This is a genomic window from Caldovatus aquaticus (genome assembly GCF_019458025.1).
Classification (GTDB): Bacteria; Pseudomonadota; Alphaproteobacteria; order Acetobacterales; family Acetobacteraceae; genus Caldovatus; species Caldovatus aquaticus.
Genome location: NZ_JAHZUY010000010.1, coordinates 1 through 55,360 on the forward strand (window position 1 = coordinate 1; position 55,360 = coordinate 55,360).

48 protein-coding genes and 1 pseudogene (1 of these 49 cut by a window edge) are annotated in these 55,360 nt (G+C 75.4%); 28 read left to right on the top strand and 21 right to left on the bottom strand.

The window, feature by feature from the left end:
- The 5 genes from K1J50_RS05955 to K1J50_RS05975 all read left to right on the top strand — a co-directional run.
- A partial coding sequence (locus K1J50_RS05955) for a murein hydrolase activator EnvC family protein (protein WP_220116687.1) occupies positions 1-389 on the top strand: 389 nt, incomplete at its 5' end.
- A gap of 179 nt (positions 390-568) precedes the next feature.
- On the top strand, positions 569-1,957 hold the full coding sequence (locus K1J50_RS05960) for a S41 family peptidase (RefSeq protein WP_220116688.1): 1,389 nt from the start codon (positions 569-571) through the stop codon (positions 1,955-1,957).
- Between the two features lie 815 nt (positions 1,958-2,772).
- Positions 2,773-3,684, top strand: a complete 912-nt coding sequence (locus K1J50_RS05965) for a divergent polysaccharide deacetylase family protein (RefSeq protein WP_220116690.1) — start codon at positions 2,773-2,775, stop codon at positions 3,682-3,684.
- 14 nt (positions 3,685-3,698) lie between these two features.
- On the top strand, positions 3,699-4,184 hold the full coding sequence (locus K1J50_RS05970; protein WP_220116692.1) for an RNA pyrophosphohydrolase: 486 nt from the start codon (positions 3,699-3,701) through the stop codon (positions 4,182-4,184).
- Positions 4,185-4,222: 38 nt separating this feature from the next.
- Positions 4,223-5,149: a Rossmann-fold NAD(P)-binding domain-containing protein gene (locus K1J50_RS05975; RefSeq protein WP_220116694.1), complete on the top strand. Its 927-nt coding sequence runs from the start codon at positions 4,223-4,225 to the stop codon at positions 5,147-5,149.
- A 98-nt stretch (positions 5,150-5,247) separates the two neighbouring features.
- On the opposite strand, the gene K1J50_RS05980 is transcribed toward K1J50_RS05975, so the two are convergent.
- The 3 genes from K1J50_RS05980 to K1J50_RS19420 all read right to left on the bottom strand — a co-directional run bounded on the left by K1J50_RS05980 (position 5,248) and on the right by K1J50_RS19420 (position 9,730).
- Positions 5,248-6,009: an alpha/beta fold hydrolase gene (locus K1J50_RS05980; protein ID WP_220116696.1), complete on the bottom strand. Its 762-nt coding sequence runs from the start codon at positions 6,007-6,009 to the stop codon at positions 5,248-5,250.
- The gene (locus K1J50_RS05985; RefSeq protein WP_220116698.1) at positions 6,006-7,184 is read right to left on the bottom strand and encodes a fumarylacetoacetate hydrolase family protein; all 1,179 of its coding nucleotides are present in this window, start codon (positions 7,182-7,184) and stop codon (positions 6,006-6,008) included. Before K1J50_RS05985 ends, K1J50_RS05980 begins: the two co-directional genes overlap by 4 nt.
- 119 nt (positions 7,185-7,303) lie before the next feature.
- The gene (locus tag K1J50_RS19420; RefSeq protein WP_220116699.1) at positions 7,304-9,730 is read right to left on the bottom strand and encodes a sensor histidine kinase; all 2,427 of its coding nucleotides are present in this window, start codon (positions 9,728-9,730) and stop codon (positions 7,304-7,306) included.
- Positions 9,731-9,915: 185 nt separating this feature from the next.
- Between K1J50_RS19420 and tcuA the strand changes: the two genes are divergently transcribed.
- The 3 genes from tcuA (at position 9,916) to K1J50_RS06005 (ending at position 13,123) form a co-directional block, all read left to right on the top strand.
- A complete protein-coding gene (gene tcuA, locus K1J50_RS05995; protein WP_220116700.1) occupies positions 9,916-11,424 on the top strand; it encodes an FAD-dependent tricarballylate dehydrogenase TcuA in 1,509 nt (502 codons plus the stop codon).
- A gap of 137 nt (positions 11,425-11,561) precedes the next feature.
- A complete protein-coding gene (locus tag K1J50_RS06000; protein WP_220116701.1) occupies positions 11,562-12,728 on the top strand; it encodes a thiolase domain-containing protein in 1,167 nt (388 codons plus the stop codon).
- A 5-nt stretch (positions 12,729-12,733) separates the two neighbouring features.
- Entirely contained in the window at positions 12,734-13,123 is a 390-nt protein-coding gene (locus K1J50_RS06005; protein ID WP_220116702.1) for a Zn-ribbon domain-containing OB-fold protein, read from the top strand.
- Positions 13,124-13,139: 16 nt separating this feature from the next.
- On the opposite strand, the gene K1J50_RS06010 is transcribed toward K1J50_RS06005, so the two are convergent.
- Positions 13,140-14,852: a DEAD/DEAH box helicase gene (locus tag K1J50_RS06010; RefSeq protein ID WP_220116703.1), complete on the bottom strand. Its 1,713-nt coding sequence runs from the start codon at positions 14,850-14,852 to the stop codon at positions 13,140-13,142.
- Positions 14,853-15,432: 580 nt separating this feature from the next.
- On the opposite strand from K1J50_RS06010, the gene K1J50_RS06015 reads away from it, so the two are divergent.
- Positions 15,433-17,433: a molybdopterin-containing oxidoreductase family protein gene (locus K1J50_RS06015; RefSeq protein WP_220116705.1), complete on the top strand. Its 2,001-nt coding sequence runs from the start codon at positions 15,433-15,435 to the stop codon at positions 17,431-17,433.
- Between the two features lie 321 nt (positions 17,434-17,754).
- Here the strand turns inward: K1J50_RS06015 and K1J50_RS06020 are convergent, their stop codons facing one another.
- From K1J50_RS06020 to K1J50_RS06050, 7 genes are all read right to left on the bottom strand, one after another.
- Complete coding sequence (locus tag K1J50_RS06020) at positions 17,755-18,660, bottom strand: HpcH/HpaI aldolase/citrate lyase family protein (RefSeq protein ID WP_369413528.1); 906 nt, start codon at positions 18,658-18,660, stop codon at positions 17,755-17,757.
- Entirely contained in the window at positions 18,657-19,898 is a 1,242-nt protein-coding gene (locus K1J50_RS06025; RefSeq protein WP_220116707.1) for a CaiB/BaiF CoA transferase family protein, read from the bottom strand. The genes K1J50_RS06020 and K1J50_RS06025 overlap by 4 nt, the downstream gene beginning before the upstream one ends.
- The gene (locus K1J50_RS06030) at positions 19,882-20,982 is read right to left on the bottom strand and encodes an ABC transporter ATP-binding protein (RefSeq protein WP_220116709.1); all 1,101 of its coding nucleotides are present in this window, start codon (positions 20,980-20,982) and stop codon (positions 19,882-19,884) included. Before K1J50_RS06030 ends, K1J50_RS06025 begins: the two co-directional genes overlap by 17 nt.
- The gene (locus K1J50_RS06035; RefSeq protein ID WP_220116711.1) at positions 20,975-22,708 is read right to left on the bottom strand and encodes an ABC transporter permease; all 1,734 of its coding nucleotides are present in this window, start codon (positions 22,706-22,708) and stop codon (positions 20,975-20,977) included. The genes K1J50_RS06030 and K1J50_RS06035 overlap by 8 nt, the downstream gene beginning before the upstream one ends.
- A complete protein-coding gene (locus tag K1J50_RS06040; RefSeq protein ID WP_220116715.1) occupies positions 22,705-23,829 on the bottom strand; it encodes an ABC transporter substrate-binding protein in 1,125 nt (374 codons plus the stop codon). Before K1J50_RS06040 ends, K1J50_RS06035 begins: the two co-directional genes overlap by 4 nt.
- A gap of 144 nt (positions 23,830-23,973) precedes the next feature.
- A complete protein-coding gene (locus K1J50_RS06045) occupies positions 23,974-25,383 on the bottom strand; it encodes a VWA domain-containing protein (protein WP_220116716.1) in 1,410 nt (469 codons plus the stop codon).
- Entirely contained in the window at positions 25,380-26,345 is a 966-nt protein-coding gene (locus K1J50_RS06050; protein WP_255574982.1) for an AAA family ATPase, read from the bottom strand. Before K1J50_RS06050 ends, K1J50_RS06045 begins: the two co-directional genes overlap by 4 nt.
- Positions 26,346-26,521: 176 nt before the next feature.
- Between K1J50_RS06050 and K1J50_RS06055 the strand changes: the two genes are divergently transcribed.
- From K1J50_RS06055 to K1J50_RS06065, 3 genes are all read left to right on the top strand, one after another.
- Positions 26,522-27,331: an SDR family NAD(P)-dependent oxidoreductase gene (locus K1J50_RS06055; protein ID WP_220116723.1), complete on the top strand. Its 810-nt coding sequence runs from the start codon at positions 26,522-26,524 to the stop codon at positions 27,329-27,331.
- Between the two features lie 96 nt (positions 27,332-27,427).
- Complete coding sequence (locus K1J50_RS06060) at positions 27,428-28,000, top strand: lysophospholipase (protein WP_220116725.1); 573 nt, start codon at positions 27,428-27,430, stop codon at positions 27,998-28,000.
- Entirely contained in the window at positions 27,994-28,179 is a 186-nt protein-coding gene (locus K1J50_RS06065) for an alpha/beta hydrolase family protein (RefSeq protein ID WP_220116727.1), read from the top strand. The genes K1J50_RS06060 and K1J50_RS06065 overlap by 7 nt, the downstream gene beginning before the upstream one ends.
- Before the next feature lie 15 nt (positions 28,180-28,194).
- On the opposite strand, the gene K1J50_RS06070 is transcribed toward K1J50_RS06065, so the two are convergent.
- Together K1J50_RS06070 and K1J50_RS06075 are read right to left on the bottom strand one after the other, a co-directional pair.
- On the bottom strand, positions 28,195-29,208 hold the full coding sequence (locus K1J50_RS06070) for a Bug family tripartite tricarboxylate transporter substrate binding protein (RefSeq protein WP_220116728.1): 1,014 nt from the start codon (positions 29,206-29,208) through the stop codon (positions 28,195-28,197).
- Positions 29,209-29,311: 103 nt separating this feature from the next.
- Complete coding sequence (locus K1J50_RS06075) at positions 29,312-30,313, bottom strand: Bug family tripartite tricarboxylate transporter substrate binding protein (protein WP_220116731.1); 1,002 nt, start codon at positions 30,311-30,313, stop codon at positions 29,312-29,314.
- A 261-nt stretch (positions 30,314-30,574) separates the two neighbouring features.
- On the opposite strand from K1J50_RS06075, the gene K1J50_RS06080 reads away from it, so the two are divergent.
- The 5 genes from K1J50_RS06080 to K1J50_RS06100 all read left to right on the top strand — a co-directional run bounded on the left by K1J50_RS06080 (position 30,575) and on the right by K1J50_RS06100 (position 36,071).
- Positions 30,575-32,353: a glucan ABC transporter ATP-binding protein/ permease gene (locus K1J50_RS06080; RefSeq protein WP_220116735.1), complete on the top strand. Its 1,779-nt coding sequence runs from the start codon at positions 30,575-30,577 to the stop codon at positions 32,351-32,353.
- Positions 32,354-32,517: 164 nt separating this feature from the next.
- Entirely contained in the window at positions 32,518-32,958 is a 441-nt protein-coding gene (locus K1J50_RS06085; RefSeq protein WP_220116737.1) for a CBS domain-containing protein, read from the top strand.
- Between the two features lie 142 nt (positions 32,959-33,100).
- Positions 33,101-34,096, top strand: coding sequence for a TRAP transporter substrate-binding protein (locus tag K1J50_RS06090; protein WP_220116739.1), 996 nt, complete (start codon positions 33,101-33,103; stop codon positions 34,094-34,096).
- A gap of 104 nt (positions 34,097-34,200) precedes the next feature.
- Complete coding sequence (locus K1J50_RS06095) at positions 34,201-34,740, top strand: TRAP transporter small permease (protein ID WP_220116741.1); 540 nt, start codon at positions 34,201-34,203, stop codon at positions 34,738-34,740.
- Positions 34,740-36,071: a TRAP transporter large permease gene (locus tag K1J50_RS06100; protein ID WP_220116743.1), complete on the top strand. Its 1,332-nt coding sequence runs from the start codon at positions 34,740-34,742 to the stop codon at positions 36,069-36,071. Before K1J50_RS06095 ends, K1J50_RS06100 begins: the two co-directional genes overlap by 1 nt.
- 224 nt (positions 36,072-36,295) lie before the next feature.
- Here the strand turns inward: K1J50_RS06100 and K1J50_RS06105 are convergent, their stop codons facing one another.
- From K1J50_RS06105 to K1J50_RS06115, 3 genes are all read right to left on the bottom strand, one after another.
- Positions 36,296-36,610 carry a hypothetical protein gene (locus K1J50_RS06105; protein ID WP_220116745.1) on the bottom strand — a complete coding sequence of 105 codons (315 nt, stop codon included), beginning with the start codon at positions 36,608-36,610 and terminating at the stop codon, positions 36,296-36,298.
- Between the two features lie 310 nt (positions 36,611-36,920).
- A complete protein-coding gene (locus K1J50_RS06110) occupies positions 36,921-38,609 on the bottom strand; it encodes a peptide ABC transporter substrate-binding protein (RefSeq protein WP_220116747.1) in 1,689 nt (562 codons plus the stop codon).
- An 11-nt stretch (positions 38,610-38,620) separates the two neighbouring features.
- Entirely contained in the window at positions 38,621-39,337 is a 717-nt protein-coding gene (locus K1J50_RS06115; protein ID WP_220116749.1) for an orotate phosphoribosyltransferase, read from the bottom strand.
- Positions 39,338-39,486: 149 nt separating this feature from the next.
- Here K1J50_RS06115 and K1J50_RS06120 point away from each other — a divergent pair, with 149 nt between their 5' ends.
- The 4 genes from K1J50_RS06120 (at position 39,487) to K1J50_RS06135 (ending at position 42,949) form a co-directional block, all read left to right on the top strand.
- The gene (locus tag K1J50_RS06120) at positions 39,487-40,461 is read left to right on the top strand and encodes a mitochondrial fission ELM1 family protein (RefSeq protein WP_220116750.1); all 975 of its coding nucleotides are present in this window, start codon (positions 39,487-39,489) and stop codon (positions 40,459-40,461) included.
- Positions 40,462-40,537: 76 nt separating this feature from the next.
- Positions 40,538-41,026 carry an STY0301 family protein gene (locus K1J50_RS06125; protein WP_220116753.1) on the top strand — a complete coding sequence of 163 codons (489 nt, stop codon included), beginning with the start codon at positions 40,538-40,540 and terminating at the stop codon, positions 41,024-41,026.
- A gap of 102 nt (positions 41,027-41,128) precedes the next feature.
- The gene (locus K1J50_RS06130; RefSeq protein WP_220116755.1) at positions 41,129-42,205 is read left to right on the top strand and encodes a tartrate dehydrogenase; all 1,077 of its coding nucleotides are present in this window, start codon (positions 41,129-41,131) and stop codon (positions 42,203-42,205) included.
- 159 nt (positions 42,206-42,364) lie between these two features.
- Positions 42,365-42,949 (top strand): NAD(P)H-dependent oxidoreductase, encoded by a 585-nt coding sequence (locus tag K1J50_RS06135; RefSeq protein WP_369413529.1) that lies wholly within the window; start codon positions 42,365-42,367, stop codon positions 42,947-42,949.
- 111 nt (positions 42,950-43,060) lie between these two features.
- Here K1J50_RS06135 and K1J50_RS06140 read toward each other — a convergent pair whose 3' ends face one another.
- Positions 43,061-44,773, bottom strand: coding sequence for a carbamoyltransferase C-terminal domain-containing protein (locus K1J50_RS06140; RefSeq protein ID WP_220116757.1), 1,713 nt, complete (start codon positions 44,771-44,773; stop codon positions 43,061-43,063).
- A gap of 177 nt (positions 44,774-44,950) precedes the next feature.
- Here K1J50_RS06140 and K1J50_RS06145 point away from each other — a divergent pair, with 177 nt between their 5' ends.
- Positions 44,951-45,190, top strand: coding sequence for a hypothetical protein (locus K1J50_RS06145; RefSeq protein WP_220116760.1), 240 nt, complete (start codon positions 44,951-44,953; stop codon positions 45,188-45,190).
- Positions 45,191-45,466: 276 nt separating this feature from the next.
- Here the strand turns inward: K1J50_RS06145 and K1J50_RS06150 are convergent, their stop codons facing one another.
- The 3 genes from K1J50_RS06150 to purB form a co-directional block, all read right to left on the bottom strand.
- A complete protein-coding gene (locus tag K1J50_RS06150; RefSeq protein ID WP_220116761.1) occupies positions 45,467-46,243 on the bottom strand; it encodes an NRDE family protein in 777 nt (258 codons plus the stop codon).
- A gap of 76 nt (positions 46,244-46,319) precedes the next feature.
- The gene (locus tag K1J50_RS06155; RefSeq protein ID WP_220116762.1) at positions 46,320-46,622 is read right to left on the bottom strand and encodes a hypothetical protein; all 303 of its coding nucleotides are present in this window, start codon (positions 46,620-46,622) and stop codon (positions 46,320-46,322) included.
- 848 nt (positions 46,623-47,470) lie between these two features.
- The gene (gene purB, locus K1J50_RS06160) at positions 47,471-48,811 is read right to left on the bottom strand and encodes an adenylosuccinate lyase (RefSeq protein WP_220116766.1); all 1,341 of its coding nucleotides are present in this window, start codon (positions 48,809-48,811) and stop codon (positions 47,471-47,473) included.
- 241 nt (positions 48,812-49,052) lie between these two features.
- On the opposite strand from purB, the pseudogene K1J50_RS06165 reads away from it, so the two are divergent.
- The 5 genes and pseudogenes from K1J50_RS06165 to K1J50_RS06185 all read left to right on the top strand — a co-directional run.
- Positions 49,053-49,694: pseudogene (locus K1J50_RS06165) on the top strand (TerC family protein); the annotation flags it as partial.
- 375 nt (positions 49,695-50,069) lie between these two features.
- The gene (locus K1J50_RS06170) at positions 50,070-50,786 is read left to right on the top strand and encodes a YjbE family putative metal transport protein (protein ID WP_255574987.1); all 717 of its coding nucleotides are present in this window, start codon (positions 50,070-50,072) and stop codon (positions 50,784-50,786) included.
- Positions 50,783-51,406 carry a hypothetical protein gene (locus K1J50_RS06175; protein WP_220116768.1) on the top strand — a complete coding sequence of 208 codons (624 nt, stop codon included), beginning with the start codon at positions 50,783-50,785 and terminating at the stop codon, positions 51,404-51,406. The genes K1J50_RS06170 and K1J50_RS06175 overlap by 4 nt, the downstream gene beginning before the upstream one ends.
- A gap of 117 nt (positions 51,407-51,523) precedes the next feature.
- Entirely contained in the window at positions 51,524-51,961 is a 438-nt protein-coding gene (locus K1J50_RS06180; RefSeq protein ID WP_220116770.1) for an OsmC family protein, read from the top strand.
- A 96-nt stretch (positions 51,962-52,057) separates the two neighbouring features.
- On the top strand, positions 52,058-53,509 hold the full coding sequence (locus tag K1J50_RS06185) for an amidohydrolase family protein (RefSeq protein ID WP_220116772.1): 1,452 nt from the start codon (positions 52,058-52,060) through the stop codon (positions 53,507-53,509).
- 14 nt (positions 53,510-53,523) lie between these two features.
- On the opposite strand, the gene K1J50_RS06190 is transcribed toward K1J50_RS06185, so the two are convergent.
- Positions 53,524-54,672: an ATP-grasp domain-containing protein gene (locus K1J50_RS06190; protein WP_220116773.1), complete on the bottom strand. Its 1,149-nt coding sequence runs from the start codon at positions 54,670-54,672 to the stop codon at positions 53,524-53,526.
- A 10-nt stretch (positions 54,673-54,682) separates the two neighbouring features.
- Between K1J50_RS06190 and K1J50_RS06195 the strand changes: the two genes are divergently transcribed.
- Positions 54,683-55,360, top strand: partial view of a CoA-binding protein gene (locus K1J50_RS06195; protein ID WP_369413530.1) — the 5' portion only. Its footprint extends 192 nt past the window's final position; the window shows 678 of its 870 coding nt (coding positions 1-678); its start codon is at positions 54,683-54,685; the stop codon falls past the right edge of the window.

The window sequence follows — 55,360 nt, forward strand, 5'->3', positions numbered from 1 at the left end:
CGGGCGCCGTGCCGGTGGTCGCGGCGGGGCGGCTCCTGCACCGGTTCGGCGAGCCGGGCGAGGCCGGACCCCTCCGCGGCCTCACCTTCGCCGCCCGGCCGGGCGCGCGGGTGGTCAGCCCCTGCGCCGGCCGCGTGCTGTTCGGCGGGCCCTTCCGCTCCTACGGGCAGGTGCTGATTGTGCAATGCGGCCGGGGCACCCATCTCGTGCTGGCCGGCCTTGCCCGGCTGGACGTCGAGCCCGGCGCCCGGGTGCTGGCCGGCGAGCCGGTCGGGGTTCTGGGCGGCGGCGGCGTGGACGGCGAGGGCGGCCGCCTCTATCTCGAACTGCGCCGCGACGGGCGGCCGGTGGACCCGCTGCCCTGGCTGGCGGCGGGGGGCGACGGGTGACGCCGGGGAGCGGGGGCGGGCGCCAGGGCGCGCTGCGGCCGTTCCGGGCGGGGACCGGGATCCGCCCGGCTGCGTATCACTACTGCGCTGCCGGGCGGAGGTTGTGGCATAGTGCATAATGATGGCGCCGGGCCCGCCGGACCGGGGGGCGGGCCGCGCAGCGAGGAGTGCATGCGCGCATGAGGAAGGCTCGAGCGGCTGCCGCGGTCACGGCGGCGTTTGCCGCAGGGGTGGTGGTGGGCCCGCTGGTCGCCGCCTGGGCGCAGGAGCGCAGCGGGCTGAACGAGACCTACAAGCTGCTCGGCCTGTTCGGCGAGGTCTTCGAGCGCGTGCGCGCCGATTACGTCGAGCCGATCAACGACCGCGAGGCGATCGAGAACGCGATCAACGGGATGCTGACCGGGCTCGACCCGCATTCGAGCTACCTGAACGCGCGGACCTACCGCGACATGCAGGTGCAGACGCGCGGCGAGTTCGGCGGCCTCGGCATCGAGGTCACGCAGGAGAACGGCTACATCAAGGTCATCTCGCCGATCGACGACACGCCGGCGGCGCGGGCCGGCATCCGCGCCGGCGACGTCATCACCCACCTCAACGGCACCACCGTGCAGGGCCTGACCCTGCAGGAGGCGGTCGAGCAGATGCGCGGCGAGCGCGGCACCTCGATCCGCCTCACCATCCGCCGCGAGGGCGCCGAGCGGCCGATCGAGTTGACCATCGTCCGCGACGTGATCCGCCCGCAGGTGGTGAAGTACCGCTTGGAGGGCAACGACATCGCTTATATCCGCCTCTCCAGCTTCAACGAGCAGACCGAGACGCGGCTGCGCGAGGCGATGACGCGGATGCGCCAGCAGGCCGGCGGCAACCTGCGCGGCGTGGTGCTCGACCTGCGCAACAACCCGGGCGGGCTGCTCGACCAGGCGGTGCAGGTGGCCGACGACTTCCTCGAGCAGGGCGAGATCGTCTCCACCCGCGCCCGGCGCCCGGAGGGCGCGCAGCGCTGGAACGCCAAGCCCGGCGACATCGCGCAGGGCCTGCCGATGGTGGTGCTGATCAACGCCGGCAGCGCCAGCGCCTCCGAGATCGTCGCCGGAGCGCTGCAGGATCACCGCCGGGCGATCCTCCTCGGCGTCAAGTCCTTCGGCAAGGGCAGCGTGCAGACGGTGATGCCGCTCCCCGAAAACAACGGCGCCATCCGGCTGACCACGGCGCGCTACTACACGCCCTCCGGCCGCTCGATCCAGGCCACCGGCATCGAGCCCGACATCGAGGTCCACGCCAACCGGGACCAGGCCGCGGCCGGCATCCCGCGCGAGCGCGAGGCGGACCTGCGCCGCGCCTTGCGCCGCGAGGGCGCGGTGCAGCAGCCCCAGGCCGCGCCGTCGCTGCCGCCGCTGAACCTGCCGCCCGGCCTGGTCGAGCGGGTGGCGCGGCTTCCGCCCGAGGGCGCGCCGGCCTTCGACCCGACCAAGCCCGAGACCGACCACCAGCTGCAGCAGGCGCTGCAACTGCTGCGCGGCCTCGCGGCGGCGCAGCCCCAGTCGGCGCAGCGCCGCGCGGCGCGCTAGAGCCGTTTCCGCTCGGCCGTGCGCGCGGCAACGGCCCCGGCGCGTTGTCTGCCGGGCGGATGCACGCTCCTGGCGGTTTCCGGCCGTCCGCGATCCGCTCCGGGGCCGGCCTCGGGCGTCCGGGCGCGCGCCGACGGCGCCGTCGCGCCGCCCGCCGTGGGCTCCGGTGACGCGCCGCCTGCGGAGCGGCGGGTCCGGTGCGACGGACGGCGCGCTCGCGCCTCCCGCGGGGACCGGCCGGGGACGCGAACGGGCGTCCGGAGCGCGAACGCGATGCCATGTGGGAGTTCCGGCTTCCGGCCGAGGGAGGCACGCCGATGATCGCCCCGGCGCCGCGCCGGCGGGCAGGAGGGTGGCGGGCGCTCGGCTGGTTCTGGGCGATCGTGGCCCTGGCCGTCCTCGGGCTCGTCGGCGGGCTGGCCTGGCTTGGGCCGCCGGCCGGCGAACCGGCGGTGGCGAGCCGGGGCGCCGCGGGCGGTTCGCCTGCGTTCGCGCCGGCCGGGGAGCGCCACGACAATGGCGCCTCGCCGGCGGGGCGGGCGGAAACCGGCCCCCGCGCACCGGCGCCGCGCGCGGCGGTTCCGGCTGCGGACCTCGCCGGCGGCGCGGCCCCGGCGGCTGCCGGCCCGGAGGCGGGCTCGCCGCCGGCACCGGGCCGCGAGAGCCCCGCCGGGGGCGGAGCCGTGGCGGTGCCCGCCGCGGCGACGGCCGGCGCGGCCGCACCGGTTACGGCGCCGCCGGCGCCGGAGCCTCCGCCGCTCGCCGCCCTCGCGGCTGCCCCCGCGGGAGGGAGGGGGGAACCGCCCCGGGGCCCGATGCTGGCGGGGTCCGGGCCGCGTCCGATCCCGCCTCCCGATCCCGCCCTGCTCGAGGAGCGCCCGGGCGGCGTCCGGCTGCCGCGGATCGCGCCGGACGGACGGACCGCGTTCCGCGCCTACGCCCAGGCCGGCTTCGACCGGGCCGACACCCGCCCGCGCGTGGCCGTCGTGCTGGCCGGCATCGGCCTCTCGGCGAGCGACACGGGGGAGGCGATCCGGCGCCTGCCCCCGGCCGTCACCCTGGCGCTGAATCCCTATGCGCCGCGGCTCGATCCGGTGGCGGAGCGGGCGCGGGAACGCGGCATGGAGACGCTGGTCGCCGTGCCGATGGAATCGGCCGGCTATCCCCTGGCCGATCCGGGCGACAAGGCGCTGCTCACCGGCCTCTCCCTCGCCGAGAACCTGAACCGCCTGGACTGGGCGCTGGCCCGCGCCGCCGGCTATGTCGGGGTGCTGGGCGGGCTCGGCCCGCTGCGCGGCGAGCGCTTCGCCCAGCTCGCCGACCTGCTCGGCCCGGTGCAGGATGTGCTGTGCGCGCGCGGGCTGCTCTATGTGGACTCCCGCCCCGGCGCGCCGCACCCGGCGCGCGCCTGGGGCCGCGCCGTGGACGTCGTGCTGGACGAGCCCGCGACGCGCGGGGAGATCGAGCGCCGCCTCGCCGAGCTCGAGCGCCTGGCGCGCGAGAACGGCAGCGCCCTCGGGCTCGCGGGCGACCCGGCGCCGGTGGTGGTCGAGCGGCTGGCCGCCTGGGCGGCGGGCCTGGAGGCGCGCGGCCTGGTGCTGGCGCCCCTGACAGCGGTGATCCGCCGCCCCGAGCGCGCCCGCTGCGCCGGCGGAGGGCCGCCGGTGGCCGCCGGGTTCCCGGTCCCGGCGCCGGCTCCGCCGCCTGCCTCTCCGTCCCCCCGCTGAGGAGCCGGCCGGCCGTGTCCGATCTGCCCTATCGCGACAATGTCGGCGCGGTGCTGTTCAACCGTGACGGCCTCGTCTTCGTCGCGCGCCGCGCCGACCTGCCGAACGCCGAGGGCGCCGCCGGCGGCTGGCAACTGCCGCAGGGCGGCATGGACCCCGGCGAGGATCCGCGCGCGGCGGTGCTGCGCGAGCTGGCCGAGGAGATCGGCACCGACAAGGTGGAGATCCTCGCCGAGCACGACGCCTGGCTGACCTACGACCTGCCGCCGGAGCTGATCGGCAAGGCGCTCGGCGGCCGCTACCGCGGCCAGCGGCAGCGCTGGTTCGCGCTGCGCTTCCTCGGCGAGGATTCGGACATCCGGCTCGACGCCGATCCGCATCCGGAATTCGACGCCTGGCGCTGGGTGCGGCTCGAGGAGCTGCCCGCGCTGGCGGTGCCCTTCAAGCGCCCGATCTACGAGGAGCTGGTGCGCGCCTTCGCCTGCTTCGCGGCGCGCTAGCGCGGCGCCTGCGGCACCGTACGCGGCGGATCGCGACCATGGCCTCGCGGCAGCGGCTCCTCCTCGTCTGCGGCCTCGGCTACGCCGGCATGGCGGTCGCCCGGGAGGCGACGGCGCGCGGCTGGAGGGTGGCCGGCACCGTGCGCGATCCGCACGCGGCGCGCCGCGGCGCGCCGGAGGGCGTCCGCGTGGTCGCCTTCGGCGCAGCGGCGCCGGCCTTCGCGGCGGCGACGCATCTCCTGGTGACGGCGCCGCCCGGGGAGGCGGGCGATCCGGTGATCGCGGCGCACCGCGCGGCGATCCTGGCGGCGCCGCGGCTCCGCTGGATCGGCTATCTCTCCACCACCGGCGTCTATGGCGATCGCGGCGGCGGGGAGGTGGACGAAGCGACGCCGCCCGCGCCGGCGCAGCCGCGCAGCCGCCGCCGCCTCGCCGCCGAGGAGGCGTGGCGGGCGCTGGCGGCGGAGGCGCCGGGCCGTCCGGCGCTCGACCTGTTCCGCACCGGCGGCATCTACGGGCCCGGACGCTCCGTCTTCGCGGCGCTGCGCGCCGGCACGGCGCGGCGCATCGTGAAGCCGGGCCATGCCTTCGCCCGCATCCACCGCGACGATCTCGCGCGGGCGGTGGCGGCGGCGGCCGGGCAGCCGGCGGAGCCCGGGCGCGTGCGCGTGCTCCACCTGGTGGACGACGAGCCGGCGGAGAACGCGGCGGTCGTCGAGGAGGCGGCGCGGCTGCTCGGCCTGCCGCCGCCCCCCGCGGTGCCCTTTGCCGAGGCCGCGCCCGGCATGTCGCCGGAGGCGTTGAGCTTCTGGGCGGAGAACCGGCGCGTCGCCAACGCCCGCACCAAGGCGGCGCTCGGCCTCGCCTGGCGGTATCCGGGCTACCGGGAGGGGCTGCGCGCGATCCTCGCCGCGGAGGCGGTCGCGGACGGCGGAGAACCGGCCGGGCGCGCGGATCGGCCCTAGCGCCGTTTCCGCCCGACCGTGCGCGCGGCAACGGCTCCGGCGCGGTGTCTGCCGGGCGGATTCACGCTCCCGGCTGTTCCGGCCGTCCGCGATCCGCTCTAGCCGCCGAGGTCGGCGAGCAGCGCATCCAGGGTGCGGGTCAGCAGCGCGAGGTCCTGCGGCCGCGACAGGCGGTGATCGCCGTCCTTGACCAGGATGACGTGCACGTCCGGCGACGCGAGCGCCTCCGCCGTGCGCAGCGAGAGGCGCCAGTCCACGTCCGGGTCCTGCTGCCCGTGCAGCAGCCGCGCCGGACCGGCAAGCGGGATCGGCGCGTTCAGCACCAGGCGGCGGTTGCCGTCCTCGATCAGCGCGCGGGTGATCGGGGTCGGCTCGCCGTAGGCGCTCGGCAGGCGGACGATGCCGTCGCGCGCGAGTGCCGCCCGCTGCTCCGGCGTCATGCGGCGCTCCGGCAGCTCGGCGGTGAAGTCGGGCGCGGCGGCGACGCCGACCAGCCCGGCGACGCGCTCCGGCCAGCGGCGCGCGAGCAGCAGCGCGATCCAGCCGCCCATCGAGGAGCCGACCAGGACCTGCGGGCCTTCGGTGAGCCGCTCGATCAGAAGCGCGGCGTCGTCGGTCCAGATCCCGACGGTGCCGTCCTCGAACCGCCCCCCGCTCGCGCCGTGGCCGGAGTAGTCGAGGCGCAGATAGGCCTGGCCGCGCGCGGCGCAGAAGGCGGCCAGCGCCTCCGCCTTCTGCCCGGTCATGTCGGAGCGGAAGCCGCCGAGGAACACCACGCCGGGGCCGCGTCCCGGCAGGCGCCGCCAGGCGAGGGGCACGCCGTCGGCGCGCGCGAGGGTGCCGCTCTCCTCGCGCGTCATCGGTGCACGCTCCGCGGCAGGCCGCGGCGGGCGAGGCTCGCGAACAGCGCGCCGGCGCCGAAGGTCCAGGGCGGGCACTCGTCGGTGCGGTCCACCTCGTTGACCAGCGCGCCGAGCCTCGGGCTGCGGATGGTGACCACGTCGCCCTCCCTGTGCGTGAAGCCCATGCCCGGCGCGCCGCGGTCCTTCACCGGAGAGAAGGGCGTGCCGAGGAAGAGCACCACGCCGTCCGGATACTGGTGGTGCGGGCCGATGAGCTGGGCCACGAGCTCGACGGGATCGCGGCTGATCGCGCCGACCTCGCCGGTCTCCTCCAGCCGGAAGCCGTCCCGTCCCTCGATGGCGAGGGTGAGGGTGGCGCGGCGCACATCCTCCAGCGTGAAGGACCCGTCGAACAGGCGGATCATCGGGCCGAGGGCGCAGGAGGCGTTGTTGTCCTTCGCCCGGCCGAGCAGCAGCGCCGAGCGCCCCTCCACGTCGCGCAGGTTCACGTCGTTGCCGAGCGTGGCGCCGACGATGCGCCCGCGCGCGTTCACCACCAAGACCGCCTCGGGCTCCGGGTTGTTCCAGGCGCTCATCGGGTGCACGCCGACCTTGGCGCCGAGGCCGACCGCGGCCATGGGCGGGCATTTGGTGAAGATCTCGGCATCGGGGCCGATGCCGACCTCGAGGTACTGGCTCCACCAGCCCTTGGCGACCAGCGCCTCCTTCACCCGCATCGCCTCCGGGCTGCCGGGGCGGAGGCTGGCGAGGTCGTCGCCGATGATGGCCTGCACCTCCGCGCGCACCGCCGCGGCGCGCGCGGCGTCGCCGCGGCAGCGTTCCTCGATGACGCGCTCCAGCATCGAACGGACGTAGGTGACGCCGGAGGCCTTCACCGCCGCGAGGTCCACCGGCGCGAGCAGCCAGGGCGCGCCGGCGCGGCGCGCGTCGTGGGCGGAGTTCGCGATCAGCCCGGCGAGGTCGAGGGCGAGCGGCTCGCCGCGCGCGCGGATGGCGGCCACGGCGTCCTCCTCCTCCAGCCAGCGGCTGACGGTGCCGAAGGCGGGGGTCAGGTCGAAGGCCTCCCCGCCGGCGAGGCCGAGGACGACCGGGCCCGCCTCGGTCATGATGCGCGCGGCGTAGCTGCCCTGCGGCCAGTCCTCCGGCAGGATCGCGGTGGGGTCGAGCCGCATGCGGCGGATCCTCCTGCTGCTGGGTCGGTCGGCCCGCAGGCTGCCGGGGCCGCCGCCCGCTGCCAAGGGCCCGCGGCGCCGCTCCGCGCGCGCGGCGCCGCGCGGCGCGGGCGACGGGTTCAGGCGGAGCCCGCGCTCCCTTCGGCCATTGCCGCGCGATCCGGCGGCGCGGTCGGCTGCCGCGCGGCGGGGGGCGGCGGCACCGGCGCGCGGTCCGGCCCGGGCGCCGCAGGCGCCTGGTCCGGCGTCGCGGCGGCGGCGAGCGGCGCGGTGATGGCGCAGCGCAGCCCCTCGCGCGCGAAGTCGAGGCGCACCGTGCCGCGCAGCTCCATCGCGAGGCCGCGCTCGAGCAGCCGCGTCCCGAAGCCGCGCCGCGCCGGCGGCCCGGGCAGGGGAGGTCCGCCGCTCTCCTCCCAGTGCAGCGTCAGGACCGGCGCCTCGCCGCCGCCCTTCCGGCCGGCGCCGGCGCGCGCCGACGCCGGCGGCGCCACGGTCCAGCGCACCGCGACGCGCCCCTGGGGGACCGAGAGCGCGCCGTGCCGCGCCGCGTTCGTCGCCAGCTCGTGCAGCGCCATCGCGATCGGGATCGCGCTGCGCGGCGAGAGCCGGACCGGCGGCCCGGCGATCGTCACGCGCGGGTGGTCCGCTCCCCTCGCCTGCGGGCCGCCGGCGTGCGGCGCGAGCGCGCGCGCCGCGAGCTCGGCGAGGTCGGCGCCCGACCACCCCTCCCGCGTCAGCAGCTCGTGCGAGCGGGCGAGGGCGAGCAGGCGCGCCTCGAAGGCGGCGCGGGCGGTCTCGGCCGCGGGCACCTCGCCGGGCGGCCAGCGCAGCGTCTGGGCGGCGATGGACTGCACCGCGGCGAGGGTGTTCTTCACCCGGTGGTTCAGCTCGCCCGCGACCAGGCGCAGATGCTCCTCGGCGCGGCGGCGCTCGGTGATGTCGGCGACGACGCCGAGATACTTCACCCGTCCGTCCGGCCCGCGATGCGGGGCGCCGGTGGCCTCCAGCCAGCGCACCTCGCCGTCGCCGGCGCGGCGGATGCGGCATTCGGCGCGGAACGGCGCCGCTTCGGCGAGGGCGCGGCGGAAGGCCGCCTCCACCTTCGCGCGATCCTCCGGCACCACGTGGCGGAGCAGCCGCCGGTAGCTCCATTCCGCCGGCGGCTGCGCGTAGCCGAACAGCGCGTCGTGCTGCGGCGAGCGTTCCACGGCGCCGCTGCGCGGGTCCATCTCCCACGCGCCGAGGCCGCCGGCCTCGAGCGCGAGCGAGAGCCGCGCCTCCTTCTCGGCGAGGGCGGCGGCGGCGCGGTCGCGCTGCTCCGCCGCTTCCGCCACGCGGTCGAGCGCGGCGGCGAGGCGGGCGAACTCCGGCGGCGGCGCGGCCAGCGCCGCCCCGGCGCGCGCGCCGTACTCGCCGGCGGCCCAGCGCTGCGCCGTCTGCTGCAGCGCCCGCAGCGGGGCGAGCACGAAGCGCTGCGCCCCAAGCCCGGCCGCGGCCAGCGAGGCGGTGAGGCCGAGCAGGAGCAGCAGCGCCCAGCGCCATCCCACCTCGGCGACGGCGGCGAGGGCGCCGGCGGCGTCGAGCGAGACGGCGAGGTACAGCCGGCCCTGGGCACCCACCACCTCGGGCGCCAGGGCATGGAGCCGGGGCGTCCCGTCGGGTCCGGGGCCGTCGCGCAGCAGGGCGCGGTGATCGGGGGCGCGCGGGCCGCGCCGGAAGGCTTCGCCCGGGCCGCCCGCGCCGGCGGCCGCGCCCTGCCCGGCGCCGGCATCGTCGGCCCGCAGCGCCGCCAGCAGGGAGGCCAGCGTCTCGGCGACCCTCGTGCCGGCGGGGGGCGGCGCGATGTCGTCGCTCCGGCCCTGGGCGGCGATCAGCCGCAGGACCGGCTGGCCGTCGTGGTCGAGCAGGAAGAGTTCCGCTCCCGGCGGCAGGCCGATCGGCCGGAGCTGCGTCGCGATCCAGGGCAGCCCGAGGGCCGCGGCGACGACGCCCGCCGGCGGCGCGCCCTCCTCCGCCGCCCCGCCGACGGGCAGGGCCATGCGCAGCGCGAGGATGCGGGAGGTGTCGCCCGGACCGCGCGCCTCCGGCCCGAAGCCGGCGAGGACGAAGCCGCCCGCGGCGAGCACGGCGCGCACGTCGAGGTCCATGCCGCCGCCGGGGCGGTCCGCGCCGCGCTCCTCCGGGCCCGCGTCCGTCGTGTCGCACAGCACGCGGCCGTCGCGGTCCAGGACGGCGAAACGGATCCGCTCGGGCAGGCGCTGGCCCAGGGTGTGCAGCCGCAGGGCGCAGGCGCGGGCGTCGCCGGCGCGGATCGCGCCCGATTCGGCCAGCATGAGCAGCGTCTGGCGCGTGCCTTCGATGATGCGCTCGAGCCGGGCCGCGCCGTCCTCCGCGATGCGCCGGGCCTGGTCGCGGGCCGCCTCGGCGTGCTGCGCACGCAGCGCCGCCACCGCGCCGACGAGCAGCAGCACCGCCGGCACCAGGGCGAAGCCGACGAGCAGATACAGGCGCTGGAGGAGGGTGAGAGAACGGCGCTGGCGCGACACGCGGCGTATCTAGCCGAGCGCACCCGCCCGCCGGCCCTTCCCCGCCGCCGGGCAGTCTCACAATCCGGTGATCCGCTCGGCGAGGGGCGGCGCCGCGCCAGGGGAGGGCGACTGTCTAGACCGCCCCGGCCAGGATGATACAAGGCGGCGCGAAGCATCCATACACCCTGGGCGGAGTATCCTGCATGCCGGAGGCGGCGAATTCGGGCGACAGTTGCGACGTGATCGTCGTGGGGGCGGGCAACGCCGCGCTCTGCGCCGCGCTCTCCGCGCAGGAGCAGGGGGCGCGCGTGGTCGTGCTGGAGCGCGCGCCGGAGGAGGAATCGGGCGGCAATTCGCGCTTCACCGCCGGGGCGATCCGGGTCGCCTACCGCGGCGTGGACGACCTGCGCGAGCTGATGCCCGACCTGACCGAGGCCGAGATCGCGCAGACCGACTTCGGCACCTACACCGAGGACCAGTTCTTCGACGACATGTTCCGGGTCACGCGCAACCGCACCGACCCGGTGCTGTGCGAGATCCTGGTGCGGCGCAGCTTCGAGACGCTGAAGTGGCTGCGCGGCAAGGGCGTGCGCTTCCAGCCGATCTGGGGCCGGCAGGCCTTCAAGGTGGACGGCAAGTTCAAGTTCTGGGGCGGACTGACCGTCGAGGCCTGGGGCGGCGGCCCCGGGCTGGTCCAGGCCGAGACCGAGGCGTGCCGGAAGCGCGGGGTCGAGATCCGCTACCGCAGCCGGGCGGTGAAGCTGCTGACCGACGGCTTCCGCGTCCAGGGCGTGCAGGTGCGCACGCCGGGGCGGTTCTACGAGCTGCGGGCGCCGGCGGTGATCCTCGCCTCCGGCGGGTTCCAGGCGGATGCGGAGTGGCGCACCCGCTATCTCGGGCCGGGCTGGGAGCTCGCCAAGGTGCGCGGCACCCGCTTCAACACCGGCGACGGCATCCGCATGGCGCTCGAGATCGGCGCCTCGCCCTTCGGCAACTGGTCCGGCTGCCACGCCGTGCAGTGGGACTTCAACGCGCCGGAGTTCGGCGACCTCGCGGTCGGGGATGCGTTCCAGAAGCACTCCTATCCGTGGGGCGTGCTGATCAACGCCAACGGGCGGCGCTTCCTCGACGAGGGCGCGGACTTCCGCAACTACACCTACGCCAAGTACGGGCGCGTGGTGCTGGAGCAGCCGGGCAACTTCGCCTGGCAGATCTTCGACAGGAAGGTGCTGCACCTCCTGCGCGACGAGTACCGCATCAAGCAGGTGACCAAGGTGCGCGCCGATACGCTCGAGGAACTCGCGCAGAAGCTTGAGGGCGTGGACGCGCAGGCGTTCCTCGAGGAGATCCGCCGCTACAACGCCGCGGTGCGCACCGACATCCCGTTCAACCCGAACGTCAAGGACGGCCGGCGCACCGAGGGGCTCGAGATCAACAAGTCCAACTGGGCGAACACCATCGACGAGCCGCCCTTCGAGGCCTACCAGGTCGGCTGCGGCATCACCTTCACCTTCGGCGGGCTGCGCATCGACCCGGAGACGCGCGTGCTGGACCAGGACCAGGAGCCGATCCCCGGCCTCTATGCGTGCGGCGAGCTGGTCGGCGGCATCTTCTACTTCAACTACCCGGGCGGCTCCGGGCTGATCAACGGCGCGGTGTTCGGCAAGATCGCCGGCGCGACGGCGGTGGCCGACCTGCGGCGGAACGCGTAGCGCGGCCCTGCGGCGGGCGGGCCGGTCGTGCGGCGCGGCGACGGGCGCGCCGCCGCGCCCCGGCTTGCGCCCACCCCCCGCACCGGTAAGCTGCGCCACCGCAGCGCAGCGCAGCGAGGAGGAGGGGACGCCGGCGCATGAGCATCAAGGGCAAGGCCTACATCATGGGGGCCTACGAGCACCCGACGCGGCTGGCGAAGGACAAGTCCGTCGCCCAGCTGCACGCGGAATGCGCGCTCGGCGCGCTCGCCGACGCCGGGCTCAGCAAGGAGGACGTGGACGGCTACTTCTGCGCCGGCGACGCCCCCGGGCTCGGCCCGCTGGCGATGGCGGACTACATGAACTTGAAGCTCCGCCATCTCGATTCCACCGATCTCGGCGGCTGCTCCTACATCGCCCATGTCGCGCACGCGGCGCAGGCGATCGCAATGGGCAAGTGCCGGGTGGCGCTGATCACGCTGGCCGGGCGGCCGCGCAGCGAGGGCCATTCCGGCGCGGTGCCGCGCATGCGCGGCGCCGATGCGCCGGACACGCAGTGGGAGTTCCCGCTCGGCGTCGCCACCATCAACGCCTACGCCATGTGCGCCGCGCGCCACATGTACCAGTTCGGCACCACGCCGGAGCAGCTCGCCTGGGTGAAGGTCGCGGCCTCGCACCATGCGCAGCACAACCCGCACGCCATGCTGCGCGAGGTGGTGACGGTCGAGGACGTGCTGAACTCGCCGGTCATCGCCACGCCGCTGCACCGGCTCGACTGCTGCGTCGTCTCCGACGGCGGCGGCGCGCTGGTGGTGGTGGCGCCGGAGATCGCGAAGTCCCTCAACCGGCCGCGGGTGAAGGTGATCGGCGCCGGCGAGTCGATGAAGGGCCAGATGGGCGGCGAGGTGGACCTGACCTACTCCGCCGGCGTGCGCTCCGGCCCCGCGGCCTTCGCCGAGGCGGGGGTGAAGCCCGCCGACATCAAGTACGCCTCGATCTACGACAGCTTCACCATCACGGTGGTGATCCAGCTCGAGGACCTCGGCTTCTGCGAGAAGGGCCAGGGCGGCAGGTTCGTCGCCGACGGCAACCTGATCTCCGGCGTCGGCAGGCTGCCCTTCAACACCGACGGCGGCGGGCTCTGCAACAACCACCCGGCGAACCGCGGCGGCATCACCAAGGTGATCGAGGCCGTCCGCCAGCTCCGCGGCGAGGCGCATCCCGCGGTGCAGGTGAAGAACTGCGACCTGGCGCTGGCGCACGGCACCGGCGGGCTGCTCGGCAGCCGCCACGGCGCGGCGACGCTGATCATGGAGCGGGAGTGAGAGAGATGGCCGAGCGCAAGATTCCCGCCCCGGGGATCAACCCGGAGACCGAGCCCTTCTGGGCCGCGGCGCGCGAGGGCCGGTTCCTCGTCAAGGGCTGCGCCGCCTGCGGCAAGAACCACTGGTACCCGCGCGCCATCTGCCCGTTCTGCTTCAGCGACCGGACGGAGTGGCGGCCGGCCTCGGGCCGGGGCGTGATCTACAGCGTGAGCGTGATGAAGCGCGCGCCGGAGCCCTACGCCATCGCCTATGTCACGCTCGAGGAAGGGCCGACGATGATGACCAACATCGTCGACTGCGACCTCGACGCGCTGCGGATCGGCCAGCCGGTCAGGCTGGTGTTCAAGCCGACCGAGGGCGGCGGCCCGCCCTTCCCGATGTTCACCCCGGCCTGAGGGCGCGCGCCGGCCTTCAGGCCGGCCGGCGCTTGCGCGGCGCGTAGCCGCCGTCGCGGCGCTCGGGCGCGCGCCCGAAGGGGGGGCGCGCCGGGCCGCGCGGCCTGGGCAGCGGCTCCAGCGGCTCGATGCGGATGCCCTCGTCGTGGCTGTCCGGCCGGCGCAGCGCGGCGGCGAAGCGGGCCGCGGCGTGCGGGGCGATCTCGAAGCGCGTCTCGCGGTCCATGACGCGGATCGCGCCGACCTCCTGGCGCGTGACGTGGCCGCGGCGGCAGAGGAAGGGCAGCAGCCAGCGCGGGTCGGCGTTGGCGTTGCGCCCGACGCTCATGCGGAACCACACGCCGCCGCCCTCGCCGCGGCGCGGCGGCGGGCCGGGGCGGCGCTCCTCCCCCCGCGGCGCCGGCGCGGGAAGCGCCTCCTGCAGCTCCTCCGGCGCCGGCAGGCGCGCGCGGTGCAGCCGGATCAGCGCGGCCGCGATCTCCTCCGGGCGGCGCTGGGCGAGCAGGGCGCGCGCCGCCGCCAGGTCCTCCTCGGCGAGCCCGTCCTCCGGCGGCAGCGCCTCCTGCACCAGCCGCTCCTGGTCGCGGGCGCGGATCGCCTCGGCCGAGGGGGCGCCGGACCAGCTCGCCTCGATGCGCGCCGCGGCGAGGAGGCGTTCCGCCATGCGCCGGCGGTTGAAGGGCACGACCAGGACGGAGATGCCCTTGCGCCCCGCCCGCCCGGTGCGGCCGCTCCGGTGCAGCAGCGTCTCGCGGTCGCGCGGCAGGTCGGCGTGGATGACGAGGCCGAGATCCGGCAGGTCGATCCCGCGCGCCGCCACGTCGGTGGCGACGCACACCCGCGCCCGGCCGTCGCGCAGCGCCTGCAGCGCGCGGTTGCGCTCGGCCTGGGACAGCTCGCCCGAGAGCGCGACGACGGCGAAGCCGCGCTCCAGCAGGTTGCCGTGCAGCCGCGCCACCGCCTCGCGCGTCTGGCAGAAGACGAGCGCGCCGCGCGCCTCGTACCAGCGCAGCAGGTTGACCACCGCCTTCTCGGTCTCGTGCGGCGCGCAGAGGACGACGCGGTACTCGATGTCGCGGTGCGGCTCGCTCTCGGCGCCGACCGCGATGCGCAGCGCGTCGCGCTGGTAGCGGCGCGCGAGCTGCGCGATCTCGCGCGGGATGGTGGCGGAGAACATGAGCGTCCGCCGCTCCGCCGGCAGGGCGTCGAGGATCGCCTCCAGCTCCTCGCGGAAGCCGAGGTCGAGCATCTCGTCCGCCTCGTCGAGCACGACCGCGCGGATGGCGCTCGGGTCGAGGTTCTGGCGGTCGAGGTGGTCGCGCAGCCGCCCCGGCGTGCCGACGACGATGTGCGCGCCGCGCGCCAGCTCGCGCTGCTCGCGGCGGATGTCCATGCCGCCGACGCAGGAGACCACGCGCGCGCCGGTGCGCGCGTAGAGCCAGGTCAGCTCGCGCTGGACCTGCAGCGCCAGCTCGCGCGTCGGCGCGATGACGAGCGCGAGCGGCGCGCCCGGCGGGCCGAAGCGCTCCGCGCCACCCGGCAGCAGGGTCGGCGCGAGGGCGAGGCCGAAGGCGACGGTCTTGCCGGAGCCGGTCTGGGCGGAGACGAGCAGGTCGCGCCCCTCGGCCTCCGGCGCCAGCACGGCGGCCTGCACCGGCGTCGGCTCGGTGTAGCCGCGCTCGGCGAGGGCGCGGAGGAGCTGGGGATGGGCGTTGTCCGGAAAAGGCATGGAGCGCGGGACCGGGCCGGGGGAGCCGGGGTGTGCCAAGACGGGAGGCGCAACGCAACCGCAGTCGCTGCGTCGCAGCCCCGGGCCCGGCGCAGCCCGGCACGCCGCGCACGGGCGGAGCGCCGAGAGCGGCGCGGCGCCGCGTGCGGCGGGCGGGGCCGCCGGTGCGGCCCGTCGCGCCTTCCGCCGCGGCGGGCCGGCCCCGGCCCGAGGGCGCGCCGCCCGCCCGTCCTCGTCCGTCAGGGCGGCGTGCCGGACGGGGTGCGCCCGGCGCACCGGCCTCGTGCCGCGGCCGGGCGTCTAGGACATGCCGGTCGGAGCCGGGGCCGCACGGGAGCGGATCCGCGCGATGCCGCCGGGGGCGCGAGCGCGGCGGGACCGTCCCGGCGGTCCGGCTCGCGGCGCCCGGTCGCCGGGAGGGGCCCGCCGCGCCGGTTTCCCGCTGGCCTCGCGAGTCGCGGCGGCGTAGCCTCGCCGCACGCGCCGGGACCGGCCGCGGGCGCGGGGAGGAGGGGCCGCAAAGGCCCGCCGGAACACCAGGACCGAGGGACCGGCCGCGGGCGCGGGGGAGGGGCGAGCCATGGGCGAGATCCGCCGCGTCAAGGGCTGCTGTCCGCTCGATTGCCAGGACACCTGCGCCTGGGTGGCCGAGGTCGAGGACGGCCGGGTCGTCGCGGTGCGGGGCGCCAGGGACCATCCCTTCACCCGCGGCGTGCTCTGCGCCAAGGTCAACGACTACGAGGCGCGCACCTACGCGCCCGACCGGCTGCTGCACCCGCTGCGGCGCGCCGGCCCCAAGGGCTCGGGCCGCTTCGAGCGCATCTCCTGGGACGAGGCCGTGGCGACGATCGCCGCCCGCTTCGGGGAGATCGCCGCCCGGCACGGTCCCGAGGCGCTGCTGCCGCACCGCTATCTCGGCTCGATGGGCGTCGTGCAGCGGCGCGCCCCGATGCGCCTGTTCCACGCCCTCGGCGCGAGCCGGCTCGCCGGCGGCATCTGCAGCGTCGCCGCCCAGGCGGTGGCGGGGGAGGGCTTCCCGCTCGGCTTCGATCCCGAGGACATGGCCGAGAGCCGCCTGGTCCTGCTCTGGGGCCTCAACCTCCTCACCACCTGCCATCACCACTGGCACTTCGTGCAGGAGGCGCGCCGGCGCCACGGCGCGCGCGTCGTCTGCCTCGATCCGGTCCGCACCCGCACCGCACGCCAGTGCGACGAGCATGTCGCGCTCCGGCCCGGCTCCGACGCGGCCCTCGCGGCCGGCATGGCGCGGGTCATGCTGGAGGAGGGGCTGGCGGACCTCGACTACGCGCGCGCGGCCTGCGCCGATCTCGACGCCTTCGCCGCGCTGGTCGCGCCCTGGACGCCGGAACGCACCGCGGAGGCGTGCGGCGTCGCGGCGGAGACCGTGCTGCGCCTCGCGCGCGAATTCGCTGCCGCGCGGCCGGCGGTGATCCGGGCCGGCGTCGGGCCGCAGCAGAGCGCGCAGGGCGAGGCGGTGGTGCGCCTGTGGCACGCGCTCGCCATCCTGGGCGGCCATTGGCGTCATCGCGGCGGCGGCGTCCTCGTCATCGCCACGCCGGGCCTCGAGGACATGCGGGCCGACCGCGCCGACCTGATCCCCGCCGGCGCCTCGCCGCGCGCCCTCGACATGGCGCGGCTCGGCGCGATCCTGACCGACCCCGCTCCGGACCCGCCGGTGAAGGGCCTGATGGTGTGGGGCACGAACCCGGCCGTGGTGCAGCCCGATGCCGGGCGGGTGCGCCGGGGCCTGGCGCGGGAGGACCTGTTCACCGTCGTCCTCGAGCACTTCCTCACCGACACCGCGCGCTACGCCGACATCGTGCTGCCCTCCACGACGCAGCTCGAGCACTTCGACATCCTCGGCGCCTGGGGGCACCAGTACATCACGGTCAACCTGCCGGCGATCGCGCCGCTCGGCGAGGCGAAGTCGCATGGCGAGGTGATGCGCCTGCTGGCGCGTCGCATGGGCCTCGGCCATCCGGCCATGCGCGAGAGCGACGAGGAGATCGCCGCCTCGGCGCTGCCGCCGGGGGTGAGCCTCGAGGCGCTGCGGGAGGCGGGCTGGGTGAAGAGGCACAAGCCGCCGCCGCGCCTGGAGGGCGCGGGGCTGCGGCTCGTGCGGGGCGACGCCGTGCCGCTGCCGGCCGCGCCGCCCGCGGCCGGGATGCTGCGGCTGCTGACGCCGAAGGCGCATTTCTTCCTGAACTCGAGCTTCGCCAACCAGCCGCGCCAGCAGCGGGCGGAGGGCCGTCCGACGCTGCACATGGCGCCCGCCGACGCCGCCGCGCGCGGCCTGGGCGACGGCGAGGCGGTGCGGCTGCGCAACGCGCAGGGCGCGATCGGGGCGACGTTGCGGGTCAGCGACGCGGTGCCCGCCGGCGTCGTCGTCCTGCCGGGGAAGTGGTGGAGCCCGCCCGAGGAGGAGGGCGCCGTCGCGAACCTGCTCTGTCCCCCCGCCTGGTCGCCGGGCGGGCAGCCTGCCTACAACGACGTCTTCGTCGAGGTGATCGGCGCCGCCGCCGCACCGCCGGCCGGCGCGCCGCGCGGAGCGTCGCCCTGACGCGTGTCCGCCTCCCTGGCGGCGGCGCCCTCGCCACGGCGGGGGGGCTCGAGGTCCCGCTGGTCGGCCGCCGGCTCGGGCTGCGCGCGCCGGCGCCGATCGCGGAGCGTCCCCGCCGCATCGGCGCGACGGAGCATCGCATGTCCCTAAGGCAGCACCTGGAGCGGGGGCGCTGGCATTCGCGGCGCTGGCGGCGAACCTCGCGCAGATGCGGGCGCCGGCCGGCATGCCGACGCCGACGCTCGATGCCGTCCCGGGGCTGATGGCGCTGCGCGCGGCGGCGCAGGAACGCCGCCCGGGCGCCGGACGCCGAGGCGACGGCTACGCGCCCCGCTCCCGCGCCGCGATCGCGCGGGCGCGGGCGAGCAGCGCCTCCGCCCGCCGCACGATCGGGATGTCGATCATCCTGCCGTCGAGCTGGAAGGAGCCGCGGCCCTCGGCCGCCGCCGCGCGGTCGGCGGCGACGATGCGCTCGGCCTCGGCGATCTCCTCCGGCGTGGGGCTGAAGGCGGCGTTGAGGATCGGCACCTGCGCGGGATGGATGCAGGAGGCGCCGACGAAGCCGAAATCGCGCGAGCGGCGCACCATCCGCGCATAGGCCTCGAGGTCGGAGAAGTCGGCGAGGGTGCCGATCGTGCCGAGCGCCATCAGCCCGGCCGCGCAGGCGGCCTGGACGACGAGCTGCTTCGGCATCAGCAGCACCTCCTCGGTCGGCCTGCCGCCGATCGCGGTCGCGTAGTCCTCGGCGCCGAGCGAGAGCGCGACGAGGCGCGGCGTGGCGCGCGCGATCTCGTGGGCCCTGGCGACCGCGGCGGGGGTCTCGATCAGGCCGTTGAAGCGGATGCCGCCGACGGGGAGGCCGCGCCGCTCCTCCAGCCGCGCGACCAGCTCATCGAGCAGGCGGAGGTGGGAGACGCCCTCGACCTTGGTGACGAGGAGGGAGGCGACGCCCGGCAGCACCGCCGCCTCCAGGTCCCGCACCGCGAGCTCGAGCGGCTGGTTGATGCGCACCAGCACGTCGCTGCGGCCGTTGCGCCGCAGCCGCTCGACGGCCGCGGGCAGCAGCCTGCGCGCGTTCTCCTTCTCGCCCGGCGCGATGCTGTCCTCGAGGTCGAGGATGATCCCGTCGGCGCCGCGCTCGTGCGCCCTGGCGAGGAACCGCTCCACGTTCACCGGCACGAACAGGAGGGAGCGCCAGACCGGCATCTGCTGCGGGGCGGCGCTCACGGCGTGGCCCTCGCCAGTCCGGAGGCGAGGGCCGCCTCGATCTCGGCCTCGCCGAAGCCCGCCTCGCGCAGCACCTCGCGCGTGTGCTGGCCGAGCCTCGGCGCCGGCGCACGGATGGCGCCGGGTGTCGCCGAGAGGCGGGCGGTGACGGCGTGCTGCGGGAACAGCCCCATCTCCTCGTCCGGATAGTCGGCGAGCAGCGCGCGGGCGCGCACGTGGGGGTCGCGCATGAAGCGCTCGATGTCGTAGACCGGACCGATGGTCACCTCGGCCTCCTCGAAGAAGGCGACGTTCTCCTCGAGCGTGCGCTGCGCGACGAACGCGCCGATGAGGCGGTCGAGCTCCTCGCGGTGGCGCACGCGCGCGGCGTTGGTGGCGAAGCGCGGGTCGTCGCACAGCTCCGGCCGGCCGATCGCGCGCAGCAGGCGCATCGCCATGCCCTGCGTCGAGGCGGAGAGGCAGACATAGGCGCCGTCGCGCGTGCGATAGACGTTGCGCGGCGCCGTCGTGGAGCTGCCGCTGCCGCTGCGCTGCTTCTTCGTCCCGGTCAGCCGGAAGTTCGCCGCCGTCGGGCCGAGCGCGTTGAACATCGGATCGAGCAGCGGCATGTCGATCACCTGGCCCCTGCCGCCGTTGACCTCCACCTCGCGCACCGCGGCGAGGGCGGCAAAGGCGCCGGTGATGCCGGCGATGACGTCGGCGAGCGGCATCGGCGGCAGCACCGGCTCGCGGTCGGGGAAGCCGTTCATCTCGGCGAAGCCCGAGAAGCCCTCGACCAGCGTGCCGAAGCCCGGGCGCCGCGCGTAGGGGCCGGTCTGCCCCCAGCCGGAGATGCGCACGACGACGAGGCGCGGCTCGATGCGCAGCAGCTCCTCCGGCGCGAGGCCCATCTGCTCGAGCGTGCCGGGGCGGAAGCTCTCGACCAGGATGGCGGCGCCGGGAACCAGGCGGCGGATCAGGGGGATCGCCTCCGGATGCCGGAAGTCCAGGCACAGGCTGCGCTTGCCGCGGCAGTGGACCTTCCAGGCGGTCTCGATGCCGTTGACCTTCCAGCCGCGCAGCGTGTCGCCCTCGCGCGGCTCGACCTTGATCACGTCGGCGCCGAAATCCACCAGGTGCTGCGTCAGGATGTTGCCCGCGACCAGGCGCGAGAGGTCCACGACGCGCAGGCCGGCCAGCGGGCCGCGCGCCCCGGGCTGGTAGTCGGCGCGGGGCAGGTCCTCAGACGAGGCTGACATCGGTGCTCCCCTGGAAAAGGATGGCGCCATCGGCGGGCAGCCACAGCCGCAGCCGATCGCCCGCGGGCGGCGCCGCGGTCTCCAGCCGCAGCGGGCTTCCGCCGAGATCGAGGCCGAGCTGCCAGCGGCCGCCGACATAGGCGCGGGAGGCCACCCGCGCGGCGACGACCGAGCCGGCGCCGGCGGGCATCTCGCCTGCCTCGGCGATGCGGATCTGCTCGGGCCGGTAGGCCAGAGTGACGCGCGCGCCAGGCGCGGGCGGCCGGGCGGTCCGGACGGCGACGCGCTGACCGTCGCCGAGCGCGACCAGCGCGCGTGCATCGGCGGTTTCCACCACGCGGCCGGGCAGGAAATTCGTCGTGCCGATGAAGTCGGCGACGAAGGGGTCCGCCGGGCGCTCGTAGACCTCCTGCGGCGGGCCGACCTGCGCGACGCGGCCGCGGTTCATCACCACGATGCGGTCGGAGAGCGACAGCGCCTCGATCTGGTCGTGGGTGACGTAGATCGTCGTCAGGCCGAGGCGGGTGCGCAGCTCGGCGAGCCAGGCGCGCGCGCGGTCGCGCAGCTTCGCGTCGAGGTTGGAGAGCGGCTCGTCGAGCAGCAGGATCGCCGGCCGGTACACCAGCGTGCGCGCCAGCGCCACCCGCTGCTGCTGGCCGCCGGAGAGCTGGTGCGGATAGCGGTCCGCGTAGGCCTCCATCTCGACCAGCGCAAGCACCTCCTCGACGCGCCGCCTGCGTTCGGCGGCGGGCACCTTGCGCAGCGTCAGCGGGAAGACGACGTTGTCGAACACCGTCATGTGCGGCCAGAGCGCGTAGCTCTGGAACACCAGGCCGCAGTTGCGCGCCTCGGGCGGCAGGAAGGTGCCGCTGCGGTCGTCGAAACAGACCGTGCCGCCGATGCGGATGCGCCCGCCGTCGGGACGGTCCAGCCCCGCGATCGCGGCGAGGGTGGTGGACTTGCCGCACCCGGACGGGCCGAGCAGGGTGACGAACTCGCCCTCGGCGACGTGGAGCGAGACGGAATCCACGGCGAGGACCTCGCCGAAGCGCTTGGTGAGGTTCTCGATCACCAGCTCAGCCATGCAGGCGCACTCCGAAGGCGGCGCGCGCCGCGGCGACGCAGGCCGCGATGACGCCGACCTGGATCGCGGCCAGCGCCGCCACCAGGCCCGCCTCGCCCTGGATCCAGAGGTGCAGCAGCGCGGTGCCGATCACCTCGCTGCCGGGGGCGAAGAGGAAGATCGCCGTCGTGTACTCCTTGAAGAAAGAGATGAAGAGGATCGTGTAGCAGGCGAGGAGGGCGGGGCGCATCAGCGGCAGGACGACGCGCCGGCAGGTGGTCCACCAGTCCGCGCCCTGCACCCGCGCGGCGCGGTCGAGGTCGGGGCTCACCTGCAGCAGCATCGGGGCGACGGCGCCGAAGCCGGTCGGGATGAAGCGCATGGTGAAGGCGATGACGAGGACCCAGATGGTGTTGCGGATCTCGCCGAGGCCCGGCATCAGGGCGATGGCGTAGAAGAAGCCGATGCCGGCCACCACGCCCGGCACGGCGCGCGGGAACAGCGCGGCGTAGTGCAGCGGCTCGCGGAAGCGGAAATCCGAACGGTGGACGATGACGGCGATCATCGCGATCAGCGCGGTGGCGAGCGCACCGCCCACGGCGCTGACGACGAGGGAGTTCCAGACCGCGCGGCTGTAGATGGGCTCCGCGAAGAGCTGGGCGAAGTTGGCGAGCGAAAGCACCTCGGAAAGCGGGACCATGGGCGAGAGGAAGCTCGCGAAGGCGCGCAGGACGAGGACGCCGATCGGCGCCACCACCGTGGCGAGGATGTAGAGCGCCGCCAGCGCGAACAGCGGCCAGCGCAGCCGCCCGAGCCGGAACGGCCGCGGCCGCGTCGCCTTGCCCCCCAGCGTGACGAAGCGCCGCGTGTTGCCGAGCAGCCTTCCCTGCAGCCAGACCAGCAGGCACACCACGGCCAGCATCAGCGCCGCCGCCGTGGCCGCCAGGCCGTGGTCGGGCCTGATGCCGGCCACGCCCTGGGTGTAGAGGAAGGTGGTCAGCACCGTGATCCCCGCCGGCTCGCCGAAGACCAGCGGAATCGCCAGGAGCTCCAGCGCCACGGTGAAATTGAGCACCGCGCTGTAGGCGATCGCCGGCAGCAGCAGCGGCAGCGTGATGCGCGAGAGGGTGCGGAAGGTGCCGGCGCCGGCGACGCGCGCCGCCTCCTCGAGCGAGGGGTCGGTGATGGTGGCCGAGGACATGCAGTAGATGTACGCCACGGGCGCGAGCGACACGCCGGCGATCGCCGCCATGCCGGGCAGCGTGTAGAGATCCCAGAACGGCTCCTCGAACACCGCGTTCCACAGCATCGTCAGGTAGCCGGACGGGCCGTAGACCGTGTACCAGCCGAAGGAAAGCACCAGCGCCGAGAGGTAGATGGGCCACAGGAACAGCTCGCCGAGCAGCCGCGCCGCCGGCAGGTCGGTGCGCCCGAACAGCACCGCGGCCAGCGTGCCGAGCACCTGCGCGATCAGCGTCGTCAGCGCCGCGAAGGCGAAGGTGTTCCAGAGAACGAGGCCGAAGCCCTCCGTTCGCGCGAGGCGGACGAAGTTCCCGAGCGTGAGCTGCCGGCCCGCATCGTAGAGCGGCCGGTCCACCACCGACTGGTAGAGCACCGGCAGCAGCGGCGCCGCGACCAGCACCAGGGTGAGCAGCGCCGTCGCGTACTGAATCGGCGCCTCGCGCCAGGAATGCGCCGCCGCCCGCGCCCCGGGCGCGCCCGCGGCGGGGAGGGCCGCGCCGCTCATCGCAGGCCGAAGGTCTGCTTCCAGCGCGCCATGAAGGCGTCGTAGTCGCGCGCGAAGGCGTGGTCGTAGTTCACCAGCGAGACGTTCGCATCGCCGCCGATCGCCTCGACGATCGAGCTGTAGGTGTGGCGGATGCCCTCGCCGGGCTTCACGTCCGGCCGCGCCGGCGTCAGCCCGCCGAGGCCGAAGGCGCGCTGGCCCTCGGCCGAGACGATGTAGTCGAGCATCAGCTTCGCCGCGTTGACATTGCGCGAGCCCTTCGGGATGCCGATGCCGCGCATCATCATCGGCTGCGCCTCGGGGATGAAGCTCCAGCCGAGCAGGCGCGCGCGCGCCGGATCGTTGAGCCGCGGCCAGAAGGTGATGGCGGAGACGAACCAGGCCGCGGCGTACTCGCCCGAGGTCACCTTCTCCGTCATCGGCCCGCCCGAGCGCTCGAAGCGCGGCTGCAGCCTGGCGAGCTCGGCGAACCACTGCCAGCCCTGCTCGCCGGTCCGGCGGATGAAGGCGTAGTTGCCGTTGTAGCCGAAGGTCGAGAAGTGCGCGCCGTAGCTGGTGATCTTGTTGCGCCAGGCGCGCTCGTTCGCCTTGGCGAGCTCGACGAACTGCGCGAAGCCGCGCGGGCGGCGCGCCTCCGGCACCAGGGTGTTGTTCCAGATCAGGATCAGCGGGTCGGCGGAGATGGTGTAGAGGCCGGGCAGCGGCTTGCCCCAGGCGGGCCAGGCGGCGGCCTCGGGCGAGAGGTAGTCGAGCAGCTCGCCGCGCTCGTGGAAGTCCATCCAGCCGTTCGGGTCGGCGGTGGCGATCAGGTCGGCGGTGCGGCTGTTGGTCGCGCGCTCGGCGAGGTAGCGCTCGAAGGTGTCGCGCGCGTTCGGCAGATCGAGCGTCTCGACGCGGATTCCGGGGTAGCGGGCGTTGAAGCCCTGGATCACCGGGCGCCAGTTCTCGGCCGACATGATCGAGTAGATCAGCAGGCTGCCCTCGCGCTGCGCGGCCTCGGCCATGGCGCGGTACTCCGCGGGGTAGCCCGGCGGCGGGTTCGGCGCGCCTTGCGCCCGCGTGCCCCGGGCGAGGGCGAGCATCGGCAGGGAGAGGGCGGAGCGGCGGCTGATCGCGGACATGCCTTGCGGTCCTCCTCTGTCGCGGGCGCGCGGGCGCCCGGGCCCCGCCACTTCACCACGGCGGCGGCGGATGACCAAGACGGGGGTCGCCACCCTCCCGCTGCCGGGAAAGGGGACGCCGGCAGGCGCCGCCGCAGCGGCGCCTCAGCCCGCATGGTCGCGCAGCAGGTCGCCGATCACCCGCTCGAGCTGGGCGAGCGTCGCGCAGTGCGCGACCAGGCGGCAATGCGGCGCATAGCGCAGCATGTCGGAATCGCCGCTGCCCCAGGAGGCGGGGTGTTCCGGGTTGAGCCAGATCACCTGCTTCGCGCGGCCCGCCAGGCGCTGGAGGATGTCCACCCGCGGCTCGGTTCGGTTGCCGCGCCCGTCGCCGAGCACGATCACCGTCGTGCGGCGGTCCACCGCCTGCATCCAGCCCTTCTCGAAATCCTCGAGCGAGGTGCCGTAGTTCGAGGAGCCGAAGCCGATCCGGCCCATGATCTGCGCGATGGCCTGCTCGATCGGCTCGCGCTCCAGGATCTCGCTCACCTCGATCGTGCCGGAGGTGAAGGCGAAGGCGCGCACCCCGGAGAGCGCCTCGTGCAGCGAGTAGACGAACAGCAGCAGGAACTCCGCCACGGCGGCGACCGAGCCGCTGACGTCGCACAGCACGAAGAGCCTCGGCTTCTCGACCTTGCGCTGCTTCCAGACGGTGCGGAACGGCACGCCGCCCCAGGCCATGTTGCGCCGGAGCGTGCGCCGCGCGTCGAGCTGCCCGCGCCGGTCGCGCCGCCGGACGCGGGCGTAGCGCGTGGCGAGGCGCCGGGCGATCGCGCGCACCAGCACGCGCATGCGCTCCGCATCGCGCCGGTCGAGGCCCGCGAGGCGCGCCTGCCGGAGCATCTCCTCCCGCCAGCGCTCGGTCTCGCCGCGGGCGAAGAGCAGCAGGTTCCGCTGCACCAGCTCGCGCACCTCGCCGCGCAGGTAGTCCCTGGCCAGTTCGAGCCGGGCCGCGCGCTCGGCGCCGGCGGGATCGCGGCGCAGCGCGGCGATCTCGTCCTCCAGCTCCTCGAGGCCCATCCGCTCCATGATGCGGCGGGCGTACATGTTGACCTGGGTGAAGACCGATATGTTGGAGAGGCCGATCGCCTCCGCCGCCTGCTCCATCGCCGCGGCGAGGCCGGCGCGGTCGCCCGCGAGCAGCATGCGGCCGAGCGGGGAGGGGGTGGCCCCGCCGCCCATGTCGCCGCCACCGATCCCGCCGGCGGCCCCGGGACCCTCCGGCGCTGCCGGCTCCGGGGCGCCCTCCGCGGCCGGCCGCGGCGGCGCCGGCACCTCCCGGAAGCCCTCACGGCCGAAGAAGAGCGCGAAGCACTCCTCGAACCGCCGCTTCTCCTCCGCCGTCTTGGCGAGCACGAGCGAGAGCGCGTCGCGCAGCGTCGCGCGGTCGGCGAGGCCGACCGCCTCCGCCGCGCGGATCGCGTCCAGCCCCTCCGCCGTCGAGACGCGCAAGCCCGCGCTGCGCGCCGCGCGCAGGAAGTCGCGCAGCACCGGCGCGGCGAGGGGCGCGGTCATGCCGCCGCCGTGGCCGCCTCCTCGCGCGCCCGGAACAGCAGCGGCGCGATCTGGCTGTCGGCGGCCCTGATGTCGCTCTCGAACTTGAGCAGCACGTTCAGCGTCTCGCGCACCAGATCGGCGCCGAGCTCGCGCGCGTGCAGCAGCACCAGCACCTGCGCCCAGTCTATGGTCTCGCTGACCGAGGGCAGCTTCCTCAGGTCGAGCCGGCGCAGCCCCTGTACGAAGGCGACGATCTGGCGCCGGAGGCCCGCCGCCGCCTCCGGCACGCGGCTCGCGACGATGCGCGCCTCCAGCTTCGGGTCGGGGAAGCCGATGTGCAGGTGCAGGCAGCGGCGCTTCAGCGCGTCGCCCAGGTCGCGCATCGCGTTGGAGGTGAGCAGCACGAGCGGCGGCACCGCGGCGCGCACGGTGCCGATCTCCGGGATCGTGACCTGGTAGTCGGAGAGCAGCTCCAGCAGGAACGCCTCGAACTCCTGGTCGGACTTGTCCACCTCGTCGATCAGCAGCACCGCGCCGGCGGGCGCCTCGAGCGCGCGCAGGAGCGGCCGCGGCTCGAGGAAGTGGCGCGAGAAGAACACGTCGCCGACGCCGTGCAGCCGCTCGATCGCCTGCTCCAGGCTGGCCGCCTCGCCGAGCACGGGGGCGAGCCTGTCCTTCAGGATCTGGGTGTAGAGGAGCTGCTTTCCGTACTTCCACTCGTACAGCGCCTTCGACTCGTCGAGGCCCTCGTAGCACTGCATTCGCACCAGCGGCAGGCCGAGCCAGCGCGCCACCGCCTTGGCGAGCTCCGTCTTGCCGACGCCGGCCGGGCCCTCCACCAGCACCGGCTTCTCGAGCCGCTGCGCGAGGTAGATCGCGGTCGCGATCGGGCGGCTCGCGATGTAGCCGGCGGCGCCGAGCCCGGCCTCGACCGCCTCGATCGAGGCCACCCGCCGCTGCAGCATGCCGCCGTCGTTCATCCGTCCCGTCCCGTCCGTGCGCGGCGCCCTCGCCGCCGAGCCGGCGGGCGCCTCACCGCCGGTCCTATGGCACGGCCGCGCCCCGTTCCGAAGCCCCCGGGGCGGGGACGGTGCGGATTGAGCCCCGCGCGCCGCCGGCCTAGCCTGCCGTGCCAGGCACGGAGGGGACGGAGGACATGCTCAGCCTCAGCGGCAAGGTCGCGATCGTGACGGGCGCCGGCTCGGTCGGTCCCGGCTGGGGAAACGGCAAGGCGACCGCGGTGCTGATGGCGCGCCGGGGCGCCTCGGTCCTCGCCCTCGACATCGCCGGGGCGGCGGCGGAGGAGACGCGGCGCATCATCGAGGAGGAGGGCGGCGTCTGCGCCACGCAGGTCTGCGACATGCTCGACTCGGCGCAGGTGGCGGCCGCGGTCGAGGCCTGCCTGCGGCGCTTCGGACGCATCGACATCCTGGTGAACAATGTCGGCGGCTCCCACCCGGGCGACCCGGTGAGCATGCCGGAGGAGGTCTGGGACCGGCAGATCGACTTCAACCTCAAGACCGCCTTCCTCGGCTGCAAGCACGTGCTGCCGGTGATGGAGGCGCAAGGGGCGGGCGCGATCGTCAACATCTCCTCGGTCGCCGGGCTGCGGATGAGCGGCGACCGCACGCATGTCGGCTACAGCGCCGCGAAGGCCGGGATCCTCGGCTTCACGAAGTCCGTGGCGCTCGCCTACGCGAAGAAGGGCATCCGCTGCAACGCGGTGGTGCCGGGCCTGATGCACACGCCGCTGGTCGAGCACCGCCTGGTGCGCCAGCTCGGCGCCCGCGACGCCGAGGCGCTGATCGCCGAGCGCCACGCCAAGGTGCCGATGGGCCACATGGGCACCGGCTGGGACGTGGCGCACGCGGTGCTGTTCCTCGCGAGCGACGAGGCGAAGTACATCACCGCCACCGAGATCGTGGTGGACGGAGGGCTGACCGCCGCCGCCCCGGGCGGCGTCTGAGGCGCGCCGCGGCGCGGGACGGCGGCGGGGCGGCGCCTCGCGTCCGCGCCGGCGAGCCTGCTCCTCGCCGCGCTTCTCGCCTACGCGGCTCTGGTCGTGCTGCTGTTCCTCGCGCAGCGCCCGCTCCTGTATCCCGGCGCCTGGCCGGGCGGACCGGACGCCTCGCCCGGCGATCCGCCGCCCGGCTTCCGGGCGGTCCGCCTCGCCACCGAGGACGGCGAGCGCCTCGCCGCCTGGTGGCGCGCGCCGGCGGCGCCGGGCCGGGCCGTGCTGCTCTACTCCCCCGGCAATGCGGGCACGCTCGCCCATCGCCGCCACCGGGCCGCGGCGCTCGCCGCGGAGGGGCGCGGCCTGCTGGTCCTCAGCTACCGCGGCTACGCCGGCTCCACCGGCCGGCCGAGCGAGGAGGGCCTCGCCCGCGCCGCCCACGCCTTCGTCGCCGAACGCCACCCGGAGGCGCCGCCGGTGCTGTTCGGCGGGTCGCTCGGCAGCGGCGTCGCGGTGCGGCTCGCGTCCGGGCGGCGCGTCGCCGGTCTCGTGTTCGAGGCGCCCTTCTCCTCCGCCGTAGACGTCGCGCGCGCCGCCTTCCGCTTCGTCCCGGTCGGCCTCCCGATGCGCGACCGCTTCGACTCTGCCGCGCGCATCGGCGGGCCGGCGCGCCGGTGCTGATCCTGCACGGCGATCGCGACGCGGTGGTGCCGCTCGCCCTCGGCGAGCGCCTGTTCGCCGCCGCGGCCGAGCCGAAGCGGCTCGTGCGGCTGCAGGGCGTCGGCCGCGCGGAGGCGCCGGAGCGCGGCGGACTCGCGGCGGTGCTCGCCTTCCTCGCCGAGGTCGAGGCGACGCGCTGATCGCCGCGCCGGCGCTCAGTCGATCCGCGCGCCGGAGACCCGCACCACCTCCGCCCACTTCGTGATCTCGCCGCGGATGAACGCCTCGAAGGCGTCGGGCGTGGTGCCGCCGTCCGGCGTCAGGTTCGGCGGGTCGGCGCCGAGTTCCGCCAGCTTGGCGCGCACCGCGGGCTCCTTGCTCACCGCGTCCACCGCCGCGCCGAGCTTCGCGACGATCGGACGCGGCGTGCGCGCCGGGGCCTGCAGGCCGAACCAGGCGGTCGCCTCGAAGTCCGGCACGCCGGATTCGGCGAGCGTCGGCACCTCCGGCAGCGCCGGGGAGCGGACGTGGCTGGTGACGGCGAGCGCGCGCAGCCGCCCCTCGCGGATGTGGCCGATGCAGGAGGGCATGTTGTCGCAGCCGACCTCGACCCGGCCGGCGACCGCCTCGACCAGCATCGGCCCGGCGCCGCGGAACGGCACGTGGGTGATCTGCACGCCGGTCCGGAGCTTGAAGTACTCCATCGTCATGTGCGGCGAGCCGCCGCTGCCGGCGCTGCCGTAGTTGAGCTGGCCGGGCCGCGCCTTCGCCAGCGCCACCAGCTCGGCGATGCTGCGCGCGGGGACGGAGGGGTGGACGAAGACGACGTTGGGGACGCGCAGGAACAGGCCGACCGCGGTGAGATCCTCCGGCCGGTAGGGCATGCGCGGGCCGAACAGCGCGTAGTTGATCGCCGCCGGCGAGATCGCGTTCACCAGCAGCGTGTAGCCGTCGGGCGCGGCGCGGGCGACCGCCTCGCCGGCGATGTTGCCGGTCGCGCCCGGGCGGTTCTCGACCGGGAAGGGCTGGCCGAGCCGCGCCGCGAGCCGCTCGGCGTAGATCCGCGCGGCGATGTCGGTGGTGCCGCCGGGCGGGAACCCCACCAGCAGGCGGACCGGGCGCGACGGGTAGTCGGCGGCGGCGAAGGGCTGCGCGCGGGCGAGGGGAACGCCGGAGCCGGCGGCGAGGGCGAGGCTCCCGAGCAGGATCGCGCGGCGGTCTGGATGCATTCCGGTTTTCCTCCCGGGGCGGCGCGTGGGACGCCCCGGAGAACTCTAGCCGCCGTTCCGCCTCCCCGGCCAGACGCCCCGTGCGCCCGTCCGCGGCGGGACCTCAGTCGATGGTGGCGCCGGAACGCTCCACCACCTGCGCCCACTTCGCGATCTCGTTGCGGATGAACGCCTCGAAGGCCTCCGGCGTGGTGCCGCCGTCCGGCGTCAGGTTCGGCGGCATGCCGCCGAGATCGGCGAGCTTGGCGCGCGTCTCCGGCTCCTTCACGATGGCGTCCAGCTCCCGGCCGAGCCGCTCGATGATCGGGCGCGGGGTGCGCGCCGGGGCCTGCACGCCGAACCAGGCGGTCGCCTCGACCCCGGGCAGGCCCTCCTCCGCGGTGGTCGGGCAGTCGGGCAGCGCCGGCGAGCGCGTCGCCGTGGTGACGGCGAGCGCGCGCAGCCGCCCCTCGCGGATGTGGCCGAGGGCGGAGGGCAGGTTGTCCACCGCCACCTGCACGCGGCCCGCGATCACCTCGGTCAGCATCGGCCCGGCGCCGCGGAACGGCACGTGCGTCATGTCGATCCCGGCCTCGAGCTTCAGCAGCTCGCCGGTCATGTGCAGGCTGGTGCCGCTTCCGGAGCTGCCGATGTTGAGCTGGCCCGGCCTCTGCTTGGCGTAGGCGACGAGCTCGCGCAGCGTGCGCACCGGCAGCGAGGGGTGCACGAAGATCACGTTCGGCACCCGCACCACCAGCGCGACGGCGGCGAGGTCCTCCGGCCGGTAGGGCATGCGCTGCTTGTAGAGCGCGTAGTTGATCGCCCCGGAACTGATCGTCTGCATCAGCAGCGTGTAGCCGTCGGGCTCCGCCTTGGCGACGATGTCGGCGCCCAGGTTGCCGCCGGCGCCGGGGCGGTTCTCGATCACCACCTGCTGGCCGAGCCGCTGGCCGAGCGGCGGGGCGATGATGCGCGCGGCGATGTCGGTGGTGCCGGCGGGCGGGAACCCGACGATCAGGCGGATCGGCCGGGCCGGCCAGCCGGCGGGCTGCGCGCCGGCGCGGGCGAGCGGCGCCCAGGCGAAGGCGGCAGCGCCCAGCAGCAGGGTGCGGCGGTGGTGTGTCATGTCGCGGTCCTCCTCGCCTCTCCCACACCTGATTTCGCCGGCGCGGTCAATCGGGGGGCGCCGCCCGCGGCGGGCCATCTTCCGGCCGGCGGCGCGGGAACCCGGGGCCCGCGCGGCCGACGGTGCGATGGTGCCCGCCCTTCTCCGCGCGCCGGCCCGCTCGGTTGCCAAGGCGCGGGCGGCAGGGCATGGATTCCGGCGGGCGGCGGGCGCCGCATGGCGGGCGGCGGACTGCGCCGGCGGGGCAGGTGGGGCGGCGGGATGGGCTTCCTCAGGATCTACCGCAGGGCTCTCGGCCTGCTCGGCCCCGACCGGTGGGTGGCGATCGCGCTCGCTTTCGCCTCGCTGGCGATGGCCGGGCTGCAGTTCCTCGAACCCGTCCTCTTCGGCCGGGTGGTGGACGTGCTCTCCCGCGCCGACCGGCTCGATCCGGCGCTGGTCTGGGGGGAGTCGCTCCGGCTGCTCGCGCTCTGGAGCGCGGTCGGGCTGTCGGGGATCGGCGCCAACGTCGCCATCGCCCTGCTCTCGGACCGGATGGCGCACCGCAACCGCCTGGCGGTGATGGCCCGCACCTTCGAGCACGTGCTCTCCCTGCCGCTTTCCTTCCACGGCCACACCCAGACCGGGCGGCTGATGAAGGTCATGCTGGTCGGGACCGACAACCTGTTCTGGCTGTGGCTGTCGCTGTTCCGCGACAATCTCAACACGCTGATCGCGATCTTCGTGCTGCTGCCGATGACGCTGGCGCTGAACTGGCGGCTCGGCCTGCTGCTGATCGGCCTGGTGGTGCTGTTCGGCCTGCTCACCGCCTTCGTCGTCAACCGCACCGAGGCGGCGCAGGGCCGCGTCGAATCGCTGCACTCGCGGCTCGCTGGGAGCGCGCAGGACGCGCTCGCCAACGTCGTGGTCGTCCAGTCCTTCAGCCGGCTCGCCGCCGAGGCCCGCCTGTTCGGGGACATCGCCCGCCAGGTGCTGCACCACCAGTACCCGGTCCTCACCTGGTGGGCGCTGGTCTCGGTCATGACGCGCGCGGCGAGCACCCTCACCGTGATCGCGATCTTCATCCTCGGCACCCTGCTCCACATGCGCGGCCTGACGAGCGTGGGCGAGATCGTGAGCTTCATGGGCTTCGCGACGCTGCTGATCGGCAAGCTCGAGGGCGCCGTCAGCTTCGTCTCCCGCCTCGTGCTGCAGGTCCCCGCGCTGCAGGAGCTGTTCCAGGTGCTCGACACGCGCAGCACCGTCCCCGAGAAGCCGGACGCGATCGACCTGCCGCGGGCCAAGGGGGCGGTCGCCTTCGAGCACGTGGTGTTCGCCTATCCCGGCGGGCCGCGCATCCTCGACGACGTCTCCTTCGAGGTGCCGCCCGGCCGCACCGTCGCCCTGGTCGGCCCGACCGGCGCCGGCAAGTCCACGGCGATGGCGCTGCTCCAGCGCATGTGGGATCCGCTCGAGGGGCGGATCACGCTGGATGGCTACGACCTGCGCGACCTCACCCTGGAATCGCTCCGCCGCAACATCGGCGTGGTGTTCCAGGAGAGCATGCTCTTCAACCGCACGATCCGCGACAACCTCCTCGTCGGCCGACCCGACGCCACCCAGGAGGAGATCGAGCGGGCCTGCCGCATGGCGGAGGCGCACGACTTCATCATGCGCCAGCCGCAGGGCTACGACACCGTGATCGGCGAGCGCGGCGCCTCGCTCTCCGGCGGCCAGCGCCAGCGCCTGGCCATCGCGCGCGCGCTGCTCAAGGATCCGCCGGTGCTGATCCTCGACGAGGCGACGAGCGCGCTCGACGCGGCGACCGAGGCGCGGGTGCAACGGGCGCTGCGGGCGCTGATGAAGGGGCGCACCACCTTCATCATCGCCCATCGCCTGTCCACCGTGCGCGAGGCCGACGAGATCCTGGTGTTCGACGGCGGCCGCATCGTCGAGCGCGGAACCTACGCCGAGCTGGTCGCGGCGGGCGGCCGTTTCGCCGAGCTGGTGCGCACGCAGCTCACCGGCGACGCCGCCCCGGCCCACGCCGCGGCGGACTGAGCGGCGGCTGCGGGGCGCGCGGCGTCGCGCTTGCGCCACGCCGCGGCAAGCTGGCATTCTGCCCACCACGCATAGAGGGCCGGCCGACCCGGGATCGCACCCTCCTGCTGCGGCGCGGCGCATCCGGGCCGTCCCGCCCCCTGAGGGAAGGGGAGTGCGCCGCCATGACCATCGCCGAGATCCTCCGCCGCAAGGGCACCGGGGTCGTCTCGGTCCGGCCGCAGGACGGGGCGGTCGCCGTCGCCCGCACCCTGGCCGAGCACCGGATCGGCGCGGCGCTGGTCTGCGACGAAACCGGCGCGGTGCTCGGCATCGTCAGCGAGCGCGACATCGTCCGGGCCCTCGCCGCCGAGGGCGGCGAGGCGCTGCTCGCGATGGACGCGGCGCGGCTGATGACCCGCGTGCTGCACACGGTGACGCCGCGCACCTCGGTGGTCGAGGCCCTGGGCATGATGACCGACCGCCGCGTGCGCCACCTGCCGGTGCTGGCCGACGACGGCAGCCTCGCCGGGATCGTCTCGATCGGCGATCTGGTGAAGCACCGGATCGTCGAGGTCGAGCACGAGGCCGAGGAGCTGCGCAGCTACGTCGCGCAGGCCGGGTGAGGGGCGCCCCGCGGGGCGTTCCTCCCGTGGGGGCGGGGGCGCGCGGCGCTCCTCCGCCCCGGGCCGGCGGGTGGCGGCTTGCGCTGGGCCGCGCCGCGGGCAATCCTGCGCCGCAACGACAGGCTTTGCCCCGGGGGACGACATGACGATCCGACGCCGCGAGATCCTCGCGCTGGGCGCTGCCGCGCTGGCCGGCGCCGCATCCTTCCCGGCGCGCCGGGCCGGCGCGCAGACGCGCTGGCAGATGGCCACCGCCTACCCGGACGGCAATTTCCACACCCGCAACATCCGCGAGTTCGTCGCCGAGATCGAACGCGCCTCCAACGGCCAGCTCGCCATCCAGGTGCACAGCGGCGCGAGCCTGCTGCGGATGCCGGAGATCAAGCGCGGGGTGCAGACCGGCCAGGTGCAGATGGGCGAGATCCTGCTCACCGCCTACGCCAACGAGGACCCGTTCTTCGACGCCGACGCGCTGCCCTTCCTGGTGACCAACTACCAGGAGGCGAAGAAGCTCTCCGACCTGCAGAAGCCCTACATCGAGGCGCGGCTGCAGCGCCAGGGCCTGATGCTGCTCTACATGGTCCCCTGGCCCCCGGCCGGCTTCTACACCAACGAGCCGCTGCGCAGCCTCGAGCAGCTCCGCGGCACGCGCTTCCGCACCTTCAGCGCGCTCACCAACCGCTTCGCCCAGCTCGTCGGCGCCAGCCCGACCCTGGTGCAGCAGGCGGAGCTCGCGCAGGCCTTCGCCACCGGCATCGTGCAGGCGATGGTCACCTCGGCGCAGACCGGGGTGGACACCGCCGCCTGGGACTACGTGAAGGTGTTCACCCCGGCCGGCTTCTCGATGACCAAGAACGCCGTGATCGTCCGCCGCCGCGACTTCGAGGCGCAGCCCGCCGCGCTGCAGCAGGCGATCCGCGACGCGGCGGCGCGGGCCGAGGCGCGCGGCTACCGCTACTCCGAGGAGGCGACGGAGGCCACGCAGCGGACGCTCGCCGAGCGCGGCATGACGATCGGCACGGTCACGCCGGAGCTGCGCGCGCAGTTCCAGCAGGTGAGCCGCACCATGGTGGAGGAGTGGATCGCCCGCGCCGGGGAGGACGGGCGGAAGCTGATCGAGGCCTACCGGGCGGCATGACCGGCGCGTGCTGGCGGCGCCGCGCGGGGGCCGGCACCGGCGCGACCGCCGGCGACGGCCGCGCCCGGCGGTCCCGGGACCCTGCTGCGCCCGGCTGACCGCCGATGGCCCTGCTCCGTCGCGCGCTCGACGCGCTCTATCTCCTTGGCGGCGTGCTCGGCGCACTCACCCTCGCCGGGATCGGCGCGATCATCGCCCTCCAGGTGGGCGGCCGCGTCCTCGGCCGCGTCCTGCTCGGCGCCGACGACCTCACCGCCTATGCCGTCGCCGCCTCGGCCACCCTGCCGCTCGCCTACGCCTTCCGCCACGGCGCGCACATCCGCGTGGACCTGGTGATCGGCCGGCTCGCCGGGCGCGCGCGCTTCGCGATGGAGGCGCTGGCGCTGCTGCTCGCCGCTGCCGTCGCGCTCGGCTTCGCCTACGCGATGGCGGACCTCGCCCGCGATTCGCTCGAGTTCGGCGAGGTGGCGCAGGGCAGCGTCGCCTGGCCGCTCTGGGTGCCGCAGGGGCTCGCGGCGTTCGGGGCCGGGCTGCTCGCCCTCGCTCTGCTCGACGACCTGGCGGTCCATCTCGCCGGCGGCACGCCGAGCTACCGCCGCGCGGCGGAGGCTTCGGCCCTCGAGCGCGCCGCCGAGGAGGTCTGATGGAGCTCGCCCAGACCGAGGCCGGGCTGCTCCTCCTCGGCTTCCTGTTCCTCGTGCTCGCGCTCGGCGTCTGGATCGGCCTCGCGCTGATGCTGGTTGCGCTGGCCGGGATCGTCGTGCTGCCGCTCCTGGTCCCGGGGATGCCCGCCTTCCCGGTCGAGAAGGTGATGGGCACGGCGATCTGGCAGGCCATGGCCTCCTGGACGCTCGCCGCCCTGCCGCTGTTCATCTGGATGGGCGAGATCCTGTTCCGCACGCGCCTCAGCGAGGACATGTTCCGCGGCCTCGCCCCGTGGGTGCAGCGCCTGCCCGGGCGGCTGATGCATGTCAACGTGATCGGCTGCGGCATCTTCGCCGCCGTCTCCGGCAGCAGCGCCGCGACCGCGGCGACGATCGGCAAGATGTCGCTGCCGGCGCTGCTTTCGCGCGGCTACCACCCGCCGATGGCGATCGGCAGCCTCGCCGGCGCGGGCACGCTCGGCCTTTTGATCCCGCCCTCGATCGTGATGATCGTCTATGGCGTGGCGGCCGAGGTCTCGATCGTCAGGCTGTTCATCGCCGGGGTGATCCCGGGCCTGCTGCTGATGCTGCTGTTCAGCGGCTACATCGCGGTGTGGTCGCTGCTCAACCCCTCGCTCACGCCGCCGCCCGACCCGCCCATGCCCTGGCGCCGGCGGCTGCGCGAGAGCGGCCAGCTCATCCCGGTGATGGCGCTGATCGCCTTCGTGATGGGCAGCATCTACTTCGGCTGGGCCACCGCGACCGAGGCCGCGGTGTTCGGCGTCGTCGGCGCGCTCGCCCTCTCCGCCTGGGGCGGGACGCTGACGCGGGAGAGCTTCGTCGCGAGCCTGATGGGCGCGACGCGGCTCTCCTGCATGATCAACCTGATCCTCGCCGGCGCGGCCTTCCTCACCCAGGCGATGGCCTATTCCGGCATCCCCGCGGCGATGGCGCAGTGGGTGGGGGCGCAGGGGTTCAGCCCCTACGTCATCATCGCTTGCCTGACGGTGATCTACCTCATCCTCGGCTGCTTCATAGACGGCATCAGCATGATCGTGCTGACCGCCTCGGTGGTGCTCCCGATCGTGCAGAAGACCGGCTTCGACCTGCTCTGGTTCGGCGTGTTCATCGTGCTGGTGGTCGAGATGGCGCAGATCACGCCGCCCGTCGGCTTCAACCTGTTCGTGCTGCAGGGACTGACGGGGAAGGACATCTTCACCGTCGCGCGCCACACCCTGCCGTTCTTCCTCCTGATGGTCGCCGCCGTCGCCCTGGTGACGGTCTTTCCCGGCCTCGTGACCTGGCTGCCGGCGACGGCGCTCGCGCGTTGACCGCGGCGAGGGGACGGGCGGCGCCGCGCGGTGAACCACCGGTCGTCGCATCCGCCGGCCCGATCCGCGCCGGGGCATGCGTCTGCGGCGGCGCCGGCTGTGCCTGCACGGCCCGTGGGCCCCGAAGTCGCCGATCGGCCCGGCGCGTCGCCGGCGACGTCGGGGCTCATCGTCTGCCGAGCCGGTTTGCGCGCGCGGTGGTCGCCGTCCTCCGCAAGCCGCTTTTAGCGGATCGGGGAAGAGCCCGTCGCGGCGGCCCGGGCCCGGCGGCCGAAGGGCAGCACCGTCTCCGGGTTGGTCCAGGGCGGCCGCCCGAGGTTGAGGTCCCGCGGGCTGGTGGTCGCGCCTGTGACGGCGCCGGCGGCGCCGCCGATGGCGGCACCGACGAGAGCGCCGGCCGGACCGCCGAGCGCCCCGATGCCGGCGCCGGCCGCGGCCCCCGCCGCCGCCCCGCCGGTCGTGCGCTCCTCCCGCGTGGAGCCGCAGGCGGCGATCAGCAACGTCGCCGCCGCCAGGGCGGCCGCGGCTGCCCCCCTCATGGCGCGGTTCCTCTGCGTGCCGTTCGTGCCGCACGGCCGATCGCCGGCAACGGCAGGGCCTCGTGCCGGGGGGGGACGCAGGCGCTGCCGCCGCGCGGGAAGGCGACGGGCGGCCTGCGCCCGGAACGCGGCCCTGTCGCGCCGGTTGCGTCGCTCGGCCCTCCGCCCTCGTCGCCGGCGCTCCGATGGTGCCCGACGCGACCGCCGCGCCCCGGAGCGGGTCCGACGCCTGCCGGTTCGCCGCCCGCGCGCGACGGTCGGCGCGCGGGGCCGCCGCGATCGCCATGCGCCGCAGCCCGGCCAGCGCGCCTTACGGCGCGCCCGCCGTCCTCCACGCCTCGGCCCAGAGCGAGGACGGATTGAGGTGCCCGGTCGGCCGCACGCCCTCGAGCCAGGGCGGCCAGACATGCGCGTCGGCGCGGAACCAGAGCGGCAGCGCCGGCAGCTCCTCGGCGTAGATCGCCTGCAGCCGGTGCCACAGCGGCCGGCGCCGCTCCGGGTCCAGCTCCAGCGGGATGGCCTCGATCAGCGCGTCCATCTCGGCGTTGCGGAAGCCGCCGTAGTTCTGGCCGGAGAAGTTCCGTTCCGGGCGCGGGATCTCGTCCGAATGCAGGGTGGAGCGCGGCACGCTCTCCGGCGCGCTGATCCAGGCGAACAGGGCGAGGCCCTGGAAGCGGCGGCGCGCGAGCGTCTCGCCGAAGAACACGCGCGGCGGCTCGTTGCGGATGCGCGCCTCGATCCCGGCGGCGCGCCACATGCCCTGCAGCACCTGCTGCACCTGCTCGCGCGAGCGGTTGCCGGCGGTGGTCATCAGCTCGAGCGCGAGGCGCTCGCCGGCGGCGTTGCGGCGGATGCCGTCGGGGCCGCGCCGCCAGCCCGCCGCATCGAGCAGCGCCGCGGCGCGGGCCGGATCGAAGGGCCACTGCCGCACCTCCGGGTCGTGCATGGGATCGAGCGGATTGACCGGGGAGTGCGCGACCGGCTGGCGGCCGTCGAACAGGCGCGCGGCGATCTGCGCGCGGTCCACCGCCATCAGCAGCGCCTGGCGCACGCGCCGGTCGGAGAGGGCGGGGTGGTCGAGCCGCACCTCGAGGTGCTCGTAGATCAGGCCGGGCCGGTAGGCGAAGCGGAAGCGGCGGCCGGCGCGGCGCTCGAGAGCGATCGCCTGCTCGATCGGCAGGCCGAGCTCGCCCGCGATCATGTCGAGCTGGCCGGCGAGGAGCTGCGCCTCGAGCGCCGGCGTGTTCTCGACGGCGCGGACGACGATGCGGCGGAACGCCGGGGCGGGACCGCGCCAGGCGCCGTTGCGCTCCAGCGTCACCGAGGCGCCGGGCTGGACGGCGGCGATCCGGTAGGGGCCGTTCCACAGGCCGGGATTCGCCGTCTCGGTGTCGTAGGCCGTGCGGGTGCGGTAGCTGCGCGGGTCGGCCTCCCACCGCGGGCGCTCGATGTGCGCGGGCAGCGGCTGGAAATCGCCGGCGGAGGCATAGTCGAAGGTCACCTTGTCGAAGCGGAGCGTGACGGTGCGCGCATCCACGACGACCAGCTCGTAGGCGGAGCGGTAGTACTCCGCCGGGCCGAAGCCGGTGGCGGCCTCGCGCCCCGCCTCCCAGGCGAAGCGCAGGTCCTCGGCGGTGACAGGGGTGCCATCCCCCCAGCGGAGATCGTCGCGCAGCCGGTAGGTGACCCTGATGCCGGGCTTGCCGTCCGGCGTCGTCTCGCGCGCGGCGAGGCCGTTCTCGAGCGAGGGCAGGGTCTCGCAGGCGAGGCAGACGAGGCGCCAGTCGGGATCCCAGGCGGTTAGGGGGCGGCGCGCGAAGCCGAGCACGTAGGACTTCGCGGCCATGGCCTCGATGTTGGGATGGAAGGTGGACGGGAACTGGGCGATGCCGATGGCGAGGGTGTCGCGCGGTGGCGCCGCGGCGTCCTGCGCCCGGGCGCCGGGCACGACGCCGGCGCCGAGCACGACGCCGGCAGCCAGCGCCGCGGCGGCCCGCATCGTCGCCCGCCTCATCCCGGCGCCCGGTTCGCCTCCTCGACGCTCCCGACGCCGCCGTGCGCGCGCGACCACTCCACCGGGTTCTCCAGGAACTTGCGCACCTCGCGCAGCGCGCGCTCCTCGAAGTAGGGCCGCTCCTTGCACACCTCGAGCACGTCCCACCAGGTGCAGAGGTGGTGCAGCGAGAGGTTCATGCGCTGGAGCGTCTCGAAGGTGCCGGGGAAGACGCCGTAGAAGAACACGACGAAGGTGTGCTCGCAGACCGCGCCGGCGTCGCGCAGCGCCTGGGCGAAGCGGATCTTGGAGGCGCCGTCGGTGGTCAGGTCCTCGACCAGCAGCGTGTTCTTGCCCTCCGGCACGTCGCCCTCGATCTGCGCGCCGCGGCCGAAGCCCTTGGGCTGCTTGCGCACGTAGGCCATCGGCGTGAGCATGCGGTCGGCGATCCAGGCGGCGAAGGGGATGCCCGCCGTCTCGCCGCCCGCCACCACGTCGATCGTCTCGTAGCCGACGTGGCGGCCGATCTTCTCCACGCCGAGGTCGCAGATGCGGTTGCGGGCGCGGGGGAAGTAGATGATCTTGCGGCAGTCTATGTAGACGGGGCTCTTCCAGCCGGAGGTGAAGGTGTAGGGCTCCTCCGGGCGGAAATTGACGGCCTTGATCTCGAGCAGGATGCGCGCGGTGGTCAGCGCGGCGTCGCGGTCCCAGTCGGAGGCATGGTGCGCAGGCATGGCGGCTCCCTCGGTCTGCCCCGTTCCTAGAGCAGATCGCGGACGGCTGGAAACGGCCGGGAGGGAAACCCGCTCCGGCCGGCGCCGGACCAGGGCCGCCGGCGCGCCCGCGGCCGGACGCGCACGGCGCTAGCCGGCAGGCCGGGCCCATGGCGGACGGCACAGAGGAAGCGGAAGGCGTGCTCGTGCTCGCCGACCCCCGGGCGGGCACGGCGGCGCAGGCGCTCGGCATCGCCGAGCGGCTCGGCGTACCGTTCCGCACCGTTCCCCTGGCCTGGTCGCCCCTGGCCGGGCTGCCGCTGCGCTGGCCGACCCTGGCCGGGCTCGCCGCGCCGGTGCGGCAGGCGCTGCGCGCTCTGCCGCCGGGGCCGCGCCTGGTGCTGTCGGCGGGGCGGCGTTCGGCGCCGGTCGCGCTGTGGCTGCGGCGCCATCGGGGAGTGCGGACCGTGCACTGCATGCGGCCCGGCTTCGGCGCCGCCCGCTTCGACCTCCTGGTGCTCGGCCGCCATGACGCGCCCTGGGCCGCCCCGAACCTGCTGCCGATCCTCGGCGCCACGCATCGCGTCAGCGCGGCGCGCCTGGCCGCGGCGCGCGCCGAATGGGCCGGGGCGCTGGCGCCGCTGCCGCGGCCGCGCGTCGCGCTCCTGCTCGGCGGCCCGGCGCGGGCGGTCGGGCTCGATCCCGCCCCGGCGGCGGCGCTCGGCGCGCGGGTGGCCGGCTTCGCCGGCGCGGTGCTGGCGACCACCAGCCGCCGCACCGGCCGGGCGGCGACCGAGGCGCTGGCGGCGGCGCTCGCCGGCGTCCCCCACCGCCTGCACCGGTGGGGGGAGGCGGGGCCCAACCCCTATCTCGGCTTCCTCGCCTGGGCCGACGCGGTGGTGGTGAGCGGCGATTCGGTCTCGATGATCTCCGAGGCCCTGGCCGGCGCCGCCCCGGTCTTCATCGCCGATCTCGGCGCGTCCGGCGTGCGCCAGCGGCGCCTGCACGAGAGCCTCTACGCCGCCGGCCAGGCGCGGCCCGTCGCGGCCGCGCCCGCCCCCTTCGCGCGCGCGCCGCTCGACGAGAGCGGCCGGGTCGCGGCGGAGATCCGGGCACGCGGGCTGCTGGTGCGGGCGGAGGGTTGAGCGCCGCGCCGCGGGGCGGCGGCGGCCGGCCGCGACGGTGGCGCCCCGCGCGCTTCGGTGGCACCCTTTCCGCGCCATGATTCGCCGGCACCCCTCCCGTCGCCTCGTCCCGGCCGCGCCGGCCCTGCTCTGCGCGGCGCTGGCCGCGGCCCTGCTCGCGCCCGGCCGCGCCGGGGCGCAGACCGAGCCGTTCGGGTGCCCGCGCTACGTGGATGTCGCGCCGATCGCCGACGTGAACGCGCCCGCGGGCTGGAGCGCGGCGTCGCGCCCCACGCGGCGCTGGCTGCGCGGGGCCGAGATGTTCGAGGGCGATCCCGCGGCCAACCAGCGCATCCAGGGGCGCCTGGTGGACCAGAGCCGCGGCACCACCGAATGGACGATCCCGCCGGGGTCGCAGGCGCCCACGCTGGTCTGTCTCTATCAGGGGACGGACGTGACCCTGGCCCGCGTCGTGCCCTACGGCATGCGGCGCTGCGCCACCAGCTTCGCGCGGCCCGATCCGTTCCGCCGCCGGACCGAAGAGGACAATCCGAACGGGCGGACCCTGCTCGTCCTCTGCTACTGAGGCGGCGCGGCCGGTGCGGCGGCGGGAGGGCTTGTGCCCGGCGCGCCGGGTCGCCACCCTGCGGCCTCTTCGTCACCGGAGGGGGAGCGGCAGGACAGCGCCATGGCGACACGGAAGACCTACCGGATCGCGGTGATCCCGGGCGATGGCATCGGCAAGGAGACGGTGCCGGAGGGACTGCGCGTGCTCGATGCCGCCGCGCGCCGCTTCGGCTTCGACCTCCAGCTCACCCACTACGACTGGTCGTGCGAGACCTACAAGCGGACCGGGCGGATGATGCCGCCCGACGGGCTCGACCGGCTGCGCGAATCCGATTCGATCTTCCTCGGCGCCGTCGGCTGGCCGGACGTGCCCGACCACATCTCGCTCTGGGGCCTGCTGATCCCGATCCGCCGCGGCTTCGACCAGTACGTCAACCTCCGCCCCTGCCGGCTGCTGCCCGGGGTGCGCACGCCGCTCGCCGACCGCCGGCCGGAGGACATCGACTTCTACGTGGTGCGCGAGAACACCGAGGGCGAGTACAGCTCGGTCGGCGGGCGCATGTTCGAGGGCACGGAGCGCGAGTTCGTCACCCAGGAAAGCATCTTCACCCGCCAGGGCGTGGACCGCGTGCTGCGCTACGCCTTCGAACTGGCGATGACGCGGCCGCGCAGGAAGGTGACGAGCGCCACCAAGTCCAACGGCATCACCCTCACCATGCCCTACTGGGACGAGCGTTTCGCGGCGATGGCGCGGAACTACCCGGAGGTGAGGACCGACCAGTACCACATCGACATCCTCTGCGCCCATTTCGTGCAGCATCCCGACTGGTTCGACGTGGTGGTGGGCTCCAACCTGTTCGGCGACATCCTCTCCGACCTCGGCCCGGCGGTGGCGGGCTCGATCGGCATCGCCCCCTCCGCCAACATCAACCCGGAGCGGCGTTTCCCCTCGATGTTCGAGCCGGTGCACGGCTCCGCCCCCGACATCGCGGGCAAGGGGATCTGCAACCCGATCGGCCAGGTCTGGTCGGGGGCGATGATGCTCGAGCACCTCGGCGAGACCGCGGCGGCGCAGGCGATCCTCCGCGCGATCGAGGCGCTGCTCGCCGAAGGGGGGCCGCGCACGCGCGACATGGGCGGGCAGGCCGGAACGGCGGAGGTGGGCAAGGCGTTGGCGGAGGCGGTGGCGCGCGCCTGAGGAGCCGGCGGGGGAGGGCCGCGGCGCCGGCCGGCCTGCAGCCGTTCCTGCCCGGCCTGGCGCGCGGCGACGGTGCCGGCTCGTTGTCTGTCGAGCGGATTCGCACCCCCGGCGGCCGCTTGCCGTCCGCGATCCGCAGCAGCGGAGGAAAGGCGGACCGTGCCGCGTCGCGTCGCGATCATCCAGGGCCATCCCGATCCCGCGGGCGGGCATTTCGGCCACGCCCTCGCCGACGCCTATGCCGAGGGCGCGCAGGCCGCGGGCCACGCCGTCGAGCGCATCGAGGTCGCGCGCCTCGACTTCCCGCTGCTGCGGACCCAGGCGGAGTTCGAGGCCGGGGCCCCGCCCGCGGCGATCCGCGCCGCGCAGGAGACGCTGCGGCGCGCCGAGCACTGGGTGCTGCTCTACCCGCTCTGGCTCGGCGCCATGCCGGCGCTGCTCAAGGGTTTCCTCGAGCAGGTCTGCCGCCCCGGCTTCGCCTTCCGCGACGCCGGGCACGGCCTGCCGGAGAAGCTGATGAAGGGCCGCTCGGCGCGCATCGTCGTCACCATGGGCATGCCGGCCCTCGCCTACCGCTGGTGGTTCGGCGCGTACTCGCTGCGCAGCCTGGAGCGCAACATCCTGGGCTTCATCGGCATCCGCCCGATACGCGAGACGCTGATCGGCGGTGTGGGGAGCCTCGGGGCGGCGCGGGCGGAGGCCTGGCTCGGGCGGCTGCGCGCGCTCGGGCGCAACGCCGCCTGATCCCGCGGGCGGGCGGCGTGGTCGCGCGGCGGGATCGCAGCGGCGGTTCCGGCCCGGCGCTGCCCGCGCCGAGTCCCGCTCCCGGCTGTTTTCCGCCGTCCGCGATCCGCTCTATGGGCGCGGCGGGCCGTAGATCGCCTGCGTTGTCACCAGGAAGTCCACCCGGTCCTGCCGCAGCGCCTTCAGCGCCTCCTCCGGGCGGTTGATGATCGGCTCCTCGTGGACGTTGAAGGAGGTGTTGATCAGCACCGGCAGGCCGGTCGCCCGCTCGTAGGCCTCGAGGATGTCGTAGTAGGTCGGGTTGGCGGCGCGCGCGAGCACCTGCGGGCGCGCCGTGCCGTCCACGTGCACCACGGCCGGGATGCGCTCGCGCCACTCCTCCCGCACGTCGCAGGTCACGGTCATGAAGCGCGCCGTGTAGAGCAGGCTGCGGGGCAGGGCGAACACCTCGGCGCAGCGCTCCTCGCGCACGACCGGGGCGAAGGGCATGAAGTCGGTGCGGTCGAGGCGCCGGTTGAGCTCGTCGTTCACCGTGCGCGAGACCGGCGCGGCCAGGATGCTGCGCGCGCCGAGCGCGCGCGGCCCGTACTCGCAGCGCCCGATGTAGGTGCCGAGCACCTTGCCTTCGCGCAGCAGCGCCGCCGCCCGCCCGGGCACGGCCGGCCCTTCCGCCACGACCTCGCATCCCGCCGCCCGGAACGCCGCGTCCACCCCCGCCGCGTAGTCGCGGCCGAGGTAGAGGTCCGCGAAGCGGCGGCGCCGGCGGAGCCAGGCCGCGAGGCCGTCGCGCTCGAGCAGGTATTGCAGCACGCCGCCCGCTGCCTCGCCCTGGTCGGACATGGCGGGATAGACGAAGACCTCCTCGAGGCCGCGGAAACGCTCGGCGATGCGCTGGGTCAGCTTGACGTTGGCGAACACGCCGCCGCTCAGGCCGAGGGCGCGCGCCGGATGCCGCTCCAGGATCGCCTGCAGCGCCCGCAGCACCAGGGTCTCCAGCGCGCCCTGCACGGAGGCCGCGACGTCCGCCCGCTCCGCGCCGGCGGCGAGCGCGCTCAGCCGCGCCTGGATCGTCCCGTGGTCCACCCGCGCCTTGATCTGCCCGTCCGGGCGCACCTCGTAGAGCCGGACCAGCTCCTCGGCGAAGCGCGGCTGCCCGAAGGCGGCGAGGCCGAGCACCTTGCCCTCGTGGCGCAGCGGCACCATCCCGAGTTCGCGCGTGATGCCGGCGTAGAGCAGGCCGAGGCTGTCCGCGCGCACCTGCGGCCGGCGCAGCGAGAGCGAATCCCGCTCGCCGCCGAAGAGGTCGGTGAGGCACCCGTCCTTCAGCCGCCGCGCGCTGTAGAAGACGCGGTCGCCGCCGCCGTCGGCGGTGTAGAGCAGCGCGTCGTCCCAGTCGGTGTGGAACAGCGCGCCCAGCGCGTGGGCGAGGTGGTGGTTGTAGAACACGATGCGGCGGGGCTGCAGGCCGTGTCCGGCCAGCCAGCGGCGCGCGTCCAGCGCCGCCAGCGGATCGCGGATCATGTTGCGCGACATCACCCGCGCGAGGTCGAGGCGCCCGCGGCTCGCGCGCTGGCGCGCCGGGAAGTGGGCGCGCCAGCGGAAGTACTCCGCCGGATATTCGACCCGCGGCAGCGCCACCACCGCGACGTCGCGCGCCGTCACCCCCGCGGCGCGCAGGCATTCCTCGACCGCCTCGCCCGGCAGCGCGCCGCCATCGCCCTTGATGCGCGTCACCCGCTCCTGGGCGACGGCGGCGAGGAGGCGATAGTCGTCGTGCAGCGCCGCATTGGCGTCGTGCGCGGTGTAGAGACCGAGGATCAGCATCGCCATTCCCGTGCGGTTCGCGCGCATAGGCCCATGCGCCCCGCGTCCGCGCAAGCGGGGCGCCGTCCGGCCCGCGGGCGGGGAGGGGGGCGTGCTTGAAGGCCCATCCGGGTGCCGCTACAGTGCCGCCAGGAATTGCGAACCGCTCGCAATTGGGTTGCAGCAAGAGGGTCCCGCATGGGACGCGACGTCAGCCGCATCGCCCGCCGCTGCGAGCGGGCCGTGGTGAGCGCCTATCGCGAGCTGCGCGAGGTCGGCATTGACGACTTCGCGGCCTTCCAGGCCTGCACCGCCCTCTATCGCATCCACCACCCGGAGGCCTCGGTCGCCGAGGCGCGCCGCCTGGTCGCGGAGTGGATCGACCATCACGTGATCCGGAGGGCGACGGGACCGACGCAGGGCTGCGGCTGCGCCTGAAGCGGTCCGCCGCGCCTCCGCGAGCGGATCGCGGACGGCGGGAAACAGCCGGGAGCGTGAATCCGCGCGGCGGAGAAGGAGGCAGAGCTCTTGCCGCGCGCGCAGCCGAGCGGAAAGGGCGCCAGCGGCGCCGGCCCGCGACCGGCGCGCCGGCGGGGCGTCGGCCTGCGCGCCGCTTCCGCGTTGCCGGCCGCTCGCGTCCGGCGGCTGCCCCCGCCGCGGATCGCCGGCGATGACGAAGGCGCCCTGCGCCGCCCCGCTGCCGGCGGTGCGGGGTCAGTCGCCGGTCTGCGCCGCCGCGAGGCGCGCCAGCGCCACCGGCTCGAAGGGCGCCCGCCCCGGCGGCCCCGCGGCGAACAGCCAGTGCGGCGTGCCATCGGCGGCGAGCGCGAGCAGGCTGGAGCAGACCGTGCCGAAGCCGCCGAGCGGCGGGACGCACAGTGTCTCGGCCACGCCGATCGCGGGGTCGAATGCGTCGTCCGCCAGAAGCGCCGCCCAGCCGCGCCAGCCTGCGGGGCGGTCGGGCTCGGGCGGCGGCGCCGCCGCGAAGCGTGGCAGGTGGCGGCGGGTGCGCGGATGGGTCAGGTCGTTGGGATCGTGCGAGGTGATCAGGCTGATGCCGCAGGGCAGGGCCTCCACCTCCGGCCGGCCGTGGCCGAGGCCGCGCAGGAAGAAGGCCTCGCGCGAATCGGCCAGCACCAGGTTGAAGGGGCGCCAGTCCCCCGCCGGCAGGGTCGCCGCGAGGTGCGCGGCGGCGCGCGCGGCGCTCCGGTGTTCGAGGGCGAGGAGCGGCAGGATGCCGCGCGACCGCTTGCCGGGTGCCGGACCAAGGCTGCCCGGCCGGTTCAGCACGGCCGCGACCACCCCCGTGCCGGTGTCGAGCGCCATCCATGTGCCGCCCGCGCCGCGGTCCCTTCCGCCGACGACCTCCGGGCGATCCGGCCAGTGCGGCGCCGGCGGGTCCCAGGCCCGGTCCAGCCGCTCGTCGCGATTGGCGGCCATGAGCAGGGGCCAGGCGTGGCCGGGGCGGCGCAGCAGGATCACGGTGCACACGCGGCGAACCTGCGCGAGCGCCGCCGCCGCGGCAAGATGCCGGCTTCGGGGGGCGGCGACGGGGCTGCGGCGCCCGTCAGAAGCGGAAGTAGAAGCCGACGCTGGGCGCCGGGGCGATGACGGCGGGCGGCGCGTAATAGACCGGCGGCGGCGCGTAATAGACCGGCGGCGGCGGCGCGTAATAGACGCGCGGCGCCGGACGGTACCAGTACACCGGCGGCGGGGGCGCCACGTAGTGGGGCCGCCCCCAGTACCAGTGCCCTCGATGCCAGCCGCCCCGGTGCCACCCGTCGCGATCGGCCGCGGCGTCGCCCGGCAGCGCCGTGAGGCCGACCAGCAACGCACCGGCGCCGAGCAGGGCGAGGCGAAGCAGGCGCATGATCCAGGCTCCCTGAGGACCATCCTTACGCAGGCAAGGAGGATGTATGCGACCCTTGGGGCGAAAACAGGGCAGCCCGGCGCGGCTGCCCGCCGCGCCGGCCTCAGCGGTCCGGCCGCCAGCCGCCGCGATGCCAAGGGGGAGGGCCGCCGCCCGGGCGGGCGGGCGGTCCGGCGCCCTGCCACGGCCCGCCGCCCCGGCCTGAGCCGGCGAGAGGAGGCGCCCCCGGCGGGCCGCCACCGTGCCAGGGCCGGCCGAATCCTCCCGGCCCGGCGGGCGGGGCCGGGTCGCGGGGCGCGAGGACGCCCCGCCAGGCCCCGGGTTCCGGCGCCCGCAGCCGCCGGTCGTGCCAGGCGGAAGGGGAGGGGCCCGCCGGCGGGCCCCAGGCGAAGGGCGATGGCGCCGGGCGGGGCCATCCGCCGCGATGGCCGCCCTGGAAGACGGGCGGCGGCGCGGGCACGCCACGGCCGTCCCAGGCCGGGTAGCCTCCGCCGGCAGGGTAGCCGCGGCGCCAGCCGCCGGCCGCGGCGAATGGGCCGCCGATCAGCGCGCCGCCATGGCGGGGCGGGCCGTAGCCATACGCCGCCGGCCCGTAGGCAGGGACGACCGCCGGGCCGTAGTAGCCGTAGGCGGAGCCGTCCCCGTCATAGGCGCAGCCGCCCAGGCCGAGCAGCGTCATGAGGAGGACGGGAAGGGAGCGCGGCCGGTCAGGACGCGCGCCGGGGCGGGGGCTGGGCATGGGGGGCTCTCCTGCGCCGCGCCGCCAGGCTGCAGCGGCCATGCGGCCGGAGCAGGGAGGATTTAGGGCGGCGCCGGGGCAGCGCCGACCGCGCCGCGCCCCGGCCGCGTCATCCCTCCGGGCCGAACACGCGGGCGAAGATCGCCTCCACCTGCGCGAAGTCGCGCCGCGGGTCGAGCGCCGCGTCCAGCGCCGCCGGATCGAGGCGCGCCGCGACCTCCGGATCGGCCAGCAGGTTGGTGCGGAAGTCGCGCCCGTCCGGCGCGCCGAGCCGGGTCCAGGTCGCCATCGCCGCCCGCTGCACGGCGCGGTAGGCGTCCTCGCGGCTCATCCCCGCCCGGGTGAGCGCGAGCAGCACCTTCTGGCTGTGCACCACCCCGCCGAGCGCCTCGAGGTTGGCCGCCATCCGCTCCGGATAGACCACCAGGCGCTCGATCAGCCCGGCGGCGCGCACCAGCGCGAAGTCGAGGGCGATGGTGGCGTCCGGCGCGATCACCCGCTCGACGCTGGAGTGGCTGATGTCGCGCTCGTGCCAGAGGGCGACGTTCTCGAGCGCCGGCAGCGCGTAGCCGCGCACGAGCCGGGCGAGGCCGGTGAGGTTCTCCGACAGCACCGGGTTGCGCTTGTGCGGCATGGCGGAGGAGCCCTTCTGGCCCGGATGGAAGTACTCCTCCGCCTCGCGCACCTCGCTCCGCTGCAGGTGGCGCACTTCGATCGCGAGGCGCTCGAGGCCGGAGGCGGTGACGGCGAGGGCGCAGAAGAAGGCGGCGTGGCGGTCGCGCGGGATCACCTGCGTGCTCACCGGCTCGACCGCGAGGCCGAGCTTCTCGGCGACGTAGGCCTCGACGCGCGGGTCCACCGAGGCGAAGGTGCCGACCGGGCCGCTGATGGCGCAGGTCGCGACCTCGCGCCGCGCCGTCTGCAGCCGCTCGCGGTTGCGGGCGAACTCGGCGTAGTGGCCGGCGAGCTTGAGGCCGAAGGTGGTGGGTTCGGCGTGGATGCCGTGGCTGCGGCCGATGATCGGCGTCAGCTTGTGCTCGAAGGCGCGGCGCTTGAGCGCGGCGAGCAGCGCGTCGCAATCGGCGATCAGCAGGTCGGCGGCGCGGCTGAGCTGCACCGCGAGGCAGGTGTCGAGCACGTCCGAGCTGGTCAGGCCCTGGTGGATGAACCGCGCCTCCGGCCCGATGCCCTCGCCGAGCCAGGTGAGGAAGGCGATGACGTCGTGGCGCGTCTCGCGCTCGATCGCGTCGATGCGCGCGAGGTCGGCCTCCGTGATGTTGGCCACCCGCGCCGCGCCGCGCTCGCGGATGATGCGGGCCGCCTCGGCCGGGATGGCGCCGATCGCGGCCATGGCCTCGGCGGCGAGGGCCTCGATCTCGAACCAGATCCGGTAGCGTTCCGCGGGCGACCAGATCGCGGCCATCTCGGGGCGCGTGTAGCGGGGGACCATGGCGGGAGGCTCCGGAACGACGGAAGGCGGGCGCGGTTTGGCGCGACGCGGGCGGGCTTGGCAAGGGTGGAGGGGCCGGGGCGCCTCGCCGCCGCGCAAGATTGCAAATAGATTGCTGTAAATTTATATGAGCGCGGTTCAGCCGCCCCGCGCGGCCGCCGCCGTTCGCCCGCATCCGCTCCGGGCGGGCGAGGACGGACGGACGGATCGGCGCAACGCACCATCCCAGGAACACGGTCCCATGCCGGATTGGCTCGTCCCGCTCGCCCAGGTTCTGTTCATCGACATCGTGCTGGCCGGCGACAACGCCATCGTGGTCGGCATGGCCGCCGCGGGCCTGCCGCCGGCGCAGCGACGCCAAGCGATCGTCTGGGGCATCGCGGCGGCGACGCTGATGCGCATCGCCTTCGCCTCGATCACCGTGCAGCTGCTGGCGATCGTCGGCCTCACCCTCGCCGGCGGCGTGCTGCTGCTCTGGGTGTGCTGGAAGATGTTCCGCGAGCTGCGCGAGCCGCACGGGAAGCCGGGTGATGTCGCCGACGCCGAGCCCGCGCACGCGCCGGAGGAGGGCTTCGCCGCGACGCCGCTGCCGGCTGCCGTGCCGCGCAAGACGCTGGGTCAGGCGATCACGCAGATCCTGATCGCCGACGTCTCGATGAGCCTCGACAACGTGCTCGCGGTGGCAGGGGCGGCGAAGCATCACATCTGGGTGCTCGTGGTCGGCCTTGCGATCTCGGTGGTCCTGATGGGCGTGGCCGCGACGCTGATCGCGCGCCTGCTCGAGCGGCACCGCTGGATCGCCTGGCTCGGCCTGCTGGTGATCCTCTACGTCGCGCTCGACATGATCTGGCACGGCACGCACGAGGTCGCCGAGAAGGTGCCAGGCGCCTACGCCTATCTCATGCTCCCGCTCGGCTATCTCGCCCTGCCGGGGGTCTTCCCCCCCTGGCTCTGGGCCATCGCGACGCTCGGCCAGGTCATCGGCTTCACCGCCGTCGCCACCCTGGTGGTGGAGGTGCTGCGCAGCCGCCATGCCCGCCTGGCGGCGCGCGAACAGCCGCCCGTCGCCGCCGAGCGGAAATCTGTCGAAAATATTGCAGAAATGCCATTCAAGCGGACGAAGATCGTAGGGTAGCGGCTTTTCGTCCAGCGTCGGCTCGACTAGCGTCCCGCCTCCGTTCACGGAGCCGGGATCGCGCCGTCCAGGTGGCGTCCGGGCTCCTGCCAAGCCTTCGGGCGCCACCGGAGACCGCTGCGCATGGACTGGCTGACCGCACTCTCGACCAGCTTCGACTTGGTCGTTCTGGGCAAGATCCTCGGCGTCAACATCGTCCTCTCGGGCGACAACGCGGTGCTGATCGCGCTCGCCGCCGCGGGCCTGCCCGCGGCGAAGCGCGGCCAGGCGATCCTGTTCGGCATGATCCTCGCCGTGGTGCTGCGCGTCCTGCTCAGCCTCGCGGCGGTCTATCTGCTGGAGATCCCGGGCCTGCTGCTGCTGGGCGGCGCCATCCTGCTGTGGATCGCCTGGACCTTCTACAACGAGCTGCGCGAGGAGGACAAAGCCGAGGAGGCCGCGCTCGCCGGCGCGCGCGAGGCGCCGCACAAGACCATGGCGACCGCGCTGCAGCAGATCGTCATCGCCGACGTCTCGATGAGCCTCGATAACGTGCTCGCGGTGGCGGGGGCGGCGGTGGGCAACATCCCGATGCTGGTCCTCGGCCTGACCATCTCCATCCTCATGATGGGTGCCGCGGCCACGGTGATCTCCCGGCTTATGGAACGCTACCGCTGGATCGCCTATGTCGGCGTCGCGCTCATCGTCTGGATCGGGGTGGAGATGATCTGGCACGACGCCGAACGGCTCTGGGGCATGTGGCAGGGCGAGGCTGCCGGGCACGCGGGCCTCCTGCTGCCCGGTGCGGCGCCGCCGCCTGCCGGGCACGGCGCGGATCCGGCCTGGCCGCTGCGCGGATGAGGCAGCGGGTCCGGTCGCCGCGGCGCGCGCTGCCGCTGCTGGTCGCGCTGCCGCTCGCCGCGGGCTGCGCCGAACTCGCCGTCGAGGCGCCGCAGCCCGCGCCGTCGTCGGCCGAGATCGCCCGCCGCCTGCCGGCCTCGGCCGGGGAATTCCAGCGCGGCGCCACTGTCGAGCACGAGGCGGAGCGGCCGGGATTCGGCACCGACGTGGACTACGCGACCCGCAGCCGGACGGCGGTTGCGAGCGTGCAGATCTACGACCGGGGCAGCCAGGTGCGCATTCCCGACGATCCGGCCGCGCCGGAGATCGAGGCGGAGCTCGACCGCTCCGTGGCCGAGACGCTGGAGGCGGTGGGCCGCCGTCCGGGCCGGCGTCTCGCCGAGCGGGAGCGCGCGACCGAGGCGCTGCCGGAGGACGCCGGGCCGGGGCTGCGCTGCGCGGTCCTGCGCGGCAGCTACGGACGCATGCCGGTGACGCAGAAGATCTGCGTCGGCGGGGCGGCGGGGAAGTTCCTCAAGGTGCAGATGACGACCGTGGACCGCACCGCGCCGGCGGTGGACACCGGCTCCTTCCTCGCCGCGGTCGTGCGCGCCGCGCGCGGGCGGCCCCGCGCGCCTTGACGCCGACCGCTCCCGGCCGCGGGCGGGAACGGCCCCGCGCGGCCGCGTGAGGCGCGAACGCCGCCCGGTCCCGCGCGTTGGCGTGGCGATCCGGCACACCGCGGGAGGAGACGGTCCATGGCCGCCACGATCCATCGCACCGCTTCGGCTGCCTGGCGGGGCGGCGGCAAGGAGGGGCGGGGCAGCCTGACGACGCCCAGCGGGGCGCTGCGCGACACCCCCTACTCCTTCGCCACCCGCTTCGGCGAGGACCGCGGCACCAACCCCGAGGAACTGATCGCGGCCGCCCACGCCGGCTGCTTCACCATGGCGCTCGCCTTCCGCCTGTCCGGCGCAGGGCACGCGCCGGAGAGCCTCCGCACCGAGGCGCGCGTCACCATGGAGCAGGAGGCGGCGGGCGGCTGGCGCATCGCCGCCGTGGCGCTGCGCCTGTGCGCGCGGGTGCCCGGCATCGCCGAGCCCGAGTTCCGCCGCCTGGCCGAGGAGGCGAAGGCCAACTGTCCGGTCTCGCGCGTCCTGAACGCGGAGATCGGCCTGGAGGCGACGCTCGAATAGGCGTCCGCCGGCCGCACGGGTCGCGCAGGAACGCCTTGCGCCCCCCGCCCGGCGCGGCGCAGGCTGCGGCAGGGCGCGCAGGCCGGGGAGGGCGCGATGACGACGGACTCCACCCTGATCCGCAACGCCGCGTGGGCCGTGGTCTGGGACGCCGCCGCCGGGCGCCACGCCTACGCGCGCGGCGTGGACATCGCCCTGGCGGGCGGACGGATCGCGGCGATCGCGCCGCACGACCCGGCGGCGCCGCCGCCTGCCGGCGCGGCGGTGGTGGACGGGCGCGACACCCTCGTCCTGCCGGGCCTCGTCAACGTCCACACCCACCCGACCACCGAGCCCGCCTATCGCGGCGTGCGCGAGGACCACGGCGTGCCGGAGCAGGCGATGACCGGCCTGTTCGAGCGCATGCAGGCCTTCCGCCTCGACCCCGAGGGCCAGCGCGCCGCGATGCGCCTCGCCTATGCCGAGCTGATGGCCGCCGGCGTGACCAGCGTCGTGGACCTCACCAGCCCGTTCGAGGGCTGGCTCGACGTGATGCGCGAGAGCGGCCTGCGGGTCTGGGTCGGGCCCGGCTACGCCAGCGCGCGCTGGGGCATGAGCGCGCCGCAGACCGTCACCTGGATCTGGGACGAGGCCGCGGGGCGCCGCGCCTTCCAGCGCGCCCAGGCGATCATGGACGAGGCGGAGCGCGATCCCTCCGGCCGCCTCTCGGGCATCGTCTTCCCGGCGCAGATCGACACCGTGGAGGAGGGGCTGCTGCGCGACTCCCTCGCGCTCGCGGAGGCCACCGGCCGCCCCTTCACCACCCACATCGCCCAGGCGGTGGTGGAGGTGCGCGAGATCCTCCGCCGCCACGGCGTCACCCCGATCCAGTACGCGGCGCGGCTCGGCCTGCTGACGCCGCGCACCATCCTCGGGCATGCGATCTTCGTGGACGAGCATCCCTCGGTCGGCTGGCACACGCGGCGCGACCTCGCGCTGATGGCCGGGCACGGCGTCGCCGTCGCCCATTGCCCGAGCCCCTTCGCGCGCTACGGCGAGCACCTGCGGCATTTCGGCCGCTACGCCGCCCGCGGCGTGCGCATGGCGATGGGCACCGACTGCGCGCCGCACAACCTGATCGAGGAGATGCGCCTCGCCCTGCTGCTCGCGCGCAACGCGGCGCGCGACCTCGCCGCTGCCGACACCGCGGCGGTGTTCCACGCGGCGACGGTCGGGGGCGCGGATGCGCTCGGCCGGCCCGACCTCGGGCGGCTCGCGGTCGGCGCGCGGGCGGACGTGGTGCTGGTGGACCTCCGCCATCCGCTGATGACGCCGCCGCGCGATCCACTGCGCGCCCTGGTGTTCCACGCCGCCGACCGGGCGGTGCGGCGGGTCTATGTGGACGGCCGCCTCGTCCATGCGGACGGCCGGCCGGTCCGTCTCGACCTGCGGGAGGCGGCCGGGACCCTGGCCGAGGCCCAGGCGCGCATGCTGCGCGACGCGGCGCGGCGCGACTACCGCGGCCGCGACGGCGACGCGATCGCCCCGCTCGCCCTGCCCTTCGCCTGAGCGGCGGCGCGGGGTTACCCCACCGCCGCCTTCAGCGCCCGCACCAGCTCCAGCGGGTCGTCGTGCAGCGCGGCGACCCCGGCCGCGCGCAGCGCGGCGCGCGCCTCCTCCAGCGAATAGCCGGCGAGCGAGGCGTGGGCGGCGGCGAAGCCGACGAACAGCGGCTTCGGCGGCGGGCTCTCGCGCAGCGCCTTCGCCAGCGCCTCGACCCGGCCCTTGAGCGGCCGCGAGGCGATGGTGGTGTAGAACAGCGTCGCCTTCACCTCCGGCCGCCGCGCGATCTCGAAGGCGAGGGCGAGGCGCTCCGGCATGGTCTCGTCCGGCCCGCCCTGCGCGTTGTCCATGAAGCAGGCCGCCGGCAGGCCGGCATCGCCGAGCAGGTCGAGCATCAGCATCCCGAGCCCCGCCCCGGCGGTCACCATCGCCACCGTCCCTCCCGGCAGCTCGACCAGGTGGAAGCCGCGCTCGCGCGCGCGGCGCTCGAGCGGCGTCAGCGCGGCGGCGGCGAGCGCGGCGGAGAGCGGCGTCTCCTCCGCCGCCGGCGCGTGGCGGAACGCCGCCGCGTCGTCGCGCACCAGCTTGGCGTCGCAGGCGACCAGCCGCCCGTCGGCGAGCTGCGCGAGCGGGTTGATCTCCAGGAGCTCGAGATCCTCCGCCGCCAGCACGCGCGCGAGCCGCACCGCAAGGCGCGCGAGGCGCGCGGCGAGGTCGGGGGGGAAGGCGTCGCCCTTGCGCAGCGCTGCGAACACGCCCGCCGCGGCGCCCGGCGCCTCGGGGTCGAGGTGGTGGCGGAGCGGCGGCGCGCCCGCCTCGACCTCCACCCCGCCCTCGGCCGAGACCAGGAGCTCGATCGCCTGGGCGGTGCCGTCCACGCGCAGCGCGAGGTAGAGCTCCCGCGCGATCGGCATCGCCTCCTCGAGCAGCAGCGGCGCGGCGGGATCGCCCAGCGCGGCGCGGATCGCCTCGGCCGCGCCCGGCTCCTCCGCCCGGCGCACCAGGCCGCGCTTGCCGCGCCCGCCCTCCGGCACCTGCGCCTTGAGGAAGGCGCCGGCGCGCGGGAAACCGGCGGGCGGCGATTCGCCCGGGCGCAGCAGCACGCCGCGCGGGACCGCGATGCCGTGGCGGCGCAGCAGCGCCTTGCCCTCCTGCTCGATCAGCCGCACCTTGCCCTCCGTGATGATGGCCCCGTTCCTCGAAAGCTTCCCTCGCCGCGTCGTGGTGTTCAACCCGGCCGGACGCTACGCCGCCGCCCAAGTCGCCGCGATGCGCGCGGCGGGGACGAACCTCGTCGCCGGCATCCAGCTCGGCCGCGGCGGCGGCGACGCCTCCGGCCTGCCGCTCTACGACGACCTCCTCTCCCTGCCCGAGCCCGCGGATGCCGCCGTGCTCTACACTCCGCCCGAGGGGCTGCTCGATGCGGTGCGCGAATGCGCTGCGGCCGAGATCCCGACCATCGTCGCCGCGGCCGAATACACGCCGCTGCACGACGGGCTGCGCGCCGCGCAGGCGGCGCGCGCCGCCGGGTGCTGGCTGGTCGGGCCCAACACGCTCGGCCTCTGCGTGCCGGGCGAGGGGGTGCTCGGCTCGATCGCGCCGAGCTTCTGCGCCCCCGGGCGGGTCGCGCTGGTCTGCCGCAGCGGCACGCTGACGCTGACCCTGGCGCGGCTGCTGACGCGCGCCGGGATCGGCCAGCGCATCGCGATCAACATCGGCGGCGATGCGGTCATCGGGCGCAACCCGCACGAATACCTCGCCGCGCTGGCCGCGGACGAGCGCACCGCGGCGATCCTCTATGTCGGCGAGCTCGGCGGCGACAAGGAATACGCGCTGGCGGAGGCGATTCCCGAATGC

Excerpts from the sequence above, each read along its gene's own strand:
- K1J50_RS05965 (WP_220116690.1), top strand. The coding sequence starts at position 2,773 with ATGCTGGCGGGGTCCGGGCCGCGTCCGATCCCGCCTCCCGATCCCGCC.
- K1J50_RS06170 (WP_255574987.1), top strand. The coding sequence starts at position 50,070 with ATGGACTGGCTGACCGCACTCTCGACCAGCTTCGACTTGGTCGTTCTG.
- K1J50_RS06050 (WP_255574982.1), bottom strand. The coding sequence starts at position 26,345 with ATGAACGACGGCGGCATGCTGCAGCGGCGGGTGGCCTCGATCGAGGCG.
- K1J50_RS06110 (WP_220116747.1), bottom strand. The coding sequence starts at position 38,609 with ATGCGGGCCGCCGCGGCGCTGGCTGCCGGCGTCGTGCTCGGCGCCGGC.
- tcuA (WP_220116700.1), top strand. The coding sequence starts at position 9,916 with ATGCCGGAGGCGGCGAATTCGGGCGACAGTTGCGACGTGATCGTCGTG.
- K1J50_RS06105 (WP_220116745.1), bottom strand. The coding sequence starts at position 36,610 with ATGAGGGGGGCAGCCGCGGCCGCCCTGGCGGCGGCGACGTTGCTGATC.
- purB (WP_220116766.1), bottom strand. The coding sequence starts at position 48,811 with ATGGTCCCCCGCTACACGCGCCCCGAGATGGCCGCGATCTGGTCGCCC.
- K1J50_RS06010 (WP_220116703.1), bottom strand. The coding sequence starts at position 14,852 with ATGCCTTTTCCGGACAACGCCCATCCCCAGCTCCTCCGCGCCCTCGCC.
- K1J50_RS06175 (WP_220116768.1), top strand. The coding sequence starts at position 50,783 with ATGAGGCAGCGGGTCCGGTCGCCGCGGCGCGCGCTGCCGCTGCTGGTC.
- K1J50_RS06185 (WP_220116772.1), top strand. The coding sequence starts at position 52,058 with ATGACGACGGACTCCACCCTGATCCGCAACGCCGCGTGGGCCGTGGTC.
- K1J50_RS06145 (WP_220116760.1), top strand. The coding sequence starts at position 44,951 with ATGGGACGCGACGTCAGCCGCATCGCCCGCCGCTGCGAGCGGGCCGTG.
- K1J50_RS06100 (WP_220116743.1), top strand. The coding sequence starts at position 34,740 with ATGGAGCTCGCCCAGACCGAGGCCGGGCTGCTCCTCCTCGGCTTCCTG.
- K1J50_RS06015 (WP_220116705.1), top strand. The coding sequence starts at position 15,433 with ATGGGCGAGATCCGCCGCGTCAAGGGCTGCTGTCCGCTCGATTGCCAG.
- K1J50_RS06080 (WP_220116735.1), top strand. The coding sequence starts at position 30,575 with ATGGGCTTCCTCAGGATCTACCGCAGGGCTCTCGGCCTGCTCGGCCCC.
- K1J50_RS06155 (WP_220116762.1), bottom strand. The coding sequence starts at position 46,622 with ATGCGCCTGCTTCGCCTCGCCCTGCTCGGCGCCGGTGCGTTGCTGGTC.
- K1J50_RS05960 (WP_220116688.1), top strand. The coding sequence starts at position 569 with ATGAGGAAGGCTCGAGCGGCTGCCGCGGTCACGGCGGCGTTTGCCGCA.
- K1J50_RS05985 (WP_220116698.1), bottom strand. The coding sequence starts at position 7,184 with ATGCGGCTCGACCCCACCGCGATCCTGCCGGAGGACTGGCCGCAGGGC.
- K1J50_RS05975 (WP_220116694.1), top strand. The coding sequence starts at position 4,223 with ATGGCCTCGCGGCAGCGGCTCCTCCTCGTCTGCGGCCTCGGCTACGCC.
- K1J50_RS06090 (WP_220116739.1), top strand. The coding sequence starts at position 33,101 with ATGACGATCCGACGCCGCGAGATCCTCGCGCTGGGCGCTGCCGCGCTG.
- K1J50_RS06125 (WP_220116753.1), top strand. The coding sequence starts at position 40,538 with ATGATTCGCCGGCACCCCTCCCGTCGCCTCGTCCCGGCCGCGCCGGCC.
- K1J50_RS06045 (WP_220116716.1), bottom strand. The coding sequence starts at position 25,383 with ATGACCGCGCCCCTCGCCGCGCCGGTGCTGCGCGACTTCCTGCGCGCG.
- K1J50_RS06180 (WP_220116770.1), top strand. The coding sequence starts at position 51,524 with ATGGCCGCCACGATCCATCGCACCGCTTCGGCTGCCTGGCGGGGCGGC.
- K1J50_RS06120 (WP_220116750.1), top strand. The coding sequence starts at position 39,487 with ATGGCGGACGGCACAGAGGAAGCGGAAGGCGTGCTCGTGCTCGCCGAC.
- K1J50_RS06035 (WP_220116711.1), bottom strand. The coding sequence starts at position 22,708 with ATGAGCGGCGCGGCCCTCCCCGCCGCGGGCGCGCCCGGGGCGCGGGCG.
- K1J50_RS06030 (WP_220116709.1), bottom strand. The coding sequence starts at position 20,982 with ATGGCTGAGCTGGTGATCGAGAACCTCACCAAGCGCTTCGGCGAGGTC.
- K1J50_RS06140 (WP_220116757.1), bottom strand. The coding sequence starts at position 44,773 with ATGCTGATCCTCGGTCTCTACACCGCGCACGACGCCAATGCGGCGCTG.
- K1J50_RS06085 (WP_220116737.1), top strand. The coding sequence starts at position 32,518 with ATGACCATCGCCGAGATCCTCCGCCGCAAGGGCACCGGGGTCGTCTCG.
- K1J50_RS06075 (WP_220116731.1), bottom strand. The coding sequence starts at position 30,313 with ATGACACACCACCGCCGCACCCTGCTGCTGGGCGCTGCCGCCTTCGCC.
- K1J50_RS06055 (WP_220116723.1), top strand. The coding sequence starts at position 26,522 with ATGCTCAGCCTCAGCGGCAAGGTCGCGATCGTGACGGGCGCCGGCTCG.
- K1J50_RS06000 (WP_220116701.1), top strand. The coding sequence starts at position 11,562 with ATGAGCATCAAGGGCAAGGCCTACATCATGGGGGCCTACGAGCACCCG.
- K1J50_RS06095 (WP_220116741.1), top strand. The coding sequence starts at position 34,201 with ATGGCCCTGCTCCGTCGCGCGCTCGACGCGCTCTATCTCCTTGGCGGC.
- K1J50_RS06070 (WP_220116728.1), bottom strand. The coding sequence starts at position 29,208 with ATGCATCCAGACCGCCGCGCGATCCTGCTCGGGAGCCTCGCCCTCGCC.
- K1J50_RS06025 (WP_220116707.1), bottom strand. The coding sequence starts at position 19,898 with ATGTCAGCCTCGTCTGAGGACCTGCCCCGCGCCGACTACCAGCCCGGG.
- K1J50_RS06130 (WP_220116755.1), top strand. The coding sequence starts at position 41,129 with ATGGCGACACGGAAGACCTACCGGATCGCGGTGATCCCGGGCGATGGC.
- K1J50_RS05980 (WP_220116696.1), bottom strand. The coding sequence starts at position 6,009 with ATGACGCGCGAGGAGAGCGGCACCCTCGCGCGCGCCGACGGCGTGCCC.
- K1J50_RS06040 (WP_220116715.1), bottom strand. The coding sequence starts at position 23,829 with ATGTCCGCGATCAGCCGCCGCTCCGCCCTCTCCCTGCCGATGCTCGCC.
- K1J50_RS06005 (WP_220116702.1), top strand. The coding sequence starts at position 12,734 with ATGGCCGAGCGCAAGATTCCCGCCCCGGGGATCAACCCGGAGACCGAG.
- K1J50_RS06115 (WP_220116749.1), bottom strand. The coding sequence starts at position 39,337 with ATGCCTGCGCACCATGCCTCCGACTGGGACCGCGACGCCGCGCTGACC.